Source organism: Actinoplanes sp. SE50/110 (assembly GCF_900119315.1).
Taxonomy (GTDB): Bacteria; Actinomycetota; Actinomycetes; order Mycobacteriales; family Micromonosporaceae; genus Actinoplanes.
The window spans coordinates 1,983,070-2,037,778 of record NZ_LT827010.1 but is presented as its reverse complement, the minus strand read 5'-3'; the positions used below and the strand labels follow the sequence as shown (position 1 = coordinate 2,037,778).

The window sequence follows — 54,709 nt, the reverse complement described above, 5'->3', positions numbered from 1 at the left end:
ACCTGGAGCTGTCGGTCACCAACGAGCTGACCACGCCGCCGGAACCGGGACACCGGCCGGGACACGGATTGATCGGGATGCGTGAGAGGGTGGCTCTGCTCGGCGGCGAGCTGTCCGCCGGGCCGGACGGCGCCGGGGCGTACCGGGTGCTGGCCCGCATCCCCCGGCAGCCGGAGACCCGATGATCAAGGTACTGATCGCCGACGACCAGGCGATGGTGCGCCAGGGTTTCGGCGCGCTGCTGGCCGCCCAGCCGGACGTGCTGGTGGTCGGGGACGCGGCGGACGGCGCGGCCGCGGTCACCGCCGCCCGCGAGCTGAATCCGGACGTGGTCCTGATGGACATCCGGATGCCGGTGATGGACGGCCTGGAAGCCACCCGGCGGCTGGCCGGCGGCCCGCGGATCCTGATCCTGACCACCTTCGACCTCGACGACTACGTGTACGAGGCGCTGCGCGCCGGCGCGAGCGGCTTCCTTCTCAAGGACGCCCCCGCCGCCGACCTGGTGCAGGCGGTCCGCGTGGTGGCCGCCGGTGAGGCGCTGCTGGCCCCGTCGGTGACCCGCCGGCTGATCGCCGACTTCGCCGCCCGCCCGCGCGCCGACCGGCCCCGCCCGGTCGCGCTGAACGCGCTCACCCCGCGCGAGACCGAGGTGCTGCGGTTGATCGCCCGCGGCCGGTCGAACCAGGAGATCGCCGCCGACCTGGTGGTGGCCGAGCAGACGGTCAAGACGCATGTCGGGCGGATCCTGATGAAACTCGCGCTCCGCGACCGGGCGCAGGCGGTGGTCTTCGCCTACGAGACCGGCCTGGTCGCGGCCGGGGAGTGACCCGTCCGGGTGTTCCTCGACACCTGATTTTTCTTAAGTGGCGCTTAAGGGGTACAGTCCACGACGGTTCCCAGGCCCGACGACCGACGGAGGTGATCGCTGTGCGAGATAGCGATCCTCCTAGTCGTGGCCGGGACGCTCGTCAGCGCTTCTGACCGCTGACCAGATCTCCCACCCACTCCACCGGACGCACCCTGACCCCAGGGTGGCCGGTCGTGTCGTGTGCGCCGCGACACCACCGGGAGTGGGCATGGCCGCGACGTGACCGCGTGTTCTCTCCCCGCCCGTCACGCTGCGGAAGTAGGTGGCCCCACCATGAAGAACCTGATCGCTCCCCTCGGCTTCACCGTGATGACCGCCTGGGTCGTCCTGCTCTTCGTCCTGACCTCGCACAACGCCTGACCGGCTCGGCCGGCTCGCACGGCTTCACGGCAGCCGCGACGTCCACAGCAGACTCGTCGCGGCGCCGATCAGCGCCAGCAGCAGGGCCGTCGCGGCGTACCACTGGGTTACCTCGCGCGGCTGCGTCCGGTGCCCGATCGAGCTGCCCATGTCCTGGTAGACCTTCTTGAGCTCGCTCACCGAGGCCGCCTCGTAGAAGTAGCCCTTGGTCCGGTCGGCCAGCTCCTGCAGCGAGAGCCGGTCCACCGGCACCCGCTGCAGCTGGCCGCGGATGTCGACCACGCCGGTGTCGGTGCCGAAGGCGATCGTGCTGACCGGCACGTTCGCCCCGGCGGCCGCGGTCGCGGCGTCCTCGATCGAGCGGCCGGAGGTGCGGTACCCGTCGGAGAGCAGCACGATCCGGGCCGGCGGCGCGCCGTTCGCCCCGTCCCCGGGCACCGAGCGGATCGCGTCCAGTGAGGTGAACACCGCCTCCCCGGTCGCGGTCGCCTCGGCCAGGGTCAGCGAGTCGATCCCGGCCAGCACCTCGGACCGGTCCTTGGTCGGCGCGACCAGCACGTTCGCCGCCTTCGCGAAGGACACCAGGCCCAGGTTGTAGGTGGGCGGCAGCTCGTTGACGAACGCCTTGGCCGCCTCCTGCGCCGCCTGGATCCGGGTCGGGGCCACGTCGTCGGCCTGCATCGACAGCGACACGTCGATGGCCAGCATCACGGTCGCCCGCTCCAGCGGCTGCTTGGTGTCCACCGACGGCCGCGCCGTGGAGCACGCCAGCGCCGCCATCATCAGCAGGAACGCGACCGCCGACACGTGCCGGCGCCAGCCCAGCCCCTTCGGTGCGAGGGTGCGCAGCAGGTCGACGTTGGTGAAGCGGATCGCGAACGACTTGCGGCGCAGCTGCCGCCACACGTAGGCGCCGGCGACGGCCAGGACGGGCAGCAGCGTCAGCAGCCACCACGGAGCCAGGAAACGGATCATCGAGTGGTCCCCCGGGTGCGTGCGTGTCGTTGGGCGGCCACGAAGCGGACCATGTCCAGCAGCCAGTCGGTGTCGGTGCGCAGGCGCAGGTGGGCGGCGCCGGCCGCGCGCAGGGTGCGGGCGATCGCGGCGCGCTGCTCGCCGGCCGCCGCCGCGTACCGCTCCCGCAGTCTCGGATCGGCGGTCTGCACCTCGTGCAGCGCGCCGGTCTCCGGGTCCATCAGGGCCAGCACGCCGACGTCCGGCAGCTCCAGCTCCCGCGGGTCGACCACCTCGATGGCCAGCACGTCGTGCCGGACGCCGAGCCGGCGCACCGGGCGGGCCCAGCCGTCCACCGGGGCCAGGAAGTCGGAGATCACCACGGCCACACCGCGCCGCCGGGGTGGCCGGTTCAGCGTGTCGATCAGGGCGCCCAGGTCGGTGCGCCCGGGCCGGATCGCGGTGCGGGCGATCCCGCGCAGCAGCCCCTGCGCCTCCTTGCGGCCCGGCCGGGCCGGCATCCGCACCACGTCGCCGCCGGTGCCGGTGCCGGTGCCGACCACGGCGCCCACCCGGTTGCCGCCCCGGGCGCTCAGGTGCGTGATCGCGGTGGCCGCGGCGATCACCAGGTCCTTCTTCAGCCACTTGGCGGTGCCGAAGTCGAGGCTGGCCGACAGGTCGATCGCCATCCACGTCTCCAGCTCCCGGTCGGCCACCGTGCGGCGCACGTGCGGGAGCGTGGTGCGGGCGGTGACCGGCCAGTCCATCCGGCGCACATCGTCGCCGGGACGGTACTCCCGGGACTCGCCGGCCTCGGTGCCCGGACCGGGCAGCAGGCCGACGTAGTCGCCCTGGAGCAGGCCGTCGAGTTTCCGGGTGACCAGCAGCTGCAGGCGGGCGAGCACGGCCTCGGCTCGGGCCGCCTCCTCGGGCGGCGCCGGTGGCGGCGTGGCGGGCAGGCTCACGGGTGCGGCCAGCCGCCACTCTGCGGGAAGGCCGGGGCGCCGCTCTGCGGGAAGGCCGGGGCGCCGCTCTGCGGGAAGGCCGGGGCGCCGACCGGCTGCGGCGGGCCCGGCGGCAGCGGCGGCGTGCCGCCGGCCGGCGCGGCGCCCTGCCGGGAGGCGACCGACGGCATCGGCACGGCCTGCATGATCCGCGCCACGATCTGGTCGGCCGGGACGTCGTCGGCGAGCGCGTCGTAGCTGAGCACCAGGCGGTGGCGCAGGATGTCCGGCGCGACGTCCTGCAGGTCCTGCGGCAGCGCGTAGTCCCGGCCGCGGAGCAGGGCCAGCGCCCGGGTGGCGCGGACGATGCCGAGCGAGGCGCGCGGCGAGGCGCCGTACTGGATCAGTTGGGCGACGTCGGGCATGCCGTGCTGGGCCGGGGCGCGAGTGGCCAGCACCAGCCGGACCGTGTAGTCGACCAGCGCGTTGTGCACGAACACCTGGTCGGCGCGGCGCTGCAGGGCGAGCAGGTCGTCCGGGGTGAAGACCTGCTTGGGCTCCGGCGCGCTGACCCCCATCCGGTAGACGATCTCGCGCTCCTCGGCATCGGTCGGGTAGCCCACGATGATCTTCATGAGGAAGCGGTCGCGCTGCGCCTCGGGCAGCGGGTAGACACCCTCCTGCTCGATCGGGTTCTGGGTGGCCATCACCAGGAACGGGTCGGGCACCTCGTGGCTCTTGCCGCCGATCGACACCTGGTGCTCGGCCATCACCTCGAGCAGCGCCGACTGCACCTTGGCCGGGGCCCGGTTGATCTCGTCGGCCAGCAGGAAGTTGACGAAGACCGGGCCGAGTTCGACGTCGAACTTCTCGTTGCTCTGCCGGTAGATCCGGGTGCCGACGATGTCGGCCGGGACCAGGTCGGGGGTGAACTGCACCCGGGAGAAGGTGCCGCCGACCACCTTGGCCAGGGTCTCCACCGCGAGGGTCTTGGCCACCCCGGGCACGCCCTCCAACAGGCAGTGACCGCGGGCCAGCAGCGCCACGAACATCCGCTCGACCATCCGGTCCTGGCCGACGATGACCCGCTTGACCTCGAACATCGCCCGCTCCAGCTGCGACGCGTCGTGCGCCGGCGGAACCGGGGCGGCCCCCTCCGGGGTGGTCTCGGTCTCGGGCGTGCTGGGCTGCGCCACCGGTCCTCCACAACGGTCACCTGTCCGCCGGCGCGGATGCCGACGGTCAAGACTTACACGACGTTCCTGGAAGCATAGAGACCACTCCCCGCCATCCCGGGGATCCGCGCAGCCCAGGGCACTATCGGCCGAACATGTTGATCTTTCTGCGCGATCCGCCGGAACGGGCACGCTCACCGGGTGGATACGGAAGTCTGTGAACCGTGTAGCATTTACCTCGTCGCCGGGCGGCTTCCCCCGTGGCCGCCCGGCGCATAACACTCTTTTATTTCTCCCGAGTCGTTTCCCTTATGTTGGTCGACATGGTTGAGGAACTCTCCCCGCAGTGCTCCGCCAAAGGTTGCCGTGCGTCGGCGGCCTGGCAACTACTCTGGAACAATCCCAAGCTGCACGCACCGGAATACCGCAAGACCTGGTTGGCCTGCGACGAGCACCGGGTCTCCCTCGGCGCGTTCCTCGAAGCCCGCTCGTTCCTGCGGGAAGTGACGGCTTTCGAGTCGTCTCCTACGCTCTAGGGTGTGAGCACGCCGCCGATCGATGCCCTGCAGCCCTGGCCGGACACGGTCCAGTGGCGCCCGGTCTCCCGCAAACTGATCACTGTGGAACTGCTCGGGCTCGCCGTCTGGCAGACGGTCCTGGTGCTCGGCCTCGGCATCGCCTGGCTGTTCCTGCGCCAGTGGGGCTGGCTGGCCGGCATCGGCGGGGTGCTGCTGATCGGCGTCTGGCGGGCCGTCGTCGCGATCCGCGCGGTCCGCGCCTGGGGATACGCCGAGCGGGACAACGACCTGATGGTCCGGCACGGACTGCTGGTCCGCACGCTGTCCATCGTCCCGTACGCCCGGATGCAGTACGTCGACGTCACCGCCGGCCCGATCGAGCGCGCCTTCGGCCTGGCCACCGTGCAGCTGCACACCGCCGCGGCGGCCAGCGACGCCCGGGTGCCCGGCCTGCCGCACGAGGAGGCGGCCCGGTTGCGCGACCGGCTCACCACCCTCGGCGAGGACCGGGCCGAGGGCCTGTGACCGCCACCGGGACCACCACGGAGCAGGCCGGGGTGCGACGCCGGCTGCACCCGCTCAGCCCGCTGCTGCACGGCGCCAAGACCCTCGCCGTGATGATCGCGGCACTCTCCTGGCAGACCCTGCGCCAGCTCGGGCTGGCCCACTTCGCGCTGGTCGTGCTCGCCATCGCGGTCGGCGCGGTGATCTTCTCAGCGGTCGGCTGGTGGAACACCGGCTATCAGGTGGTCGCCCGCGAGCTGCGGATCAGCGACGGGCTGCTGTGGCGCCGGCACCGGGCCATCCCGCTCGACCGCCTGCAGTCGGTGGAGCTGCGCCGCCCGCTGCTGGCCCAGCTCACCGGCCTGGCCGAGCTGCGCCTGGAGGTGGTCGGCGGGAACAAGGCGGAGGCCCCGCTGGCCTACCTGAGCGTGCGGGAGGCCGCGGCGCTGCGCGAGCGACTGCTGTCCCTCTCCGGGTCGGCTCCCCTCCCGCTGCCCGCGGTCCCCCAGGAGAATCTCCTTCTGGCGGTACGCAACCGGCAGCTGCTGTTCAGTCAGCTGCTCACCCCGCAGGCCTTCCTGCTGCCGATCGGCGTCGCCTGGGTGATCACCCAGTTCGTGATGGAGGGGTCGTGGACCTTCATCGGGATCGCCAGCACCGTCACCGCGATGGCCGGGGTGCTGCTCCAGCCGATCCGTCGGGTGCTGCGCGACTGGGATTTCCGGCTGGCCCGCGACGCCGGCGGCCGGCTGCTGCTGCGCTACGGCCTGACCGAGACCCGCAGCCAGGTGGTGCCGCTGCACCGGGTGCAGGCGGTCCGGGTCACCTGGCCGTTCCTGTGGCGGCTGACCGGCTGGCTGCACCTGCAGCTCGACGTCGCCGGTTATCACAACCCGGAGCACGGCCGGGACAGCGGCTCGGACCGGCTGCTCCCGGTCGGTGACCCGGCCGCCGCCCGGCTGCTGATTGGCGCCGTGCTGCCCGGCGTCGACCTGGCCACCCTGGCCACCTCCCCGCCGCCGCCGCGGGTCCGCTGGCTGCACCCGTTCGAGCTGCGCTTCATGGGCGTCGGCCTGCACCCCGACGTGCTGGTCACCCGCGGCGGCCGGGTGTCCCGGGAGATGACGGTGGTGCCGTACGCCCGGCTGCAGAGCGTCCGGGTCGAGCAGGGTCCGCTGCAGCGCCTGCTGCGGGTCGCCACGGTGTACGCGGACGCGGCCGGCGGACGCTCCGGCGTGGCCCGCGACCGTGACCTGGCCGAGGCGTGGGCGCTCGCCGACGAGCTGGCCCGCCGGGCCCGCCACGCCCGCCGTCCCGGCCCCGCCGCGGTGCCCGCCCCGGCGCCGGCCGGCGGTCAGCCGGCCGACGACTCCCCCTGGCAACGCCCGGCACCGGCCTAAGCTGTCGGCATGGAGCTCCCGGAGTTCGCTCCCGGCCTCAGCGCCCGGGTCGAGTTGACCGTCACCGATGCCGACACCGCCCAGTCCCTCGGGTCCGGTGACGTCCCGGTGCTGGCCACGCCCCGGGTTCTGGCGCTGGCCGAGGCCGCCACGGTCGCCGCCACCGCCCGCCACCTGCCCGGCGGCATCACCACCGTCGGCGTCCGTGCCGCGATCGACCACCACGCTCCGGCCGCCGTCGGCCGGACGGTGACCGCCCAGGCCGCACTGACCCGGGTGGACGGGCGCACGCTGGCCTTCGACGTGACGGTGCGCGACGGCGCCACCGTGATCGCCGAGGTCCGGATCGACCGCGCGATCGTCGACCGGCAGCGCTTCATCGCCAAGGCGCTCGGCGACTGAGCCGGTCCGGCGGGGTCGGGCTCAAAGCTCGCCCCAGCGGGCGGTCACCTCGGCCGGGGTCGGCATCGCGGTGGCGCCGCCCGGGCGTTCGCAGACCAGCGCGGCCACCGCGAGCGCGAAACGCACCTGCCGCCGCCAGCCGGCCGCATCCGCCGGGCGGCCCTCGGCCAGCAGCCGGCTGACCAGCGCACCCATCACCGAGTCCCCGGCGCCGGTGGCGTCGACCGCGGCCACCACCGGGGCCGGCACCAGCACCGCGTCACCGGCCGCGGCGATGTGCGCGCCGCGGGCCCCGCAGGTGACCACGACCGCGCCGGCACCCAGCGCCCGGATCCGCCGCGCCGCGGCGGCCACATCGGCGTCGCCGTAGAGCAGCTCGACGTCGGCCGAGCTGAGTTTCACCAGGTCGGCCGTGGCGAAGAACTCCTCGACCAGGTCGCGCAGGGCGGTCACGGCGGCCGCGTCGGGCAGCAGCTTCGGGCGTACGTTGGGATCGAAGACCCGCAATCCGGTGAAGTCCGCCCACGCCCGCCGGGCGGCCGTCCGGAACGGCTCGCGGAGCAGGCAGATCGACCCGGTGTAGAGCAGGTCCCCGCCGGCCAGCGTGGCCGGGTCCAGATCGTCCGCGGTGAGCAGGGCGTACGACGGCGGCTCGCCGTAGAAGGTGAACGCCGGCTCGGCGCCCTGGAAGGTGGTCACCGCGAGCGTGGTCGGCACCGCGACCCGGCGCACCCCGGCGGCACCGACGCCGGCCTCGGCCAGGAAGGCGGCGATCCGGTCGCCGAGTACGTCCGTGCCGAGCGTGCCGGCGTACTCCACCCGGCCGCCGAGTCGGGCCACCGCCACCGCCACGTTGAGCGGCGCGCCACCGATCGCCTGCCGATAGATCAACTCGCCGCCGCGCTCAGCCTCCAGCAGATCGATCAGCGCTTCGCCCAGCACCACCGCGTACCCCATGCCGTGTCCTCTCCGCCTTCGATGCCGAAAGCCTCGCGCGAGCGCGCGGGGAAATCCAGCCTGAGGTTCTGTCACCGGATAAATCCGCTTTTGAGACAATTGCGGGATGTTCCGCATCTTGCCCACCGTCCTGGCCGGCCTCAGCATGGGGATGGCCGTCCCGGCTCCCGGGCCGGCCGTCTTCCTGCCCTGGAAAGCCGGCCGCCAGGCGATCACCTACGATGCCGCGCTGGTCCCGCCGGGCGCCACCGCCCTGGTCGAGTTCAGCTCCACCGGGCAGAACCTGTGGATCCGTCTGGAGGTCACCGGCCTGGTGCCGGGCCACACCTACGGCGCGCACATGCACGTCGCCGGCTGTGGGAAGAATCCGTCGGCGGCCGGCCCACACTTCCAGCACCACCACGCTCCGGCCGCGGCCGGCGACGGCGATCCGCGGTACGCCAACCCGTCGAACGAGATCTGGCTGGACTTCACCGCCGACGCGCACGGCGGCGCGGTGGTCCGTCGCGAGCAGCACTGGATGTTCGCCCACGAGCAGCCGCCCCGCTCGCTGATCCTGCACGCCGAGCCGACCCGGACCGGGCCGGGCACGGCCGGCACCGCCGGGGCCCGGGTCGGTTGCCTGAACCTGCCGTTCGGCAACGGCACCGGTGGGCGGTAACGTCGGCCTACCGCTAGTGAACGGAGGCACCCCACGATGGCGCAGCAGGACGGCGGCACACAGCCCGCCCCCAAGACGGAGTCCCACGACCCGGCCTTCCCGGAGGCGTTCCTGGCGTTCATGCGCACCGGTTGGCGCGAGGACCCGATCGCGGTCGCCCCGCTGCCCGAGGTGCCGAACTACGCCAAGCGCCGTGCCGCGCTCTCCGAGGCGTTCCCCGGCGAGACGCTGATCATCCCGAGCGGCAACGAGAAGGTGCGCGCCAACGACACCGACTACCCGTTCCGCCCGGGCAGCGACTTCTTCTACCTGACCGGCGACCGTGATCCGGACAGCGTGCTGATCCTGCACCCGACCGCGTCCGGCCACGAGGCGGTGCTGTTCACCCGGGAGCGCAACTCCAAGGAGAGCGACCGCTTCTTCCGCGACCGCAACGGCGAGCTGTGGATCGGCCGCACCCACACGCTCGCCGAGAAATCGACCGAGCTGGGCCTGGAGACCGCCTCGCTGGGCCACCTGGGCTCGGCGCTGGCCCAGTCCGCCCCGGGCCGCACCCGGGTGCTGCGCGGCCTCGACCCGAACGTCGACCGGACCGTGCTGGCCTACGAGCCCGACCGGGCCAAACCCCGCGACCGCGAGCTGGCCTGGGTGCTCTCCGAGCTGAAGCTGGTCAAGGACGAGTGGGAGATCGCCCAGTTGCAGGCCGCGATCGACGCCACGGTGCTCGGCTTCGAGGACGTGGCCCGGGTCCTGCCGGCCGACCGCGGGGTCAAGGAGCGGCTGCTGGAGGGCGTCTTCGGGCTGCGCGCCCGACACGACGGCAACGACCTGGGCTACGGCTCGATCGTCGGCGCCGGCGCGCACGCGACGATCCTGCACTGGGTCCGCAACACCGGCGTGACCACGCCGGGCGAGCTGCTGCTGATGGACATGGGCGTGGAGGGCCACAACTTCTACACCGCCGACGTGACCCGCACGGTCCCGGTCTCCGGCACGTTCACCCCCCTGCAGCGCCAGGTGTACGACATCGTCCACGCCTCGCAGCAGGCCGGGATGGACGCGATCCGTCCCGGTGTGCTGTTCAAGGACGTGCACCAGGCGTGCATGCGGGTGCTCGCCGAGGGTCTGCACGACCTGGACCTGCTCCCGGTCAGCGTCGACGAGGCGATGGCCGAGGACAGCACCGTCTACCGTCGGTGGACCCTGCACGGCTTCGGCCACATGCTCGGCATCGACGTGCACGACTGCGCGAACGCGCGGAACGAGACGTACCGGGACGGTCCGCTCGCCGAGGGCTACGTGCTGACCGTCGAGCCCGGGCTGTACTTCCAGCCCGAGGACGAGCTGGTCCCGGCCGAGCTGCGCGGCGTCGGCATCCGGATCGAGGACGACGTGGTGGTCACCGCGGACGGCTGCCGCAACCTGTCGGACGGCCTGCCCCGTACCTCTGCCGAGGTCGAGTCGTGGCTGGCGGCACAGCGCGAGGCCGGCCCGCGCCTGCCCGGCTGAGGACTCCGCTCACCGGTGCGACGCGTCGCACCGGTGAGCTACCCGATCCGGTAGTCGCTGACGCTCCAGCACTCGGCCCCGTCCGCGGCGCCGGTCGTGTTCAGGGTGACCCGGACCGGGTGGCCGTCCTTGACGTCGAACTCGGTGGTCACCTGACCACCGTCGTCCGCGGTGGTCCGCGCCATCTCCAGCAGCCCGGCCAGGGTCGGCACGTCGATCTCCTCACCCTGCTCGCCGGTGACCGGGCCCAGATCGACGTCGGCCGACGGGTTCGGCGCATCCGGCGTCCCGATCCGGGTCGCGCCGGCCACCTGCCCGGCGCGCACCTTCGCCCGGTAACGCCCGGCCGGCTTGGCCGCGTCGCAGCCCCGGGTCAGCACATAGGAATACGCGTCCGGCTCAGTCCAGGGCGGCGCCGAGGCGGCCACCGACGGCTGGGTGAACTTCGGCTCGTCGGGGGCGGTGGAGGTGCAGCCGGCCACCAGCCCGGTCAGGGCAACCGCGCACAGGACCCGCTGGAACCGCACCGCAACCTCCACTCTGCCGCCCCACGGACGGCATGCGGCGCAATGTAGCACCAGCCTTCATCGACCTCCGGCTCTCCGGGCGCACCCGACGAAGGACCGCCGCGCCGCACCTGATCCCGATGGGCAGAACCTCGACCCCGTCCCCGCATCCGAGCGAGGCCGGAGCCGCGCGGAGGCGCCCGTGCCGGGACTCGTTGCCGCCGGGTGTCAGCGGGAAGCGATCACCGTGGTGATCAGCGGGCCGTCGGCCCCGATCCGGACCAGGTACCGGTACCGCTCGCCGGGGACCGCCCCACCCTCACTGTCCAGGTACTCCCACTCCACCTCGACCATGGCGAGCGCCGCCGAGATCCGCTGCACCCCGAGGATCTGCGCATGCGCCGCGACGATCCGCTGTTCCCGATAGGTGGGCGCGGCGCCCAGGAAGGAGAGCGCGACGGCGGCCGGCGAGCTGAACGTGAAGCTGTACGAGTCGGCCACCACCATCCCGGGCAGGGCGTGACAGCCTGCGATGCCGACCACGTCGCCGATGGTGAGCGCCGCGCCGTAGCGGCCGAAGAAGTCGGTGAGCTGATCCAGATCCGCCTGGGTCGTCATGGCGTGGCGCGTTCCCGGGAATCGACGGAACCAAACGTGGACGGCTGGAAGGATCAGCACGTGGACCCCGCCTTGCGATGGCTAGCAAGACGGACGTACGGTTTACCGGACACGCACAACCGAGAGTTAGGCAAACCTAACCCGAAGGTCGCCCTTTCGGTGCGAAAGACTTGACTTCCAGTCGCTGGGTGTGAAGGAGATGACGGTGGCCAGCCTCGACACCTTTGGTGCGAAGAGCGAGCTGCGCGTCGGAGACGCGAGCTACGAGATTTTCGAGATCGACAAGGTGGAGGGCCACGACCGGCTGCCCTACTCCTTGAAGATCCTCCTGGAGAACCTGCTCCGCACGGAGGACGGCGCGAACATCACCGCCGACCACATCCGCGCGCTCGGCAACTGGGACCAGAACGCCGACCCCAGCGTCGAGATCCAGTTCACCCCGGCACGGGTGCTGATGCAGGACTTCACCGGCGTCCCCTGCGTGGTCGACCTGGCCACCATGCGGGAGGCCGTCAAGGACCTGGGCGGCGACGCCACCAAGGTCAACCCCCTCGCCCCGGCCGAGCTGGTCATCGACCACTCGGTGATCGCCGACCTGTTCGGCCGTGCGGACGCCTTCCAGCGCAACGTCGAGCTGGAGTACCAGCGCAACCGCGAGCGCTACCAGTTCCTGCGCTGGGGCCAGACCGCGTTCAACGAGTTCAAGGTCGTCCCGCCGGGCACCGGCATCGTGCACCAGGTCAACATCGAGTACCTGGCGCGCACGATCATGGAGCGCAACGGCCAGGCGTACCCGGACACCGTGGTGGGCACCGACTCGCACACCACCATGGTCAACGGCCTGGGGGTGCTGGGCTGGGGCGTCGGCGGCATCGAGGCCGAGGCCGCGATGCTCGGCCAGCCGGTCAGCATGCTGATCCCGCGCGTGGTCGGCTTCAAGCTGTCCGGCGAGGCGCCGGCCGGCACCACGGCCACCGACCTGGTGCTGACCATCACCGAGATGCTGCGCAAGCACGGCGTGGTCAGCAAGTTCGTCGAGTTCTACGGCCCCGGCGTGAGCGCCGTGCCGCTGGCGAACCGGGCCACCATCGGCAACATGTCGCCGGAGTACGGCTCGACCGTCGCGATCTTCCCGATCGACTCGCAGACCATCGACTACCTCAAGCTGACCGGCCGCACCGAGCAGCAGGTCGCCCTGGTCGAGGCGTACGCCAAGCGGCAGGGCCTGTGGCTCGACCCGAACGCCGAGCCGGACTACTCGGAGAAGCTCGAGCTCGACCTCTCCACGATCGTCCCGTCGCTCGCCGGCCCGAAGCGGCCGCAGGACCGGGTGCTGCTCAGCGCGGCCAAGTCGGCGTTCCGCGACGCGCTGCCGAACTACGCCGCGCCGCACGGCCACGCCGACGAGGCCAGCGAGGAGTCCTTCCCGGCCTCCGACGCGCCGGCCAACGGCGTCGACGACGAGGCCGACAAGCCGCACCTGTTCAGTGCCGCGCTCGGCGCCACCGGCCGCACCTCCAAGCCCACCCGGGTCAAGGGCGACGACGGCGTGGAGTACGAGCTGGACCACGGCGCCGTCGTGATCGCCGCCATCACCTCCTGCACCAACACCTCGAACCCGCAGGTGATGATCGGCGCCGCGCTGCTCGCCAAGAAGGCGGTCGAGAAGGGCCTGACCCGCAAGCCGTGGGTCAAGACCACCCTCGCCCCCGGCTCCAAGGTCGTCTCCGACTACTACGACCGGGCCGGCCTCACGCCGTACCTGGACAAGATCGGTTTCAACCTGGTCGGCTACGGCTGCACCACCTGCATCGGCAACTCCGGTCCGCTGCCCGAGGAGATCTCGGCCGCGATCAACGAGGCCGACCTCACCGCGGTCTCGGTGCTCTCCGGCAACCGGAACTTCGAGGGCCGGATCAACCCGGACGTCAAGATGAACTACCTGGCGTCCCCGCCGCTGGTCGTCGCGTACGCGCTGGCCGGTTCGATGGACATCGACATCACCACCGAGCCGCTCGGCACCGGGTCGGACGGCAAGCCGGTCTACCTGAACGACATCTGGCCGTCCGCGCAGGAGATCGACGAGGTGATCGCCCAGGCGATCGGCGCCGAGGGTTTCTCCGCCGCCTACCAGGACGTCTTCGCCGGCGACCAGCAGTGGCAGTCACTGCCCACCCCGACCGGTGACACGTTCGCCTGGGCCGGAGACTCCACGTACGTCCGCAAGCCCCCGTACTTCGAGGGCATGGCCGCCGAGCCGGCGCCCGTCGCCGACATCTCGGGCGCACGGGTCCTGGCCAAGCTGGGCGACTCGGTCACCACCGACCACATCTCCCCGGCGTCCTCGATCAAGGCGGACTCCCCGGCCGGTAGGTACCTCACCGAGCACGGCGTCCCGCGCGCCGAGTTCAACAGCTACGGCTCCCGCCGCGGCAACCACGAGGTCATGATCCGCGGCACGTTCGCCAACATCCGCCTCCGCAACCAGCTGGTTCCCGGCGTCGAGGGCGGCTTCACGGTCAACCACCTGACCGGCGAGCAGACCACCATCTACGACGCCTCGGTCGCCTACAAGGAGGCCGGCGTCCCGCTGGTCATCCTGGCCGGCAAGGAGTACGGTTCCGGCTCCTCCCGCGACTGGGCCGCCAAGGGCACCATGCTCCTCGGCGTCCGCGCCGTCATCGCCGAGAGCTACGAGCGCATCCACCGCTCCAACCTGATCGGCATGGGCGTCCTGCCGCTGCAGTTCCCGCAGGGCCAGAACGCCGAGTCGCTCGGCCTGACCGGCACCGAGACGTTCTCCTTCGAGGGCGTCACCGGCCTCAACGACGGCACCACGCCGCGCACCGTCAAGGTCACCACCGACACGGGCATCACGTTCGACGCGGTCGTCCGGATCGACACGCCCGGCGAGGCGGACTACTACCGCAACGGCGGCATCCTGCAGTACGTGCTGCGCAAGATGCTGCGCGGCTGAAGATCTGCTGAACCGGCGGGTCGCTCCTCGACCCACTGATGCGGCGGCGCCCCGCTCTCCCCAGGGAGGGCGGGGCGCTCTCCCTTTCCGGCGTTCCCCGGGCAACCTCGGCTAGAGCGCTCCGAGCTCGGCGTGGACCGTTCCGGTACGCGGGCATTTCCAGACCGGGACGTCGTCCGCGATCCCGACCGTCAGCGGGTGGGTGGCGGGATGTTCCGGGCATTCCGGCCAGACTGCCGGGAGTCCCAGTTCCGGTAGGCATTCCAGAAGCCAGTCGTGCAGCTGATCGGCCGCCGTGGCCACCCGCTGGTACAGGGGATCCGCCGGATGCGGCACATGACCGACGAGCCCCGAAGCGCCCGCCACCCGCAGCCAGAACTCCGGCTGCCCGGAAGCTGCCGCCCCGCCGCTCCCCCGCCCTGTCGTCTCCGCCACGGTGACCCGCATCGGCGAGGCGACACGCAGATCACGGAGAATCGGCCGGAGCTCCACCGGCTCGTCATCGTTCACCACCCCACCGTAACGACGCGCCGTCGAACATCCGGGCCCACCCGGGAGTCCGCGGTCAACCGCCCGGTTGCAGCGCCCGGTCCACTCCCGAGATCTCGTCCCGCGGCGATCCCGGCCGCCCCGGCGCCCGCAACCCCGGCCCTGCGCCGGCCACGAGACAACCCCGGGCCACCTCCCTTTGCCGGGCACCTCGACACGGGCAGGGAGCGAACGGACGGTGGGCAAGGGCGGCGTCGATCACGGTCTGCGACGGCGAACACGCGTGGCCCGGCGCCACCGTCGGCACTCCGGTGAATAGGCTTCGGGTATGACGGATGACAACAGCGTGCTGAACCGCATTCACGGCCTGGTCGAGGAGGAGCACCAGCTCCGCAGCGAGCTGGGCCAGGGCAAGATTTCCTCGACCGAGGAGCACGCCCGCCTCAAGGAGCTGGAAGAGGCTCTCGACCAGTGCTGGGACCTGCTGCGCCGGCGCCGGGCCGCCCGGGAGACCGGCAACGACCCGGAGGCGGAGAAGGCGCACAGCGTCAGCGAGGTGGAGAGCTACCTGCAGTGACCCGACCGCGGTCGCCGACCTGTTGCGGCGACCGCGAACGGGTTCCGGTCAGCGATGCCGCGGAGGGAGGCCGGTCTGATGCGGCGATCGCGAACCGGGATCAGGTCACCGGCGCCGTGGGTGGGACCCGGGTGGGCGCGATGCCGGGCGGCGGCAGCCGAGCAGCGGCGAGGCGCCGGTGGGGCAGCACCGGCGGCGGCCGGGCCGGGGCAGCCGCCTCACTGCAGGCCCGCCTCGAACAGCAGGCGGGCGGTCAGCGCTTCCGGATCGACCGGGAGTCCCCGCGAACGGAACCAGCCGGCGACGTTGGTGACGTCCCGGGCGATGAACTCGGCACCGCGCGGATTCGCGACCACGTCGACGATCTGGGGCAGGTCGATCAGGACCAGACGGCCGTCGCGGACCAGGGTGTTGTACGGCGACAGGTCGCCGTGGGCCACCTGGGCGCGGGCCAGCACCGACAGTGCGTCGGTCATCTGCTGCCACAGACTTTCCAGGTCGCCGTCCCCGGAGCGGAGCTGGGCCAGCCGCGGGGCGGCCTCGCCGGTCTCCCAGTCGCCGATGAATTCCAGCATCACCTCGGTGCCGGACAGCTGCACCGGGTACGGCACACAGACCAGGCCGCTCTCCTGCCCGATCTGCCACAGCCGGCCGAGCGCGTCGAACTCGGCGGCCGCCCACTGACCGGCGATCATCTCCTTGCCGAACGCGGTCCGGTTCGTCATCGCCCGCATCTCCCGGGAACGACGCACCCGGCGGCCTTCGAGATAGCCGGCATCCCGATGGAACATCCGGTGCTCGCCGTCCCGGTACCGTTTGGCGGCCAGCATGCTGGTCTCCCCGGTCGCCGGCAGCCACCGCCGGACCAGGAAGACATCCGCTTCCTTACCGGTTTTCAGCACACCCAGCTCGGTGTCGACCGCGCCGTGCTCGGTGCGCACCCAGTCAGGCCGGGGCTGCGGACCGTGCAGAGCACCGTCCCAGCTGGACCAGTTGTCACCGACCTCGGGCAGGTCGGGATCCTCTTTGAGGGCCGGCTCCAGCCGGCCGGATTTCACAAAGCTTGCTTCGTCATCATCGAACTTGCGGCGGCCACGGCGCATCGTCGTCGGACCGTAGGTGTCGTGCTCGCGCACTGGAGGGTCTCCTCAGCGAAAGAAGTTTTCCGGGAAGCCGGGACAGCAGGCATCACAAAGACAGCCATTTCTTGGCCACCCCCTTCTCTCTCGCTCCGACCCTCACAGCCGGAATCCGCAACGGCACCCACACCGCCACGCGCCGCCGACTCTCCCCGACCCCACCGCCACCCGCAACCCATTTACCGCCGCCCGTCCACAGCCCAGCCCAGCCCCGCCCCGAGACAACGGCGGGAGCAGGCCCCCGACAGGACAGGACGACAGGCTCGACCGGCACGACCGCCGGCCCGCCGCCTCAGGACACGCCGCCACCGAACCCGCGACACGGGCCAGGCCGCGCGGGGTCGGGGCAGCGCGGCGGCGACGGAAAGCGCGGCGGGCGGGCGCCGGAAGGCGCGGCGGGCGGAGGGCGCCGGCGAACCGAGGGCGGGCGGAGGGGGCGGGGGCATGGGTCGGGCGACGGCGGTCGTCGACAGATGTATAAACCTATTTAACCTATGGGCGATATGGTTTGACGGAGCTGAGGAGACTATCGATGGATTTGCAACTCGCCGGTAAGCGGGCACTGGTGACCGGGGGCAGCCGGGGGATCGGGCTGCGCATCGCGCGGTCGCTGCTCGCCGAGGGAGCCGATGTGGCGATCGTCGCACGTGACGGGGAACGGCTGGCCAAGGCCGCCGCCGAACTGGCGGCGGCGGGCCATCCCGGGCGGATCGTCACGGTGCGGCTCGACACCGGTGACGACGCGTCGGTGCGGGCCGGTGTGCAGCGGGTTCGCGAGCAGCTCGGGGGCATCGACATTCTGGTCAACAACGCGGCGGTGCCCGGCGGCGGGCCGGGTGGCCCGATCACGCCGTCGCAGACCACCGACCGGCAGTTCGTCGACGCGGTCAATGTCAAGGTGCTGGGATATCTGCGCACCGCCCGCGCCGTGGCGCCCGACCTGATCGCCCAGGGCTGGGGCCGGATCATCAACATCTCCGGCCTGGCCGCCCGGCTCAGCGGCGACTTCGTCGCGACCGCCCGCAACATCGGTGTGGCCGCGCTCACCAAGAACCTCGCCGACGAACTCGGCCGGCACGGTGTCAACGTCACGGTCGTGCACCCCGGCGCCACCGTCACCGAGCGCACGCCCGCGCTGATCGCGGCGGCCGCCGAGCAGTGGGGCGTCACCGTCGACGAGGCCGAACGGCGCCGGGCCGAGCGGACCGCGATCGGCCGCGAGGTGACCGCCGAGGAGGTGGCCGACGTGGTGACCTTCCTCGCTTCGCCGCGCAGCGTGGCCATCACCGGCGACGCCGTCACGGTCGGCGGTGGCCTCATCGGCCCGATCCACTACTGAACCGGCACCACCCTGATCAGGAGCGCGTCGCCATGATCGCCGAGATTCCCTGGATGACGTTGCCCACCGTGCGGGTCGGAGCGAAGCGTGTGTCCATCCATTCGCGCCCCCGATGCAGCCACACGCTGGGCAGCCCGAGAGCCGCGGCGCCGCCGATGTCGGCTTCCGGGCTGTCGCCGAGGACCCATGCGCCGGCGAGGCGCATGCGGACGCGCTGGGCGGCGAGGGCGAAGATCCGCGGGTTGGGTTTGCTCACCCCGGCCTGCTCAGAAATCACCCAATCGGCGACATAGCGGTCGAGGCCGGTGCGGCGGATGCGGCCTTCGCACTGGTCGGTGGTCCCGTTGGTGACGACGACCGGGACGAGGCCGGCGTCGGCGGCGATCTCCAGGGCGCAGCCGACCATCGGGTCGAGGCGTTCGTAGGTGAGCGGGCCTTCGTGGAGTTCGTCGACGAGGTCGATGGCGGGGACCCGGAGCTGGTAGCGGTCGAGGATCTGGTCGGCGAGGTCCCACCGGGAGGTGAGGCCGTCCGCGTCCACGGCGACCAGCCAGTCAAGATCGTCTTGCGAGGCGCCGATCTCGTCGAGGAAGCCTTTCGCCCACAGCCGGAACGCACCGCTGCGGTCGAGCAGGGTGTCGTCCAGGGCGAGGAAGACTAGAGGCACCCGCGCACCTTACGTGAGCGACGACCGCAGCGAACAGTCCAGGACTGTAAACAAAGCGCCTAACGCTTGACGTTATTCGCATCATCCGATCGTGGTTTAGGAAGCCGTACGTACGGATTGCAAGAGTGCGGGCCACCATGACACGATCAGCGGCGTGCCCAGGGTAAGCCAGGACCAGCTCGACGCCCGCCGCCACGAGATCCTCACGGCGGCGCGCGGCTGTTTCGCGCGGTTCGGCTACGAGGGGGCCACCGTCCGCCGCCTGGAGGAGGCGACGGGCATGTCCCGCGGCGCGATTTTCCACCATTTTCGTGACAAGGAGTCGCTGTTCCTGGCGGTTGCCGAGGATGACGCGGTCACCATGGCCGAGACCGTCACCCGCAACGGTCTCGTCCAGGTGATGCGCGACCTGCTCGACCGGGCCGGCACCAGCGACGGCGACACGGCCGGCTGGCTCGGCACCCAGCTGGAGGTGTCCCACCGGCTGCGCACCGACCCGGCGTTCGCCACAAGGTGGGCGCAGCGGGCGGCCGCGATCGCCGACGCCACCCACGAGCGGTTGCAGCGCCAGCGGGAGGCCGGGGTGCTGCGCCAGGACGTGCCGGTCGAGGTGCTCACCCAGTTCCTGGAGCTGGCCTATGACGGCCTCGTCCTCCACCTGGCCACCGGCCGCCCGCCGGGCGACCTGGCGCGGGTGCTGGACCTGGTGGAGGACGCCGTCCGCCGGCACTAAGCCGGGACCTTGTCCAGGAATCCGAACACCTGCGCGATCCGCCCGGAGCCGTCCAGCACCGCCACGTCGAAGCCGATGACCAGCGGCTCCTGTCCCGGCTGCCCCAGGTGCCAGGTGAACCGGCCCTGCTCGTGGTGCGCGTCCACCGCCCCGCCGAGGCTGAACACGAGCCCCGGGAACTGCTGGTGCACCGCCCCGATCAGCCCGCTCAGCTCGTCCTGCCCGCGGACCGCCGCGATCGGGTCCACATAGCTGACGTCCTCGGCGAAGACGTCCGTGATCGCGGCCCGGCGGGCGTCGGCGTCGGTCTCGTTCCAGATCGCCAGGTACCGCTCGACCATGGTGTCGAAGTCACTCATCGTCGTTTCCCTCCGTCGTGGTGTCTGACGGGACTCAGCCTGCCGCCGTCCGGTAATCCCGGCGATTACCTCCGGGGTAATGCCCCCTCCGCAGTCCGCCGCATAACCTGACCACCATGAGCGCGGTCGGGCAGTTGTTGCGGACGTGGCGGGACGAGCGCCGCCTGAGTCAACTCGACCTGTCCGGCCGGGCCGGTGTCTCCGCCCGCCACCTGTCCTTCGTGGAGACCGGGCGCTCCCGGCCGACCCGGGAGATGATCCTGCGTCTGGCGGAGGAGCTCGACGTACCGCTGCGCCATCGCAACGAGTTGCTGCTGGCCGGCGGTTTCGCGCCGGCCTTCACCGAGTCGGACCTGGACGGCCCGCCGCTGGCGGTGGTCCTCGACGGGCTGCGGCAGGTGCTGGCCGGGCACGGGCCGTGCCCGGCGGTGCTGGTCGATCGACACTGGACGATGGTCGACGCGAACGCCGCGATCGACCGCTTCACCCGCGACTGCGCCCCCGAGCTGCTGGAGCCGCCGGTGAACGTGCTGCGTCTGGCGCTGCACCCGGACGGTCTGGCGCCGAGGATCGAGAATCTCGCCGAATGGCGGACGCATCTGCTGCACCGCCTGGACCGGCAGGCCGCCGCGACCGGTGATCCGGTGCTGCGCGGGCTGCGTGCCGAACTGGCCGGCTATCCGGGTGGCGAGCTGACCGGCGAGCCGGTCGGCGTGGTGGTCCCGTTGCGGTATGCCGGGCTGAACTTCTTCAGCATCACCGCGGTGCTCGGCACGCCCCGCGACGTGACCCTGTCGGAGCTGGCCATCGAGGCGTTCCTGCCGGCGGACGCCGCGACCGCGACCGCGCTGCGTGAATAGGCGAGAATGGGGCGCATGGATCTCGGGCTGGCTGGTCGCGTCTTCATTCTCACCGGCGCCTCGCGGGGGCTGGGTTTCGCCACCGCGCAGGCGCTGGTCGCCGACGGCGCCCGGGTGGTGATCTCCTCGCGGGACGAGCGGAATGTCGCGGACGCGGTCGCCGGGCTCGGCGGGCCGGAGCACGCCGTCGGGGTGACCGCCGACCTGGCCGATCCGGGCACGCCTCGCGAGCTGGTCGATGTGACCTCGGAGCGATACGGCCGGCTGGACGGCGCGCTGATCTCGGTGGGCGGTCCGATGCGCGGCACCGCCGCCGGGCTGACCGACGAGCAGTGGACGGCCGGGTTCGAGACGGTGTTCCTGGGTTCGGTGCGGGCCGCCCGCACGTTCGCGGCGGCGCTGCCCGAGGGCGGCGCGATCGGCCTGGTGCTGTCCACCTCGGTGAAGTCGCCGCTGACCGGTCTGGGTCTGTCGAACGGGCTGCGGCCGGGCCTGGCGATGGTGGCCAAGGACATGGCCGACGAGTTCGCCCCGCGCGGGGTGCGGGTGCTGAGCCTGCTGCCGGGCCGGATCATGACCGACCGCAACCGGGAGTTGTTCCAGGCCACCGGCGATGCGGCGACCGCGGCGGCGGAGGCGGCCGCGTCGGTGCCGCTGGGCCGGCTGGGCGAGCCCGCCGAGTTCGGCCGGGTGGCCGCGTTCCTGCTCTCCCCGGCGGCGAGCTACCTCACCGGGATCGCGGTGCCGGTCGACGGGGGTGCGCTGCGGACACTGTGAGCGACGTGCTCGGTCCCGGCCTGCGGGTGCTGTTCTCCGGCATCAACCCCAGCCTGTATTCGGCCGAGACCGGTCACCATTTCGCCCGCCCCGGCAACCGTTTCTGGCCGACGTTGCACGGCGCCGGTTTCACCGACCGGCTCCTGCACCCGTCGGAGCAGCATCTGCTGCCCGCGCTGGGCCTGGGCATCACCAACGTCGTCGCGCGGCCTACGGCCCGCGCGGACGAGCTGTCCCGCGACGAACTGACCGCCGGTGGTCAGGTTCTCACCGATCTGGTACGCCGTGAGCACCCGAGTTTCCTCGCCGTGCTGGGGGTGACGGCGTATCGTGCCGCCTTCGCCCGCCCCCGCGCACGGATCGGCCGCCAGCCGGACCTGCTCGGCGGCGTCCCGGTCTGGGTCCTGCCGAACCCGAGCGGCCTGAACGCCCACTTCCAGCTCCCCGACCTGATCCGCGAGTTCACCGCCCTGCGCGAAGCCGCCTTCTAGGGTTCGACCGTGCCGGCCGGGACGGTGACGATCTCGATGTCCTCCTCCGGGTAGGTGGCCGAGGCCCCCGCGAACTGGGTGCGGTACAGGTCGGCGTAGAGGCCGCCCGCGTTCACCAACTGTTCGTGGGTGCCGCGTTCGACGACCCGCCCCTGGTCGAGGACGACGATCAGGTCGGCTTCCCGGATCGTGGAGAGCCGGTGGGCGATGACCAGCGCGGTCCGCCCCCTCAAGGCGGTGGACAGGGCCCGCTGCACGGCCGCCTCGGACTCGCTGTCGAGATGGGCGGTGGCCTCGTCGAGGATCACGATCGACGGCTGTTTGAGCAGCAGCCGGGCGATCGCGATGCGCTGCTTCTCGCCGCCGGAGAAGCGGTAGCCGCGCTCCCCCACCACCGTGTCCAGACCGTCGGGCAGGCCGCGGACCAGGTCACCGACCTGCGCCCCGGCCAGGGCCGCCCACATCTGCTCCTCGGTGGCGTCCGGCCGGGCGTACCGCAGATTCTCGGCGATCGTCTCGTGGAACAGGTGCGAGTCCTGGGTGACCACCCCGACCGTGTCGCGCAGCGAGTCGAGGGTGGCGTCGCGGACGTCGACGTCGCCGACCAGGACGGCACCGCCGGTCACGTCGTACACCCGGGACACCAGCATGGAGGTGGTGGATTTGCCGGCGCCGGACGGACCGACCAGGGCGACCAACTGTCCGGGTTCGACGGTGAAGTCGACGCCGTGCAGCACCGGGGTGTTCTCGGTGCGGTCCAGGGTGGCCACGTCCTCCAGGGTGGCCAGGGACACCTCGGCCGCGCTGGGGTAGCGGAACCGGACGTCGCGGAACTCGATCCGGCCGGCCCCGGCCGGGATGGGGGTGGCGTCGGGCTTCTCGGCGATGCCCGGCGCCAGGTCGAGCACCTCGAACACCCGGTCGAAGGAGACCAGCGCGCTCATCACGTCGACCCGCACGTTGCTGAGCGCGGTCAGCGGCCCGTACAGCCGGGTGAGCAGCAGCGCCAGGGTCACCACGGTGCCGGCCGAGACGTCGCCGCGGACCGCGAGCCAGCCGCCCAGCCCGTACGTCAGGGCCTGCGCCAGCGACGCGACCAGCAGCATGGCGACGAAGAAGGTGCGGGAGAACATGGCCTGCTGTACGCCGATGTCGCGGACCCTGGCGGCGCGTTCGCCGAACTTGGCGGCTTCCGTGTCCGGGCGGCCGAACAGTTTGACCAGCAGCGCCCCGGAGACGTTGAAGCGTTCGGTCATCGTGGCGTTCATCTTGGCGTCGAGGTTGTACGACTCGCGGGTGATCTCGGCGAGCCGCTTGCCCACCCGGCGGGCCGGGATGATGAACGCCGGCAGCAGAGCCAGGGACAGCACGGTGATCGGCCAGGACAGACTGACCATCACCACCGCGGTCAGCACCAGCTGGATGACGTTGCTGAGCACCCCGGAGATGGTCGAGGTGAACGCCCGTTGCGCGCCGACCACGTCGTTGTTGAGCCGGCTGACCAGCGCACCGGTCTGGGTGCGGGTGAAGAACTGCAACGGCATCCGCTGTACGTGGTCGTACACGCGGGTGCGCAGGCTGAGGATGACGCCCTCGCCGATCCGCGCCGAATACCAGCGCTGGGCGAGGGAGAGCAGCGCGTCGGCGATCGCCAGGCCGGCGATGAACAGGGCGATCCGGATCACCGTGACGGACGCCGCGGGACCACCGCGGGTGATCGCGTTGATCACGTTGCCGGCCAGCAGCGGGGTGGCCACCCCGATCACCGCGTCGAAGACCACGGCCACCAGGAAGACCGCGATGTCGCGCCGGTACGGCTCGGCGAAGCGCAGGATCCGCCGGCTGGTGCCCGGCTTGATCTGGTGTTTCGCCACCTTGTCGGCACTCTGGATCGATCGCAGCATGTTCCAGCTGGTCATACTCAAGTTCCGCACCTCCCGGGCGTCGCGGCGACTACGACAACCCGGGAGGTGGGGCCGCTATTCCTTACTCCCCGCGTCCGGAGAGTTCGGCGAGCCGGCGGGTCTGTGCCTCCCGTTCGGCCCGGTCCTGCTCCGGATAGCTCCGCCCGGAGGCACCGGCCAGCAGGCCCTTGATCTCGGCCACCGCGTTCCGGTCGCCGGCCAGGACGGCGGCGGCCAGATCGGCGACCGCCGCGTCCAGGTCGGCACGCGGCACCACCGCGGTGGCGAGGCCGACCCGGTCGGCCTCGTCCGCCGGGATCCGCCGGCCGGTCACACAGATCTCCAGTGCCCGGGACGGGCCGACCAGCTCGGTGAGCCGTTTCGTCCCACCCAGGTCGGGCACCAGGCCGAGGGTGACCTCCGCCATGGAGAACCGTGCGTCGTCGGCGAGCACCCGCATGTCGCAGTTCAGCGCAAGCTGGAACCCGGCGCCGATCGCATGGCCCTGAACGGCGGCGATGGACACGATGGACGGACTTCGCAACCACGTGAACGCGGTCTGGAAGCCGGCTATCCGATCCGCGCAGTCGGTGGCGGACAACTGCGCCAGACGAGCCAGTGAAGAATCGCCGTCGCCGCGGGCGACCGACAGATCCAGGCCGGCGGAAAACGCGCGGCCTTCGGCTCGCACAATGACGACGCGGACGTCGCCAGGCAATTTCCGGGAAATGTCGCTCAGCTCCGACCACATGGCCGGGGTCTGTGCATTGAGAACGTCGGGCCGGCACAACGTTACCGTCGCGACCGGCCCGTCCTGTTCGTAACGGACGCCGACCTCGCCGGCGGCGTTGTCCGCCGTCACGCCTTCTTGCGGCGGCGGGCGCCGCCACGCTGGCGCAACTGCACACCGGATTCGGTGAGCACGCGGTGGACGAATCCATAGGAACGGCCGGTGGAAGCGGCAAGCGCCCGGATGCTCTCGCCCGAGGTGTAACGCTTCACCAGGTCCTTGGCGAGCGACTGCCGCTCGCTACCGACGATTCGACGACCCTTCTCAGTACTGGTAGCTGTGCCAGTGGCTGCCATCTTGAATCCTCACGTCGCAGACAGTGCGGTCAGATACGGTCCCACCTATTACACAACCTCCAACGATCATGCGCCAGGCATCTCGCGTCGAGGAACGTGCCCATTTATTACTGTCAGGAACTTGACGGTTACCACCAGCATCAATGTCAGACCGTTTGCCGGCCGTTGCTCCCCGTGCCATTCCGGCCCGCCCCGGCCGACCCGGAAGGCTCTCCAAGACCATCGATCACCTGCGGAAACAGGTGATCGAGGCAGCACCGTCCGAGACCGCCCGGACACGCTGCGCACCGGCTGTCCGGGGGTGGTAAGGGACGGCGGGCGCGTACGGGCTCAAGTCCGACCTGCCCGCAAACGCCCGAACATCGCACTGTCTGTGTGAGCGCCAGTTGACAACTGACGATGCCGATGATCCTGGATCTCCGGACCGGCTCAGGCGAGCTCGACGAGCTCCAGCAGATCGTCGCTCCAGGCGTCCTCGTCGCCGTCGGGCAGCAGGATCGCCCGGTCCGGCTTCAGCGCCTGCACGCAGCCGGCATCGTGGGTGACCAGCACGATCGCGCCCGGGTAGTTGGCGATCGCGTCGAGCACCTGCTCCCGGCTGACCGGGTCGAGGTTGTTCGTCGGCTCGTCGAGCAGCAGCACGTTCGCCCCGGAACAGACCAGGGTGGCCAGCGCCAGCCGGGTCTTCTCCCCGCCGGAGAGCACGCCGGCCGGCTTGTCGACGTCGTCACCCGAGAAGAGGAACGCGCCCAGGATCTTGCGGAGCTCGGTGTCGGTCTGCTCCGAACCGGCGCTGCGCATGTGGTCCAGGATCGTGCGGTCCACGTCCAGCGTCTCGTGCTCCTGGGCGTAGTAGCCCAGCCGCAGGCCGTGCCCGGCGCGCACCTCACCGGTGTCGGACTGCAGCATGCCGCCCAGGATCCGCAGCAGAGTGGTCTTGCCGGCACCGTTGAGACCCAGGATGGCGACCCGCGAGCCGCGGTCCACGGCCACGTCGACATCGGCGAAGATCTCCAGCGAGCCGTACGACTTCGACAGGCCGTGCCCGGTCAGCGGGGTCTTGCCGCACGGGGCCGGGCTGGGGAACCGCACCTTCGCCACCTTGTCGGAGCTGCGCACCTCCTCCAGGCCACCGAGCAGTTTCTCGGCGCGCTTGGCCATGTTCTGCGCGGCGACCGTCTTGGTGGCCTTGGCACGCATCTTGTCGGCCTGGGCCATCAGGGCGCCGGCCTTCTTCTCCGCGTTGGCGCGCTCACGGCGGCGGCGGCGCTCGTCGGTCTCGCGGGCCTCCAGATACGTCTTCCAGCCCATGTTGTACATGTCGACGACCGCGCGGTTGGCGTCCAGATACCACACCTTGTTGACCGCGGCGTCGAGCAGCTCGACGTCGTGGCTGATCACGATCAGGCCGCCCTTGTGCTGCGCCATGTAGCCGCGCAGCCAGGCGATCGAGTCCTGGTCGAGGTGGTTGGTCGGCTCGTCGAGCAGCAGGATGCCCTTGCCGTTCTGCCCGGAGTTGGCGAACAGGATGCGGGCCAGCTCGATCCGGCGGCGCTGACCGCCGGAGAGGGTGCCGATCGTCTGGGCCAGCGCGCGGTCGGGCAGCCCCAGGTTGGCACAGATCCGGGCGGCCTCGGCCTCGGCGCCGTAGCCACCGAGCGCGGAGAACTGGTCCTCCAGCTGGCCGTAGCGCCGGACCAGCTTCTCCTCCGAGCTCTCCTCCAGCTGGACCTCGAGCTTCTGCATCTCGGCCAGGATGCTGTCCAGCCCGCGGGCGGAGAGCACCCGGTCGCGGCCGGTCACGTTCAGGTCACCGGTGCGCGGGTCCTGCGGCAGGTAGCCGATCTCGCTGGTCCGCTCCACCTGACCGGCGTAGGGGATGCCCTCGCCGGCCAGCACCTTCAGCGTGGTGGTCTTGCCCGCGCCGTTACGGCCGACCAGGCCGATCCGGTCGCCGGGCTGAACCCGTAGGGTGGTCGGGGACAGCAGGATCCGTGCTCCGGCGCGAAGTTCCAGTCCGGTGGCGGTGATCATGAAGTCTTATCTCGCTCTCGGGGATCGGGCTGACTCGGGGCGCAACTTGAATCGGCAGGTCAGCCTTCGCGGAGCAGCACGCGGCAATAGTACCCGCCCCCCGCTGACACCCGGCAGCCGATTAAGTCGCAAGATCATCGGGTACTCGCCCGGCAACCTTGGCGAAGTGGGGACGAGATGGAGCTGAACGAGAACGCCGAGATCGACACCAGTCAGGTCGAGGACGTGCGCGGATCCGGCGGTGGCGGTGGCGGCTTCGGCGGCCTGCCGATCCCGATCGGCGGCGGCGGACTCACCGGCATCATCATCACCGTGATCCTGCTGGTGGTCGGCGGTTACTTCGGGGTCAACAACCTGGGCGGCGGCGGCGGCGGAGGCTCCTCCAAGGCCGACAACACCAAGATCAGAAATGAGTGCAAGCAGTCCGACAAGCTCCAGAAGCTCGACTGCCGCAACGTGCTCTACATCAATTCGATCCAGGCATACTGGGCCACCGAGATGCCGCAGGCCTTCGGCAAGCAGTACGAGAAGGTCAACACCACGATCTTCCGGAGCCGGGTGAACACCGGCTGCGGCGCCGCCGACTCGGGCGTCGGGCCGTTCTACTGCCCGGCCGACAACCACGTCTACATCGACCTGACGTTCTACGACCAGCTGGCCAAGGAGCTCGGCGCGCCGGGCGAGTTCGCGCAGCCGTACGTGCTGGCCCACGAATACGGCCACCACGTGCAGGACCTGCTGGGCACCGAGGCCAAGATGCGGCAGGCGCAGAACGCCGACAAGAGCCAGGCGAACCTGCAGTCGGTGCGGCTCGAACTGCAGGCCGACTGCTACGCCGGGGCGTGGGCCAAGGGCGCGACCGGGACCGCCGACGCCAAGGGGAACAAGGTGTTCACGAGCCTCACCGACTCGGACATCCAGCAGGGCATCCAGACCGCCGGGCAGATCGGCGACGACACCCTGCAGAAGCGCGGCGGCGGCACGGTCAACCCGGCCGAGTTCACCCACGGGACGTCCGCCGACCGGCAGAAGTGGTTCCGCACCGGCTACGACTCGGGCGACCCGACGAAGTGCGACACGTTCGCGCCGGGGGCGGTCAACGAGGGCGACTGACCGCCGCCGCGCTCCGGACATCCGGCCGCCGACCCGCACCTGGCGCGGGACGGCGGCCGGAGCCGTTCCCTGTCGCGGAACCCGGGCGACCGGAGCCGCCGCCCGTCGCGGAACCCGGGCGACCGGAGCCGTTCCCGCGGGAGGGTCCGGGGCGGTCAGGGCTCACGGATCAGGATCGGGACCGCGCGGGCCATCGCGATCGCCGAGACCAGCACGGCGTGGCGCGGCTCCGGGACGTCCAGCAGGCGGCCGGCCCGCAGCGCGGCCAGCGGGGCCAGGACCCGGTCGGCGAGGATCGCCTCCACGGCGGCCCGGTCGCCGCCGGTGACCAGGGCCGTCAGCGTACGCACCTCGGGCAGGAGGATGCGTCCGACGATCCCGGCACCGTCCGCGGCGGCCGCTTTGGCCTGATTGTCCCGCCGGCGCGCGAAACGCTGCTGCGACCAGCCACCGGCCGCTGTCCGGCCTTGCACATAGTGCGTGTCCACCTTGGACATCACCAGCTCGCCGCCGTCCACCACCCCGGCCGCGACCGCCCCCTTACGCGCCAGCAGCAACCCGAACCGGCGCGGCGCCAGGGCGGCGGCGGTCAGCTCGGCCACCGTCGCCGGCTCCCCCACGCCGGGCGGGGCGTGCAGCGACGCTTCGGCCCCGTCGGCGGCGATCAAGGTCAAGCCGATTTCCCGGTACGGCCCGTGCCGGGTACCGAAGTTCTCCAGCCAGCGCCCCACCCGCTCGGGCGCCACATCCACCCATTTCCCGCCACCGGCGGCCGGCCGTTCACCCATTCTCGCCACCCTACGGCGGCCGCATCCGGCCCGCTCCCGCCCCGCGGCAGGGTCACCGTTCTACTCGGATCCCGATGGCACGATCCGGCCCCGCGCCGCAGCGCGGTCGCCATTCTCATCGGGTCCAGTGGCAGGATCCGGCCCCGCGCCGCAGCGCGGTCACCATTCTCATCGGGCCCAGTGGCAGGATCCGGCCCCGCGCCGCAGCGCGGTCGCCATTCTCGTCGGACCCAGTGGCAGGATCCGGGCCGGCCCCGCCCCGCGGCGCGGTCGTGGTTTTTTGTCGGACCCCGGTGGCAGGATCCGGGCATGAGCTTGACCGAGGTGGTGATGGCGCGGCTGACCACGGCTTTCGAGGCGGCCCGCGACCCGGTGCGGGCCCCGGCGATGGCGGCCTACATGCGCGATCAGTTCCGGTTCCTCGGCCTGAGCGCGACTGCCCGCCGTGCCGCCGCCCGCGCCGTCCTGGCCGGCCTGCCCCGCCCCGACGAGGCGGTCCTGGTTGACATCGCCCGGGCCTGCTGGGCTCGCGACGAGCGGGAGTTCCAGCAGTTCGCCTGCGACTTCCTAACCGCCGGCCTGCCGGCCACCAGCCCGGGTTCCCTCGCCCTCGCCGAGGAGCTGATCACCACGAAATCGTGGTGGGACACGGTCGACCCGCTCGCCACCCACTTCACCGGCGGCCTGGTCCGCCGACATCCCGAGCTGTGCCGCCGGATGGACGACTGGTCGGCCGCCGACGATCTGTGGCTGATCCGCACCGCGATCCTGCACCAGCTGCACTACGGCGCGGCGACGGACACCGACCGGCTCTTCGACTACTGCACCCGGCAGGCCGGCCACCCGGATTTCTTCGTCCGCAAGGCGATCGGCTGGGCGCTGCGGCACTACGCCCGCACTGACCCCCAAGCGGTGCGGGCCTACCTGACCGCCCACGCCGCGCGCCTGTCGCCGCTCTCCCTCCGGGAGGCCGCCAAGCACCTGTAGGTTCAGCCGGCCCGTGTGCGAGGCTCATCGAACGACCGGTCCGGCGCTCATCGTGTCGCCGATGAGGCTCATCGAACAACCGATCCGACGCTCATCGCGTCGCCGATGAGGCTCATCGAACAACCGATCCGACGCTCATCGCGTCGCCGATGAGGCTCATCGAACAACCGATCCGACGCTCATCGCGTCGCCGATAAGATTCATCCCGCAGACGTCAGTGACGGCTCGCCGCGCTCGGCAACCCGGCCGGGCGCCCGGTGCTCGTCCAGCGCGTGCCACGCCGAGGAGACGAACGGGGCGAGCGTGACCAGCAGATATCCGATGCCGGCGAGCAGCGCCCCGGTGCGCAGGCCGAGGTCGTCGGCGGCCCAGCCGCCGAGCACGCCGCCGAGCGGGATGCCGGCCCAGGAGAAGGCGATCAGCACGCTCATCACCCGGCCCTGCATCCGGACCGGCACCCGTTCGTAGACGGCGGCCAGCAGGATCGGATTGATCGACGCCATCAGTGTCCCGGCCAGCGCGGCGATCGCCAGGACCGGCCACAGACGGTCGCTCAGCGACAGGGCGAACAGTTGCGCCGGCCCGCCGAGCAGGAAGCAGACGGCGAAGGTGGAGCGGCGCGGCAGCCGGGGACCGACGATCGTCCAGAGGATGTTGCCGGCCACCGCCCCGATCCCGAAGGCGCTGCCCAGCACGCCGAGCGCGGCCGGCCCGTGCGGGCCCTCGCGGACCCAGACCGGGACGAAAACCGTGGCGTACGCCTGGTCGAAGAGGTTCGTCACGAACAGCATCGACATGATCCCGATGATCAGCCGATCCTGTCGCACATGGCGGAATCCGCAGCGCAGCGCCGCCGCGTACCCGCCCTCCTCGTCGTCGGCGGGCGGCTGGCCGGTCGAGCCGGCCCGGACGAACAGTGTGATCAGCAGGGCGCAGGCGCCGAACGAGGCGGCGTCGGCGAGCAGCACCCGGGCCGGGCCGGCCGCCGCCACCAGCAGCCCGGCCAGCGGCAGCCCGAGCAGCGTGGCGACCCGGCTGATCCCGTCGTACAGCGTGGTGCCGCGTTCGGTGCTCAGCCCGGCGGCCGCGATCACCCGGGGCAGCAGCGCCCGTTTGGCCGTGTCGCCGAAGCCGCGCAGCGCCCCGGCCACGGCGATCAGGACGAGCAGCGTGTGGTACGGCACCGCCCCGGTGGCGTAGAGGACCGGGATGCCGATGACCGCGATCATGCTGGCCACGTCGGCGGCGACCGCGGTGGGACGCGGTCCGGCCCGGTCCACGATCGGGCCGCCGAGCAGCCCGGCCAGCACGTACGGCAGCATCTCGGCGAAGCCGGCGACACCGGCGAGCAGCGCCGACCCGGTGCTGGTCAGCACCAGCCAGGGCAGCGCCACGAAGGTGATCCGGCTGCCGAGCAGGGAGATCGCCTCAGCGGCGAGCAGGCCGGCCAGTCCTCGCCTCACCCTCGGTTCCTTCTCCGGGTTCGCCACTGTACGACGACCTGCGGGCATCGAACCAACCTATCCGTGCAAAGCGGCCTTTGGAAGACACAGGTCGATATGTTGTCCAAGAGTCAGGCCGGTGGGAGGTGGTCGATCACGTTGTACCGGTCGAGCCGGAGGGTTCCACCGTCGTCGGTGAACCGGGTGATCGACGCGTTGCGCACCGCGCCCGCGGACTTCTCCACCGCGGCCAGCTCTTCCCAGTCCAGATCCTCGATGACGGCGCGGGTCATCAGCACCACCGCGTCGTGCGCCACCACGAGCACGCGCCGGCCGGCGTGCGCACGGTGCAGATCATCCAGGAACGACGTCAGCCGCACCCGGATGTCCGCGAACGACTCCCCGCCGGGCGGGCAGTACTCCCACGGGCCGGCCTCGGCCAGCCGCGCCGCCTCCCCGGGGAACCGGGCGGCCACCGCGGCCCGGGTCAGCATCTCCAGATCTCCGAGCAGACGATCGACGAGACGATCGTCGGTACGCGGTTCCGGCAGCGCCACGCCCGCCGCTCGCGCCGCGATCCGCCAGGTCTCCCGGGCCCGCAGATACGGCGAGGTCACCACCACCTCGGGACGGGCGTCCGCCGGCTGCCCGGCCAGCCAGGCACCGACCGCCCGGGCCTGCGCCTCGCCCCGCTCGGTGAGCGGCACCTCGGCGTCCGGCCCGCTCAGCGCGATCTCCAGCAGTTCCCCCTCGTCGGCCTGCGGGAAGAGCACGTTGGCCAGGCTCTGCCCGTGCCGGATCAGGATCAGTTCGGCGACCACACCCATGATCGGACCCTAACCGTGACACACCGTCGCCGGGAAGAAGCCCGGGGTAGGCGACCCTGGGCACCCGGGTGCCCCGCCGGCCTGGCGGCAACCGGCTCGCCGGGCGGAAAATCGCTGGCCCGGCGGGCCTGGCGGGTCGCATGATGACGCCGTGACCGTGCTGAGAGCCTTCCCCGCCATCCCTGTCGCCGCCGACGTCCGGCCCGCGCGACAGCAGCCGGCCCGGCACGGAACGGCGGTGCCCGGCCAGCGGTCATGAGCGCCCCGTTCCTGGCCGGCGTCGTCGCCGGATACGGGATCGCGGTGCCGGTCGGCGCGATCGGTGCCCTCATCGCCGGGCTCAGTGCCCGCACCTCGCTGCGGGTCGGCGCGGCCGCCGGCCTCGGCGCGGCCACCGCGGACGGGGTGTACGCGTGCGTCGCGGTCGCCGGGGGCGCGGCGGTGGCCGGGGTGATCGCCCCGATCGCCGGTCCGCTGCGCTGGCTCGGCGCGCTGGTCCTGCTGGCACTGGCGGGCTGGACGGCGTGGGGCGCGATCCGCCACCCGAGCACCGGGGCCCGCGATGAGCGCCCCACGACGCCGCTGCGCGCGTACGCCGCAATCCTGGGTTTGACCCTGTTGAACCCGGCGACCGTGATCTATTTCGCGGCGCTGGTGCTGGCCGACGGCGGCGCCGGCGGCGGGCCGTGGTTCGTGCTCGGCGCGTTCCTGGCCTCGGCGAGCTGGCAACTGCTGATCGCCGGCGGCGGCTCGCTGATCGGGCGGCTGCTCACCGGGCCGCGCGGCCGGTTGATCACCGCCCTGTCGTCCAGCGTGGTGATCGCCGTGCTCGCCGTCCGGCTGCTGACGAGTACCTGAGGCGCGCCCGGGCGGCGGCCACCGTCTGACCGCGAAAGGTCAGGCGCCGCGGAGGAATCCGGCGACCTTCTGGGTGAACCAGTCGGGATCGTCGAGCCACGCGAAATGACCGCCGCCCGGCACCATCGCCAACTCGGCGTGCGGGAACAGGCCGGCGTACTCGGCGGCTGACTTCGGCGGCAGCTGCAGGTCCATCTCCCCGGAGATCAGCAGCACAGAGGCTTGCAGGGCGGCGAGCCCGGCCCGTACGGCCGCGGGGTCGAAAGCGCCCTCGGCGTTGTAGGCCGCGGCCGCGACCCGGTTCTTCTGATCGGCCTCGCGGGCCGAATAGGCCTGCGTCCCGGCATCCCAGCGGCCGTAGATGAACGGGGCCAGCGCCCGGCCGTCGGCAGCGGTGGCCTGACCGGTCTGGATCCGTTCCAGGGCGGCGAACGCCTCCGGGAACCACGGCTCCGCGCGCCGCTCCTCGGCGACCCGCCGCCGGTCCAGGTCGCTGATCTCCAGCGAGACCGCCCGGGGGCTCGGATTGACGAGGATCAGCCGGCGTACGCGGTCGGGGTGCGCGACAGCGTAGAGCAGCGCCAGACTCGCGCCGGCCGAGTGGCCCAGCAGGTCGAAACGCTCCAGGCGGACCCGCTGGCGCAGCGCCTCGATGTCGGGCACCTGACGGTCGCAGCGGTAGGTGTCCGGATCGTCCGGCGGCGGCGAGTCGCCGGTGCCGCGCAGATCCGGGATGAGCAGCAGACGGTGGGCGGACAGGCCGCCGAGGTCGCCGAGATAGGTGGAGGCCTGCATGGGGCCGCCGGGGAGGCAGACCAGCGGGTCGCCGGAGCCGGCGCGGTGCAGGGCCAGCCGGAGACCGTCGGGGGCGATGAAGGTGTCCACCCGGAAATCCTATGCGCGAACGTCGATCCACTGGGGACCCGCCGCGCCCGTCCCCCCGCCGGGACCGTCGATCGCGCGGAATTGTCGGTGGGCCGGTCTAGGCTCACGACCGTGGTTGCGTTCACCGGTGACTTCGAGACCCACCTGACCGCCGGGGCCGGGCAGGTGGCGGCGCTGGCCGCGTTCGCCGCCGAGCACGGCCTCACGTTCCTGCACATCGAGCTGGATCGCGGCGTGACGACCTCGCAGCCGATGCTCACCCTGCGCGGCAGCGGTGGTCTCGCCGACCGGCTCGACGTCGCCCACCAGTGGTGCCGGCGGCTGCGCGAGGCCGGGATCACCCCCACCCGGGTGAAAATCGAGGCGTCGCCGTGGACCGACGGGGTGCCGCAGCACGACGAGGCCGCCGCCGACCAGCCCGCCTACCGCTATTTCGAGCACCATCTGAAGCTGCGCCTCCCACCCGGGATGGCCGATCTGATCGCGCTGACCGACCTCGTCGAGCCGCACGGGGCGCGGCTGTCCCGCAACGCCCTGAAGCGTTCCGCCGACGGCGCCGAGATCCGCTTCGTCAACCAGCGCTGCCATCGCGTCGGGCTGGCGTCGGCCACCTCGCGGCTGGACCGCCTGGTCGCCGCGCTGCGGGACGCCGGCCACGACATCGTCTCGGTCGAGCAGGAATACGTGGTGCACGACGACAACCTGCGGATCGACGACGGCTGGCTGCCCCGGGAGGAGCCGGTCGACACCTCGTGGACGCCGAGCCGGCGCTGACCCTGATGCGCGGCATCGCCCGCGCCGTCGAGCACTCCCCCGGCACCGGGCCGGCGCTGACCCTGATGCGCGGCATCGCCCGCGCCGTCGAGCGCTCCCCCGGCACCGGGCCGGCGCTGACCCTGATGCGCGGCATCGCCCGCGCCGTCGAGCGCTCCCCCGGCGCCGGGCCGGCACCCGGCGCGGTCACCGAGTCCGCGATCGCGACCTACGAGCGGGCCGCGCGGCACGCCGCCTGATGATCCGCGTTCCGCGGCGCCCGGATCCCGGACGGCGGCGTGCCGCCCCGGGAGCGCACCGCGGCGCCGGGCGGACAGGCACGACCCGTGATCAACCGGGAAGCGAGGTTGCTCGGAGGAACCGCGGGCGGAGGCGCCGGGGCCCGCCATGCCCGGGCCGACGTGCCCGCGGGTGGCCGGGCCGCCGGGTCGGTGGCGTTGGGACTACGACCAGGCGTTGATTTGGGTGGCGACCTCGCGGTCGCCGTCGATGCGGACGGCGTCCAGCGGGATGCGGCGGTAGAGGTGCAGGACCAGGTCGCTGGCGGTGCCATGGACACGGGTGACGGGTTCGCCGCTGGCCGCCGGGTCGGCGGTGGCGCCGGCCGGGGACAGGTCGAGGGTCCAGGAGGGGCCTTCGACGGCCTGGTACTGGACCCGGGCCGGGCGGTGCGGCCAGGCGCCGCGCGAACCGAGGCCGGTCGCCAGGAACTCGCTGACCCCGTCGACGGCGATCGCGGCCGGCAGTGGTTCCGCCTTGCCGAGCGCCTCCATCGCGTCGAAGGCGTGCACCGCGGCCTCCTGCACCTGATGCCGGGCCACCGCGGCCACCGTGTGCGGCGCCGCCTCGACCGGCCACCACGCCCAGCACGGCGTGTCCGGCCCGGCGGCGCGCAGGGCGGCCCCGAGCAGCCGGGTCGACTCGCCCAACCACTCCAGCAGGTCGCTCTGCGGGAACGTGCTGCCGTACCGCTCCCGGGGCGGCGGCCCGGACGGGTCCGCCTCGGTCACCACCAGCGCCCAGAAACGCTGCACCTCGCCGAGGTGCGCGACCAGATCACGCAGCGACCAGTCCGGGCAGCCCGGCACCCGGGCTCCCATGTCCGGCGCGGCGGCGGCCGCCTCCCGCAGCGCCGCGGAACGCTCCTCGACCAGCGTGACAAGCTCGGAGAAGGGCGGAGTCGGAGTCATCCCCGGTTTCTACCACCGGAAACGCCGCGTCCCTCCAGAAATGGCATATTCACCCTGAAACGTCGCGACTTCGCCATCCGCCGGAAACCTTCCACCGATCATCACCACGTCGCTACTTCGCCATCCGCCGGTAGACCCTCACCACGACGAAAGGCGGCACCCCGAATCCGGGGCACCGCCTTCGTCGTGTCGGTGTCAGACGTTGAAGCCGAGGGCGCGCAGCTGCTCGCGGCCGTCGTCGGTGATCTTGTCGGGGCCCCACGGCGGCAGCCACACCCAGTTGATCCGGAAGTCCTGGACCAGGCCGCCACCCGGGCCGGTGGTCAGCGCCTGGCGGGTCTGGTCCTCGATCACGTCGGTCAGCGGGCAGGCCGCCGAGGTCAGCGTCATGTCCAGGGTGACCACGTTGTCGTCGTCGACGTGCACGCCGTAGACCAGGCCCAGGTCGACGACGTTGATCCCCAGCTCGGGGTCGACGACGTCCTTCATCGCCTCTTCGACGTCGTCGACCGAGGCCTTCTTCCCGGGCGCCGCCTTCTCACCGGCGACCGCGACACCGGCGACCGCGACACCGGCGACCGCGACACCGGCGACCGGGTCACCGGCAGCCGAGTCACCGTTCGCCGAGTCACCGTTGGCCGAATCGCCGGCGGCGGCCCCGGCCGACACGCCGGCAGCCGGGACCTCGACCGGCTCGCCGGAGGCGGCCGCAGCGGCCCGCTCCTGCGCCAGCCACGCCGGAACCTCGTCGTCAGCGGCCGACGTCACGCCGGCCGGAGCCGACGCCACGGTCCGCGCGGTGTCCCCCTCGGCCGCGTGCGAATGCCCATGCCCGTGGTCGTGCCCGTGGTCGTGCCCGGGACCACCGGCGGCGTGGTCATGCCCGTGGTCGTGGCCGTGATCCCCGTGGTTGTGGCCCTCGTGCCCGTGACCATCGTGGTCGTGGTGGGCGTGGCCGTGGGCCACGGTCTGAACGGATTCGGTATCGCTCATGCCTTCACCTCCGGGCTCGCGCCCACCTCGACGCCGGCCCGTACCGCCGCGTCCTTGAATGCCATCCACGGCAGCAGGGCACATTTGACCCGGGCCGGAAACTTCGCGACGCCCGCGAAGGCGATCCCGTCGCCGAGCACGTCCTCGTCGGGTTCGATGGCGCCACGGCTCTGCATCAGCTCGACGAACGCGTGGTGGATCTCGGCGACGGTCGCCGCGTCCTTGCCCTGCAGCAGCTCGTGCAGCACCGAGGCGGACGCCTGGCTGATCGAGCAACCCAACCCGTCGTAGGAGATATCCGAGAAGTCGGAACTGACCCGGACGGTGATCTCGTCGCCGCACGTCGGATTGACGTGATGCGCCTCGCCATCGAAAGGATCCCGCAGCCCACGCCCATGCGGGTGCTTGTAGTGGTCCAGGATGATGTCCTGGTACAGCGCGTCGAGCAGCATCAGCCGAACACCTTCCGCACCTGGTCGAGACCGCGCGCCAGGGCGTCGATCTCCTCCGTGGTCGTGTAGAGGTAGAACGAGGCCCGGGTCATCGCCGGCACCGCGAAGCGCACGCACACCGGCCGCGCGCAGTGGTGCCCGACCCGCACCTCGACGCCGAGCGCGTCCAGGACCTGCCCGACGTCGTGCGGGTGCACCCCGTCGACGCCGAACGACACGGTGCCGCCGCGTCCCACCGGAGACGCGGGGCCGAAGATCCGGACCCCCGGGACCGATCCGAGCTGTTCCAACGCGTACGCCGTGATGTCCTGCTCGTGCCGGTGGATGTTGTCCATCCCCAGCGCGGTCAGGTAGTCGACGGCGGCGCCCAGCCCGATCGCCTCGGTGATCGGGGGCGTGCCGGCCTCGAACCGGGCGGGCGGCGGCGCGTACGTCGTCTTCGCCATCGTGACCGTCTCGATCATCGAGCCGCCGGCCAGGAACGGCGGCATCTGCGCGAGCAGGTCGAACCTGCCCCAGAGCACGCCGATCCCGGTCGGGCCGAGCATCTTGTGCCCGGTGAACGCGATGAAGTCGACGCCGAGCGCCCGCACGTCGATCGGCAGGTGCGGCACCGACTGGGACGCGTCCAGCATGACCAGCGCGCCGACCTGCCGGGCCCGCTCGACGAGCCGGGTCACGTCGTTGATCGTGCCGAGCACGTTGGACATGTGCACGACCGAGACGAGCTTGGTGCGCTCATTGACCAGCGCGTCCAGCTCGGACTCGTCGAGCCGGCCCTCGTCGGTGATGCCGAACCAGCGCAGCGTGGCGCCGGTCCGCTCGCAGAGCAGCTGCCACGGCACCAGGTTGGAGTGGTGCTCCATCTCGGAGATGACGATCTCGTCACCGGGGCCCAGCCGCAGGAACGAGCCGGCCGCGTGCGCGACCAGGTTGATCGCCTCGGTGGAGTTCTTGGTGAAGATCACCTCGTCGGGCGTGCCCGCGCCGATGAACGACGCGATCCTGGCGCGGGCGCCCTCGTACATCTCGGTCGACTCGGTGCCGAGCGTGTGCACCGAGCGGGACACGTTGCCGTTGTGCCGCTCCTGGTGCGCGCGCATGACGTCGAGCACCTGCACCGGCTTCTGCGAGGTGTTGGCGCTGTCCAGGTAGACCAGCGGGTGGCCGTTCACCTCCCGCTCGAAGATCGGGAAGTCTTTGCGCACCCGCGCGACGTCGTAGCTCATCGAGTCTCTCCTCAGGCCTTGGCCAGGAACTTCTCGTAACCGGAGACCTCGAGCTCCTCGGCCAGCTCCGGGCCGCCCTCCTCGACGATCTTGCCGCCGACGAAGACGTGCACGAAGTCCGGCTTGATGTAGCGCAGGATCCGGGTGTAGTGGGTGATCAGCAGGAAGCCGGTCTCGCCGGTCTCGCGCACCCGGTTGACACCCTCGCTGACGATCCGCAGCGCGTCGATGTCGAGGCCGGAGTCGGTCTCGTCGAGGATCGCCATCTTCGGCTTGAGCAGCTCGAGCTGCATGATCTCGTGCCGCTTCTTCTCACCGCCGGAGAAGCCCTCGTTGACGTTGCGCTGCGCGAACGACGGGTCCATCTGCAGCTTCTCCATGGCACCGCGCAGCTCGCCGGCCCAGGTGCGCAGCTTCGGCGCCTCGCCGTCGATCGCGGTCTTGGCGGTGCGCAGGAAGTTCGCGACCGAGACGCCGGGGACCTCGACCGGGTACTGCATGGCCAGGAAGAGGCCGGCGCGGGCCCGCTCGTCGACGCTGAGCGCCAGCACGTCCTGCCCGTCCAGGGTCACCGACCCGCCGGTGATCTCGTACTTCGGGTGACCGGCGATGGAGTACGCCAGGGTGGACTTGCCGGAGCCGTTCGGGCCCATGATGGCGTGCGTCTCGCCGGACGTGATGGTGAGGTCGACCCCGGCCAGAATCGGCTTCAGCTCACCATCGGGCAGCTTCACCGAAACCTGCAGGTCGCGGATCTCCAGGGTGCTCACGGCTGTACTCCATTGCTCGGTGTCGTGGAAACGTGGATGTCTCCGTCGCGGATCTCGACGGGGTAGACCGCCACCGGGTCGATGGCGGGCGGTCCGGAGGGCTCGCCGGTGCGCAGGTCGAAGCGGGAGCCGTGCAGCCAGCACTCCAGCGTGCACCCGTCGACCTCGCCCTCGGAGAGCGCCACCGAGGCGTGGCTGCACTCGTCACGGACCGCGTAGAAGGTGTCGTCGTCGGCGTGCACCACCGCGATCTCGACGCCGTCGACCTCCACCCGGAGCGCGGTGCCTTTCGCGATGTCGGACGCCGGCCCGACGTTCTCGAAGCTCACTATGCCCCGGCCTCCACCAGACGGGCCTCGATCGCGTCGCCGAGCCGCTCGCGCAGCTCCTCGACCGGGATCTTGTTGATCAGCTCGGCGAAGAAGCCGCGGACCACCAGCTTGCGCGCCTCGCCCTCGGGGATGCCGCGAGCCATCAGGTAGAACAGCTGCTCGTCATCGAACCGCCCGGTCGCGCTGGCGTGCCCGGCGCCGGCCACCTCACCGGTCTCGATCTCCAGGTTGGGCACCGAGTCGGCCCGGGCCCCGTCGGTGAGGATCAGGTTCCGATTGATCTCGTACGTGTCGGTCCCGGTGGCCGCCGCGCGGATGAGCACGTCACCCACCCAGACGGTGTGCGCCGACGTCCCCTGCAGCGCGCCCCGGTACCCCACGTGGCTGCGGCAGTCGGGCACGCTGTGGTCGACCAGTTGGCGGTGCTCGTGGTGCTGGCCGGCGTCGGCGAAGTACAGCCCCCAGAGCTCGGCGTCGCCGCCCCGCCCGGCGTACTCCACGCTGGTGAACTGCCGGACCAGGTCACCGCCGAGGGTGACCTGCACGTGCTGCACCCGGGCGTCCTTGCCGACCCGGAACTTCACGTGCTGGGCCTGCACCGCGTCGGTGTCCCACTCGGCCAGCGTCACGAAGGTCAGCTGGGCGCCGTCGCCGATGATCACCTCGACGTTGTCGGCCAGGGTGACCGTGCCGGTCTGCTGCAGCACGACGGTCGCCTTGGCGAACCGGCCGACCCGGACCACGGTGCGCGCGGCCGCGGCCGCGCCGCCCTTGCCGACCAGCCGGATCACGGCCGCCTCGGTGGGCTCGGCCTCGGCGGCCACCTCGATCACGGTGACGGTGGCCGCCGAGCCGTAGGCCAGGGCGCTGATCCGGTCGAACGGGGTGAGCACCGGGTCGACGTCGGCGGCGGTGGACACCGTGACGCCGGCCGGCAGGTCGCCGTGCTCCACCGACGGGGCCGCGCCGTCCAGCTTGGTGGCCTTGACCAGGTCACGCAGCCGCTTCAGCGGGGTAAAACGCCACTCCTCCTCCAGGCCGGTGAGGGCCGGGAAGTCGGTGACGTCGAAGGAGCGCAGCACCTGCGACTTGGTGCTCGGCGGGGCGATGGTAGTCATTTCGTCCTTTATGTCCGCTGTCGGCCCGGGTGATTAACCCACGGCCCCTTCCATCTGCAGCTCGATCAGGCGGTTCAGCTCCAGCGCGTACTCCATCGGGAGCTCCTTGGCGATCGGCTCGATGAAGCCGCGCACGATCATCGCCATCGCCTCGTCCTCGGTCAGGCCGCGGCTCATCAGGTAGAAGAGCTGGTCCTCGCTGACCTTGGAGACGGTCGCCTCGTGGCCCATGTTCACGTCGTCCTCGCGGATGTCGACGTACGGGTACGTGTCCGACCGGGAGATCGTGTCGACCAGCAGCGCGTCGCACTTGACCGTGCTCTTCGAGTGCGCGGAGCCCTCCAGCACCTGGACCAGGCCGCGGTACGACGTGCGGCCGCCGCCCCGGGCGATCGACTTCGACACGATCGTCGAGGAGGTGTGCGGCGCGGCGTGCACCATCTTGGCGCCGGAGTCCTGGTGCTGGCCCTCGCCGGCCATCGCGATCGACAGCACCTCGCCCTTGGCGTGCGGGCCGGTCATGTAGACGGCGGGGTACTTCATGGTCACCTTGGAGCCGATGTTGCCGTCGATCCACTCCATGGTCGCGCCCTCCTCGCAGGTGGCGCGCTTGGTGACCAGGTTGTACACGTTGTTCGACCAGTTCTGGATGGTCGTGTACCGGACCCGGGCGTTCTTCTTCACGATGATCTCGACGACCGCGGAGTGCAGCGAGTCGGACGAGTAGATCGGCGCCGTGCAGCCCTCGACGTAGTGCACGTAGCTGCCCTCGTCGGCGATGATCAGGGTCCGCTCGAACTGGCCCATGTTCTCCGTGTTGATCCGGAAGTAGGCCTGCAGCGGGATGTCGACGTGCACGCCCTTCGGCACGTAGATGAACGAGCCGCCGGACCAGACGCTGGTGTTCAGCGCGGCGAACTTGTTGTCACCGACCGGGATCACCGTGCCGAAGTACTCCTTGAAGATGTCCTCGTGCTGCTTGAGCGCGGTGTCGGTGTCCAGGAACAGCACACCCTGCGCCTCGAGGTCCTCACGGATCGCGTGGTAGACGACCTCCGACTCGTACTGCGCGGCGACACCGGCGACCAGGCGCTGCTTCTCCGCCTCCGGGATGCCGAGCTTGTCGTACGTCGCCTTGATGTCCTCCGGCAGCTCCTCCCAGGAGGCGGCCTGCTTCTCGGTGGAACGCACGAAGTACTTGATGTTCTGGAAGTCGATCCCGGTCAGGTCGGCGCCCCAGTTCGGCATCGGCTTGCGGTCGAACAGGCGCAGGCCCTTGAGCCGCAGGTCGAGCATCCACTGCGGCTCGCTCTTCTTCGCGGAGATGTCGCGCACCACGGCCTCGGACAGACCCCGCGTCGCGGCGGCACCGGCCACGTCGGCGTCGGCCCAGCCGTACTCGTACTTGCCGAGGGCGGCCAGGTGCTCTTCCTGAGTGACGATCTGGTCAGTCATCGCTATCTGTCCTAACCGTGGTTGCGGGGTTGTGCGTCGAGCCGGCCGGGATGTGCGTGGTGCACACCCCGTCGCCGTGCGCGATGGTGGCGAGGCGCTGCACGTGGGTGCCGATGAGCCGGGAGATGACTTCGGTCTCGGCGTCGCACAGCTGAGGGAACTCGGCGGCCACGTGTGCCACCGGGCAGTGGTGCTGGCACAGCTGCCCGCCGGACGCGATCGTGGTCGCGCTGGCAGCGTAGCCCTCGGCGGTCAGCGCGTCGGCGAGCGCCTCCGCCCGGGTGATCGGGTCGGCGCCGGCCTCGTCGAGGGCGGTGCGGCAGCGGTCCTCCAGCGCGCGGATCTGCGACCCGGCGAACGCGGTGACCGCCTCCGGCCCGTTGTGCTGCGCGATCCAGCGCAGCGCCGCGGCGGCGATGTTGTCGTAGTGGTGCGGCAGGCTCTCCCGGGCGGCGGCGGTCAGCACGAACGCCTTCGCCGGGCGACCGCGGCCGCGGGGCCCGGTGCGCCGCACCTCGCGGGTCTCGACCAGGTGGTCGGCGAGCATCGCGTCGAGGTGCTTGCGGATCGCCGCGGGGCTGAGACCGAGCTGGGCGCCGAGCTCGGCCGCGGTGGCCGCGCCGCGCTCCAGCAGCAGCCGGGCGACCCGGTCACGGGTGCGGCCGTCGGATGCCGCGGCTGACGCCGCCGCACCGTCTTTGGCCAGCACACCGTTTTTCACTACGCCAACGTTACGTATTTCCTCGGGAGCCTGCAAACCCGGCCCCGGTGATCCACCACACCGGCCCAAGGAGCAGGAAAAATCAAGATCGGATTCGCGCGTACGATTCCCCGGGTGAAGTTGTTGCCGACCCTCACCCGCCCGTTCGCCGCCTGGCTGCGCCCGCTCGCCCTGGCGACCCTGGTGGCCAACGTCGCGCTGATCGTCACCGGCGCGGCGGTCCGGCTCACCGACTCCGGCCTCGGCTGCCCCACCTGGCCCAAATGCACCGACGAGTCGTACACGACGACCGCCGCGATGGGCGTGCACGGCGCGATCGAGTTCGGCAACCGGCTGCTCGGTTTCGTGCTGGCCGCCCTGGCCATCGCCGGCTTCCTCGGCGCGCTCGGCCGGCGGCCCCGCCGCCGGTCGCTGGTCCGCCTCTCGGTCGCGGCCGGCCTCGGCGTCCCGATGCAGGCGGTGCTGGGCGGCATCACCGTGCTCACCCACCTCAACCCGTGGGTGGTCGGCTCGCACTTCCTGCTCTCGGTCGCGCTGATCACCGTCTCCTACGCCTTCTGGCGCCGGATCGACGACGGCGACGCCGCACCACGCGCCCTGGTCCCCGCGCCCCTGCGCCCGCTCGCCGCGATCACCGCCCTGGCCAGCCTGGCGGTCATCACGGTCGGCACGGTGGTCACCGGCAGCGGCCCGCACTCCGGCGACCGCGGCGCCAAGCGCAACGGCCTGGACCCGGCCGCCGTCTCCCAGGTCCACGCCGACCTGGTCTTCCTGCTGATCGGCCTCTCGGCGGCGCTGTGGTTCGCGCTGCGCGCGGTCCCGGCTCCGGACACCGCGGTCCGGGCGGCCGCGGTGCTGGTCGCCGTCGAGCTCGGTCAGGGTCTCATCGGCTTCGTCCAATATTTCACGCATCTGCCGGTCGTCCTGGTCGCCGCCCACATGCTCGGCGCCGGCCTGGTCTGGTGGGCGACGCTGGCGGTCCTCTGGTCCCTCCGGACGCGCGCCGCCGTCGCCGGCGACCTCGAGACCACGACGACGCCGGCTCCGGAACCGGTTCCGGCCGCATAGCGAGCCACCATCGAGATCAGGGCCGCATCGCAGATGGCGTACGCGCCGGCCGATGACCGATCGCCGCCCACCGGCGCGACCGGTCACGGCGATCGGCCGCTGCGCGTGCAGAAGGAATCGCCGCGCCCGTCCACAGCCGCCGTTCGGCGCGGTCGGCACGCCGACCCAGGCAGGCTGCCCTCGGTCGTACCGACAGACCGTGGAAGCCGGAACCGGCGGACGGTCAGAGACGCGCGAGGACGGCGTCGGCCAGACGGTCCGCGGCACCCGGAGCGGTGAGCAGGAACAGCCCCGGCTCGCTCAGCTCCAGCTCGATGACCTGCGGCGCCCCATCCGGACCGGGGATGACGTCAACCCGGGCATAGAGCAGCCGCTTCGACCCACCGGGCACCGCGGTGAGCGCCAGCCGGGCCACCTCCCGCTCCGCCTCGGATGCCGTCCGCGGCGTGATCTCCTCGCTGCCCACGTCGATGACGTGCTCGCCGGTCTGGCGCAGCATCGGCCCTTTCCGGATGGCATGGCTGAAGGCCAGCTCACCGGACTCGTCCGGGAAGAACAGCAGCGCCGTCTCCCCCTCGGTGGCGACCGCCGCCAGGTACGGCTGGACCATCGCGGTCCGCCCCTCAGCGGTCAGCCTGCCGACATGCGCCTGAGCCTGCGCCGCTTGAGCGGGCAGGCGGTAGCGAGCGGTGTCCTGGCTGCCGGCCGAGACTGTCGGCTTGACCACCCACTCACCGCTGGACGGCGGGGTCCAGGCCTCCCCGGGCCCGACGAAGCCGGTCGGGATGACCGGAACCCCCGCGGCGGCAAGCTCACCGATGTACCGCTTGTCGGTGTTCCAGACGATGATGTCCGCCGGGTTGAGCAGCCGCGGGACGCTCCGGGCCCAGGCGACGAACTGTTCGTGGCGGGCGACGTAGTCCCACGGGGAGCGGACCACGACCAGGTCGTAGCCCGCCCAGTCGGCGTCCGGCTCGTCCCAGCGGACGGCGTCGACGGCCACGCCGCGCGAGCGCAGGGCGTCGCGCAGCGGGTGGTCGTCGTCCCAGAGGTCGGGGAAGGCCGCGCAGGTGACCAGGGCGACCCGGCGGCCGGTGGGCATCAGCGCGCCATGCTCCGGCGCGCCATCGACCGCCACAGGTCGTTGCTGGGACGCATCTGCTCCAGGAGTTCGCGCTCCCACTCGTTCTCCACCTCGACGCCGGCGTGCTCGCACGCCTCGCGGGCGACACCGGTGTCCTGGGCGAACTGGTCGGACCACTCGCCGTCCCCGCCGACGAGGACGATGCGGGCGCCGCGCTTACCGACGTACTCGATGACCGCCTTGCAGCCGCCGTGACCGGCGGCGAAAGACTTGATCTCGGAGGTCAGCGTCATTACGGAACCTTCTGCCATGTCTCGCAGCCTAAGCAATCAGCGAGGGTTCCCGTGGTACCCGAGAGCCCTTTTGTGACTCCTGTTACCTGCGGGTTTGCCGATAGGACATATAGTTTTAAGCCAATAGCGCCCGATTTGCACGATTACCGGATTCCGTCGAACGAGTGACGGACAGTAGTTGACACGCATCACAATCCGGGCATCGTGTGCGACTTGTCCGTTGCGGTGTGTACCGACCGCGATCTCAGACCAGTGCGTCGACGGCGATCGCCATGAAGAGCACCGTCAGGTAGGTGATGGAGAGCTGGAACAGCCGCATCGGCTTCACCATGCCGCCGTTGCGGGTCTGGTAGACCAGCCGCACCGACTCGCCGAGGAACAGCACACCGGTGATCATCGCGGCCGAGCCGTAGATCCAGCCGAGCCCCAGCCCGGTCCCCAGCGGCCAGGCGGCCAGCGAGGAGGCGACGGTGAGCACGGTGTAGAGCAGGATCTCGAAGTTCACCCGGGCCACCGAGCGCACCACGGGAAGCATCGGGATGCCGGCCCGCGCGTAGTCATCCTTGTATTTGATGGCAAGCGCGTAGAAGTGCGGCATTTGCCAGAAGAAGACGACTGCGAACAACGCCCACCCCATCGGGGCGATCGATCCGGTCACCGCGGCCCACCCGATGACCACCGGAGCCGCCCCGCAGACGCCGCCCCAGAACGTGTTCGCCGGGGTCCGCCGCTTCAGCCAGAGCGTGTAGATCACGTCGTAGTAGAAGATCGAGAACGCGGTGAGTGCGGTCGCCAGCCAGTTGGTCAGCACCGCCATCAACGCCACCGAGACCACCGCCAGCGCCAGCCCGAAGATCAGCACCGCGCGGGGGCTGATCTGATGGCTGGGCAGCGGCCGCCGCTTGGTCCGCTTCATCAGCACGTCGATGTCGCGGTCGATGTAACAGTTCAACGCGCTCGCCGCGCCGCCCGCGAGAGCCCCGCCGACCAGCACCGCGAGGAAGGTGACCAGGTCGGGCCACCCGCCGGCGGCCAGCATCATCGTGGGCACCGTGGTGACCAGCAACAGCTCGACGATCGCCGGCTTGGTCAGAGCCAGGTAGGCCCGGAACACCGCCATCCGCTCACGTCGGGTCTCCTCGCGTGGCGCAGGCTCCGCCACGCCGGGCGACCGTCGCTGGACGGAACGCTCGGTGATCATGCTCACGGACAGCCACCTTCCGGCATTTGGACCAACTGGCGGCCGCATGCCGGGTGTCTGCTGACCCGGCCAAGCCGCCCGGACAGCCTACGCGCCACCGTCCCCGCTGCTCGGGGCACCCGGCGCGGGTGGAGGCCGTCACACCCCTCAACCGTGTGTCCGCTCACAGCGTATGTGCCTACGCCGTTCACTGCGCAGACGTTTAGCCCTACTGGATAGGGTCAAGCCGAAAAGGGTTCCAAAAATCCTGCCCGAGGAGCACAACAGACGTGGGTGCCAACGATTCAGCTCTCCATTGGTCCGACCTCGACCGCAAGGCGGTCGACACGGTCCGGGTCCTGGCCATGGATGCCGTCGAGAAGGCCGGCAACGGCCACCCCGGCACGGCCATGAGCCTGGCGCCGGCCGCCTACCTGCTGTTCAACCGCGTGATGCGGCATGACCCGACCGACCCGCACTGGGCGGGCCGCGACCGGTTCGTGCTCTCCTGCGGTCACTCCAGCCTCACCCTCTACATTCAGCTCTTCCTCAGTGGCTACAGCACCTCGCTGGACGACCTGAAGGCGCTGCGGCAGTGGGACTCGCTGACCCCGGGCCACCCCGAGTACGGTCACACCCCCGGCGTCGAGATCACCACCGGCCCGCTGGGCCAGGGCATCGGCAACGCGGTCGGCATGGCCATGGCGGCCCGCCGCGAGCGCGGCCTGTTCGACCCGCAGGCCGAGCCCGGCCGGTCCCCGTTCGACCACCAGATCTATGCGATCTGCTCGGACGGTGACATCGAGGAGGGCGTCAGCCACGAGTCGAGCGCCATCGCCGCGGTGCAGAAGCTCGGCAACCTCACGGTGATCTACGACGACAACCAGATCTCCATCGAGGACGACACCCGGATCGCCAAGTCCGAGGACGTCGGCGCCCGCTACGAGGCGTACGGCTGGCACGTGCAGACCGTCGACTGGCGCTCGTCCGACCCCTACGTGGAGGACGTGGAGGCGCTCTGGGACGCCATCCAGGCGGCCAAGGCGGTCACCGACAAGCCGTCGTTCATCGTGCTGAAGACGATCATCGGCTGGCCCGCGCCGAAGAAGCAGAACACCGGCAAGATCCACGGCTCCGCGCTGGGCAAGGACGAGATCACCGCCACCAAGGCGCTGCTCGGCTTCACCGACGAGCCGTTCGCCATCGACGACGAGGTGGTCAAGCACGCGCAGCAGGCGGTCGAGCGCGGCAAGGCGGCGCACGCCGAGTGGAACGAGGCGTTCGCCGCCTGGGGCTCGGCCAACGCCGAGGCCAAGGCGCTGTTCGAGCGGCTCGCGGCCAAGCGGCTGCCGGAGGGCTGGGCGGCCGCGCTGCCCGAGTTCCCGGCCGACGAGAAGGGCCTGGCCACCCGGGCCGCGTCCGGCAAGGTGCTGGAGGCGCTGGCGCCGGTGCTCCCGGAACTCTGGGGCGGCTCGGCCGACCTGGCGGAGAGCAACAACACCACGATGAAGGGCGAGCCGTCGTTCATCCCGGCCGAGTACGCGACCAAGGAGTTCCCCGGTCACGAGTACGGCCGCACGCTGCACTTCGGCATCCGTGAGCACGGCATGGGCTCGATCCTCAACGGCATCGCGGTGCACGGCGGCACCCGCCCGTACGGCGGCACCTTCCTGGTCTTCAGTGACTACATGCGCGGCGCGGTGCGGCTGTCCGCGCTGATGAAGCTGCCGGTCGTCTTCGTGTGGACGCACGACTCGATCGGTCTCGGCGAGGACGGCCCGACGCACCAGCCGATCGAGACGCTGACCGCGCTGCGCGCCATCGTCGGTCTCGACGTGGTCCGCCCGGCCGACGCCAACGAGACGGCGTGGGCCTGGCGGGGTGCCCTGGAGCACCACGACCGGCCGACCGCGCTGGCCCTGTCCCGGCAGAACCTGCCGACCCTGGACCGGTCGAAGTACGCCTCGGCCGAGGGCACCCTCAAGGGCGGCTACATCCTGTCCGAGGCGTCCTCGGGCACCCCGAAGGTGATCCTGATCGCTTCCGGCTCCGAGGTGGCGGTCTCCCTGACCGCGCAGGAGCGCCTGGAGGCCGAGGGCACCCCGACCCGGGTCGTCTCGATGCCCTGCCAGGAGTGGTTCTTCCAGCAGGACACCGCGTACCAGCAGGAGGTCCTGCCGCACGGGGTGAAGGCGCGGGTCACCGTCGAGGCCGGCATCCGGATGAGCTGGGACCGCCTGCTCGGCGACGCCGGCGAGGCGGTCTCGATCGAGCACTACGGCGCCAGCGCGCCCGCCAAGATCCTCTTCGAGCAGTTCGGGTTCACCGCGGACAACATCGTGGCGAAGGCCAACGCCTCGCTGGCCAAGGTCGGCGTGATCACCGGTCACACGACCGGCAACTGACAGGAGTTGAAGGTAATGACCGACAGACTGGCAGAGCTGTCCGCGCAGGGTGTGGCGGTCTGGCTCGACGACCTCTCCCGGGTCCGCCTGACCAGCGGCTCGCTCGACAAGATGCGGCGTGAGCAGCACATGGTCGGGGTCACCACGAACCCGAGCATCTTCCAGAAGGCGCTGTCCGACGCGGACGCCTACGACGAACAGCTGCGCGACCTGGCCGCCCAGCGGGTCACCGTGGAGGAGGCGGTCCGGCTGATGACCGCCGCCGACGTGCGGGCCGCGGCCGACGTGCTGCGCCCGGCGTACGACGCGTCCGACGGCGTGGACGGCCGGGTCTCGATCGAGGTGGACCCGCGCAAGGCGCACGAGGCGGAGGCGACCGTCGCCGAGGCCAAGACCCTGTGGTGGCTCGTCGACCGGCCGAACCTGTACATCAAGATCCCGGCCACCATGGACGGCCTGCCGGCGATCACCGCGACCCTGGCCGCCGGGATCAGCGTCAACGTCACGCTGATCTTCTCGCTGGAGCGGTACCGCGCGGTGATGGACGCCTTCCTGTCCGGCCTGGAGCAGGCGAAGGCGAACGGCCACGACCTGTCCAAGATCGGCTCGGTCGCCTCGTTCTTCGTCTCCCGGGTGGACTCGGAGGTCGACAAGCGGCTCGACAAGATCGGCAGCGACGAGGCCAAGGCGCTCAAGGGCAAGGCCGCGATCGCCAACGCCCGGCTCGCCTACGAGGCGTACGAGGAGGTCTTCGGCACCGACCGGTGGACCGCCCTCAAGCAGGCCGGCGCGCACCCGCAGCGTCCGCTGTGGGCCTCCACCTCGACGAAGAACCCGGACTTCCCGGACACCATCTACGTCGAGGAGCTGATCGCGCCCGGCACGGTGAACACCATGCCCGAGTCGGTCATCGTGGCGTACGCCGACCACGGCACCACCCGCGGCGACACGGTCACCGGCAACTACGCCGACGCCAAGCAGGTCTTCGCCGACCTGGCGAAGGTCGGCGTGGACTTCGACGACGTGGTCAAGGTGCTCGAGGAGGAGGGCGTCGAGAAGTTCGAGTCGGCGTGGAAGGACCTGCTCGAGGGCGTCACCAAGTCACTGAAGGCGGCGGCCGGCGGCGCGGAGAACCCGAGCGACGCGGCCTGATTGTTGTCCCGGCGCGGCCTGTCGCGGAACACTCCGCGACAGGCCGCTCCCTTGGCGAAAAACTGGCAGGATGGCAACGTGGGTAATCCGCTGCGCACCGCACAGGACCGACGCCTTCCGCGGATTCCGGAGCCCTGCGCTCTGGTGATCTTCGGGGTCACCGGTGACCTGTCCCGTAAGAAGCTCATCCCGGCCGTGTACGACCTGGCCAACCGAGGCCTGTTGCCCCCCGGCTTCGTGGTGGTGGGCTTCGCCCGGGCCGACTGGGGTGACGGTGACTTCGAGTCGCTGGCCTACGCCGCCGCCAAGAAGGGCGCTCGCACGCCCTGGCGGGAGGACGTCTGGCAGCGGCTGTCGAGCCAGTTCCAGTTCGTGCCCGGCTCGTTCGACGACGACGCCGACTTCGACAAACTCTCCGAGACCCTGGACCAGCTGCGCGAGCGCAACGGCATCCAGGGCAACACGGCCTTCTACTTCTCGATCCCGCCGGCCGCCTTCCCGCTGGTGCTCAACCAGCTGAACCGGACCGGCCTGGCGGACAGCGCGAAACTCGGCGGCTGGCGCCGGGTGGTGGTGGAGAAGCCGTTCGGCAACGACCTGCAGACCGCGGTCGCGCTGAACGCGCTGGTCGACGACGTGTTCAACCCCGCCGACGTCTACCGGATCGACCACTACCTGGGCAAGGAGACGGTCCAGAACATCCTGGCCCTGCGCTTCGCCAACAGCCTGTTCGAGCCGGTGTGGAATTCCAAGTACGTCGACTCGGTGCAGATCACCATGGCCGAGGACGTCGGCATCGGCACCCGGGCCGCCTTCTACGACGCCTCCGGCGCCGCCCGCGACGTGCTGCAGAACCACCTGCTGCAGCTGCTCGCGCTGGTCGGCATGGAGGAGCCGACGAGCTTCGACCCGCAGGAGGTGCGGGCCGAGAAGCTGAAGGTGCTCAAGGCGATCAGCCTGCCGGCCGACATCGCGTCCGGCTCGGTCCGCGGCCAATACCTGCCGGGCTGGGTCGCCGGCGAGCGCGCGGTGGGCTACCTGGAGGAGAAGAACATCCCGGCCGACTCGACGACCGAGACGTACGTCGCGGTCCGGCTCGGCATCCAGAACCGGCGCTGGGCCGGCGTGCCGTTCTACGTCCGGGTCGGCAAGCGGATGCCGCGGCGGGTCACCGAGATCGCGATCCTGTTCAAGAAGGCGCCGCACCTGCCGTTCGACCCGGCCGACGTGGAGATGCTGGGCAACAACCAGCTGGTCATCCGGGTCCAGCCGGACGAGGGCGTGGTGCTCAAGTTCGGATCGAAGGTGCCCGGCACGGCCATGGAGGTCCGCGACATCGCGATGGACTTCCAGTACGGCGAGGCGTTCACCGAGTCCAGCCCCGAGGCGTACGAACGCCTGGTCCTCGACGTCCTGATCGGCGACCGCACGCTGTTCCCGGACGCCGCCGAGGTGGAGCAGTCCTGGCGGGTCATCGACCCGCTGGAGGCCGCCTGGGCGGGTACCACGCCGGAGCCGTACCGCGCCGGCGAGTGGGGTCCGCGGGCCTCCGACGAGTTGCTGGAACGCGAAGGCCGTGCCTGGAGGCGAGCATGATCGGGCTGTGGGACACCACCGGCAACGAGGTGGTCAAGGCGCTGGCCGCGGAGCGGCGCAGCGCCGGCGGCGTGGCCTCCGGGCTGGCGCTCACGCTGATCGCGGTGGTCGAGGAGAAGAAGGTCCGGGAGGCCGAGGCGGCCGCCACGATAGCGGCGGCGGCCCACCCGTGCCGGGTGCTGATCGTGGTCCGCTCCGACCTGGACGGCCGCAGCCGGCTGGACGCGGAGATCGTGGTCGGCGGCCGGCTGGGCCCGGCCGAGGCGGTCGTGATGCGGATGTACGGGCGGCTCGCGCTGCACGCCGAGTCGGTGGTCATCCCGCTGCTCGCGCCGGACGTCCCGGTGGTCACCTGGTGGCACGAGGAGCCGCCGGACTCGATCGCCAACGACTTCCTGGGTGTCGTCTCGGAACGCCGGATCACCGACAGCGCGCAGGCGCCCGACCCGGTGGCCGCGCTGCGCCAGCGGGCGGCCGACTATGCCCCCGGTGACACCGACCTCACCTGGACCCGGATCACGCTGTGGCGCACCCTGGTGGCCGGCGCCTTCGACACCACCGAGGCCCGGGTGACCGGCGCCCGGATCGTGGCCCCGGAGAAGGACCCGACCGCGTGGCTGATGCTCGGCTGGCTCAAGTCCCGACTGGGCATCGAGCCGGTGCTGGAGCACACCGACCGCGCCCCGCGGATGCACTCGGTGGAGCTGCAGTGCGAGAACGGCGACTGTGTCCGGGTCACCCGCGAGGAGGGCACCGCGCTGTTCAGCCGCACCGGTCAGGAGGACCGGTACATGCCGCTGCCGAAGCGGCCGGTCGGTGACGAGCTCGCCGAGGAGCTGCGCCGGCTGGACGCGGACCAGATCTACGCCGAGGCGCTGGGGGCGATGGCGGGGCTGTCCGGGCTGGACAACCGGCCGGCGGCCCGGGTGCACGTGTGGAAGGACCCGGCACTGGCGGCGCGGGCGGCCAGCACCACCGACGCGATGGCCGGCTAGCACATTTTTCGTTCAGGTTGGGCCGTCCGCCACCGGTGGGCGGCCCTTCCGGCAAAGGAGAGCCCCTGTGAGTGAGACCTTGGTCGTGGTGGTCCCGGACGCCGACATCCTGGCGTCCACGGTGGCGGCCCGGCTGGTCGTCCGGATCATCGACGCGCAGGCCGCCCGCGGCTCGGCGAGCGTGGTGCTGACCGGCGGCCGGGTGGCCGCCAAGGTGCTGCGCCAGCTGGGTGAGCTGCCGGCCGCCGCGGCGATCGACTGGTCCCGGGTGGACCTGTGGTGGGGCGACGAGCGTTTCCTGCCGGCCGGCGACCCGGACCGCAACGAGACCCAGGCGCGCGAGGCGGTCCTGGACGCGCTGCCGCTCGACCCGGCCCGGGTGCACGCCATGCCGGCCACCGACGGCCCGGACGGCGACGACGCGGACGCGGCCGCCGCCCGGTACGCGGCCGAGGTGACCGCCGCGGGCGCGCACTTCGACGTGCTGATGCTGGGCGTGGGCGAGGACGGCCACGTGGCGTCCCTGTTCCCCGGGCACCCGGTGCTGGCCGCCCAGGGCGTGGCGGTCGCCACGTACGACAGCCCGAAGCCGCCGCCGACCCGGATCACCCTGACCCTGGACACCATCCGGCGGGCCGGCGAGGTGTGGCTGGTGGCGGCCGGCCCGGACAAGGCGGAACCGATCGGCGCCGCACTGCGGGGCGCTGACCTGCCGGCCGCGCACGCCGTCGGCGTACACCGGACGCTGTTCCTTCTTGACCAGGCCGCCGCCGCGAAGCGCTAAGGCCGGGTCGAGATCTGCTGGACCGCCCAGCTGTTGCCGTCCGGGTCCTCGAAGAAGAAGAACCCGACGTTGTCCAGCGGATGCGGGGTCGGGCCGGGGTTCTCCCCCAGCGTCGTCACGTCGCTGACCCCGACCCCGCGCTCGACCAGCTCGGCGTGCGCCGCCTCGATGTCGTTGACCACCAGTTGCAGGCCGCGCAGCGAGCCGGCCGGCATCTGCGGCACCGCGCCCTTGCCGATCACGATCGAGCAGCCGCTGCCCGGCGGGGTGATCTGCACGATCCGCACCTGGTCGCCCATCACGATGTCGTGGTCGACGGTGAAGCCGAGCTGCTCGGCATAGAACTTCTTCGCCCGGTCGATGTCGGACACCGGAACGACGACCACCTCAAGAGTCCAGTTCATGGCCACCATGCTGCCATCCGTAGACTCCGGCAGGTGTCCGCAACGATTCGCGCCTACCGATCGAGCGACCTTGACGCCATCTACGACATCTGTGTCCGCACCGGCGACGCCGGGCGGGACGCCCGCGGGAAGCACAGCTCGGACCGCCTGCTCGGGGACATCTGGGCCGCGCCGTACGTGATCCTGGAGCCGGAGCACGCGCACGTGCTGGACGACGGGACCGGCCGGGCGGTCGGCTACATCATCGGCACCGCGGACACCGAGAAGTTCGTCCGCCGATACCGCGACGAGTGGCTGCCGGCCACCGCCGACCGGCTGACCGGCGGCGACCCGCGCGACGAGCTGATGCTGAGCCTGCACCGGCGCCCGGAGCGGATGCTGCACCCGGCGCTCGCCGCCTACCCCGCGCACCTGCACATCGACCTGCTGCCGGAATGGCAGGGCCGGGGGCAGGGGCGCGGGCTGATGGCGGCGTTCCTGGCCGGGCTACGGGCGGCCGGAGTGTCCCGGGTGCACCTGGGCATGTCCCCGGAGAACCAGGGGGCGTACGCGTTCTATCACCGGCTGGGTTTCCGCGACCTGCCGGTCGACGACGACCCGGGCGCGCTCTATCTGGGCCGGAACACGGGTCCGCTCTAGCGGCCGCGGCGCTGGCGCAGCTTGGCGAGCGCCTCCTCGAGGATGGCGGCGCCGTCCTCCTCCGAGCGGCGCTCCTTCACATAGGCCAGGTGCGACTTGTACGGCTCGGTGCGGGAGCGCCCCGGCGGCCGCTCCCGGTCCAGTCCGGCCGGCTGCCCGCAGCGGGGGCAGTCCCAGGTGTCCGGGGCCGGCGCCTCGGCGGCGAACCAGATGAGGCTGTCATGGCCCGCGGCGCAGAAGTATTTCACCTGCCGGCGCGGGGCGGGCTCGGTGCGCTCGTCGGGGCGCATCGGGCTGGAGCCGATGCGGCTGCCACGAATGGCGCTGCCACTGGACACGGACGTCACTCCTGTCACTGGGGGAA

The 54,709-nt window shown here is 71.4% G+C and carries 60 protein-coding genes (1 of these 60 cut by a window edge); 28 read left to right on the top strand and 32 right to left on the bottom strand.

Annotation, left to right across the window (positions count from 1 at the left end; genetic code table 11):
* The 3 genes from ACSP50_RS09165 to ACSP50_RS41670 all read left to right on the top strand — a co-directional run.
* Positions 1-185, top strand: the final stretch of a protein-coding gene (locus ACSP50_RS09165; protein ID WP_014688885.1) for a sensor histidine kinase. The gene continues 988 nt to the left of window position 1, outside the view; only the last 185 of its 1,173 coding nucleotides appear in the window; its start codon lies off the left edge, out of view; it ends in the stop codon at positions 183-185.
* Positions 182-829 carry a response regulator transcription factor gene (locus ACSP50_RS09160; RefSeq protein WP_014688884.1) on the top strand — a complete coding sequence of 216 codons (648 nt, stop codon included), beginning with the start codon at positions 182-184 and terminating at the stop codon, positions 827-829. The genes ACSP50_RS09165 and ACSP50_RS09160 overlap by 4 nt, the downstream gene beginning before the upstream one ends.
* Positions 830-1,090: 261 nt before the next feature.
* Positions 1,091-1,231, top strand: a complete 141-nt coding sequence (locus tag ACSP50_RS41670) for a hypothetical protein (protein WP_155123458.1) — start codon at positions 1,091-1,093, stop codon at positions 1,229-1,231.
* 24 nt (positions 1,232-1,255) lie between these two features.
* On the opposite strand, the gene ACSP50_RS09155 is transcribed toward ACSP50_RS41670, so the two are convergent.
* From ACSP50_RS09155 to ACSP50_RS09145, 3 genes are read right to left on the bottom strand one after another with little or no spacing between them, the layout of a single operon-like run.
* Entirely contained in the window at positions 1,256-2,206 is a 951-nt protein-coding gene (locus ACSP50_RS09155) for a VWA domain-containing protein (RefSeq protein WP_014688883.1), read from the bottom strand.
* The gene (locus ACSP50_RS09150) at positions 2,203-3,150 is read right to left on the bottom strand and encodes a DUF58 domain-containing protein (RefSeq protein WP_014688882.1); all 948 of its coding nucleotides are present in this window, start codon (positions 3,148-3,150) and stop codon (positions 2,203-2,205) included. The genes ACSP50_RS09155 and ACSP50_RS09150 overlap by 4 nt, the downstream gene beginning before the upstream one ends.
* A complete protein-coding gene (locus tag ACSP50_RS09145; RefSeq protein ID WP_014688881.1) occupies positions 3,147-4,325 on the bottom strand; it encodes a MoxR family ATPase in 1,179 nt (392 codons plus the stop codon). The genes ACSP50_RS09150 and ACSP50_RS09145 overlap by 4 nt, the downstream gene beginning before the upstream one ends.
* A gap of 302 nt (positions 4,326-4,627) precedes the next feature.
* On the opposite strand from ACSP50_RS09145, the gene ACSP50_RS09140 reads away from it, so the two are divergent.
* From ACSP50_RS09140 to ACSP50_RS09125, 4 genes are read left to right on the top strand one after another with little or no spacing between them, the layout of a single operon-like run.
* Positions 4,628-4,840, top strand: a complete 213-nt coding sequence (locus ACSP50_RS09140) for a hypothetical protein (RefSeq protein ID WP_099344016.1) — start codon at positions 4,628-4,630, stop codon at positions 4,838-4,840.
* Between the two features lie 3 nt (positions 4,841-4,843).
* Entirely contained in the window at positions 4,844-5,347 is a 504-nt protein-coding gene (locus ACSP50_RS09135) for a PH domain-containing protein (RefSeq protein ID WP_014688879.1), read from the top strand.
* A complete protein-coding gene (locus ACSP50_RS09130) occupies positions 5,344-6,726 on the top strand; it encodes a PH domain-containing protein (protein WP_014688878.1) in 1,383 nt (460 codons plus the stop codon). The genes ACSP50_RS09135 and ACSP50_RS09130 overlap by 4 nt, the downstream gene beginning before the upstream one ends.
* Positions 6,727-6,735: 9 nt before the next feature.
* Entirely contained in the window at positions 6,736-7,128 is a 393-nt protein-coding gene (locus tag ACSP50_RS09125; RefSeq protein ID WP_014688877.1) for a thioesterase family protein, read from the top strand.
* 21 nt (positions 7,129-7,149) lie between these two features.
* On the opposite strand, the gene ACSP50_RS09120 is transcribed toward ACSP50_RS09125, so the two are convergent.
* The gene (locus ACSP50_RS09120; protein ID WP_014688876.1) at positions 7,150-8,085 is read right to left on the bottom strand and encodes a carbohydrate kinase; all 936 of its coding nucleotides are present in this window, start codon (positions 8,083-8,085) and stop codon (positions 7,150-7,152) included.
* Between the two features lie 106 nt (positions 8,086-8,191).
* Between ACSP50_RS09120 and ACSP50_RS09115 the strand changes: the two genes are divergently transcribed.
* Both ACSP50_RS09115 and ACSP50_RS09110 read left to right on the top strand, forming a co-directional pair.
* Positions 8,192-8,746, top strand: coding sequence for a superoxide dismutase family protein (locus ACSP50_RS09115; protein WP_014688875.1), 555 nt, complete (start codon positions 8,192-8,194; stop codon positions 8,744-8,746).
* Positions 8,747-8,782: 36 nt separating this feature from the next.
* Complete coding sequence (locus tag ACSP50_RS09110; protein WP_014688874.1) at positions 8,783-10,255, top strand: aminopeptidase P family protein; 1,473 nt, start codon at positions 8,783-8,785, stop codon at positions 10,253-10,255.
* 38 nt (positions 10,256-10,293) lie between these two features.
* Here the strand turns inward: ACSP50_RS09110 and ACSP50_RS09105 are convergent, their stop codons facing one another.
* Both ACSP50_RS09105 and ACSP50_RS09100 read right to left on the bottom strand, forming a co-directional pair.
* On the bottom strand, positions 10,294-10,782 hold the full coding sequence (locus tag ACSP50_RS09105; protein WP_014688873.1) for a hypothetical protein: 489 nt from the start codon (positions 10,780-10,782) through the stop codon (positions 10,294-10,296).
* Between the two features lie 207 nt (positions 10,783-10,989).
* Complete coding sequence (locus tag ACSP50_RS09100; protein WP_014688872.1) at positions 10,990-11,379, bottom strand: hypothetical protein; 390 nt, start codon at positions 11,377-11,379, stop codon at positions 10,990-10,992.
* A 190-nt stretch (positions 11,380-11,569) separates the two neighbouring features.
* Between ACSP50_RS09100 and acnA the strand changes: the two genes are divergently transcribed.
* On the top strand, positions 11,570-14,356 hold the full coding sequence (gene acnA / locus ACSP50_RS09095; RefSeq protein WP_043511073.1) for an aconitate hydratase AcnA: 2,787 nt from the start codon (positions 11,570-11,572) through the stop codon (positions 14,354-14,356).
* A 111-nt stretch (positions 14,357-14,467) separates the two neighbouring features.
* Here acnA and ACSP50_RS09090 read toward each other — a convergent pair whose 3' ends face one another.
* Positions 14,468-14,866, bottom strand: a complete 399-nt coding sequence (locus ACSP50_RS09090) for a hypothetical protein (RefSeq protein ID WP_014688870.1) — start codon at positions 14,864-14,866, stop codon at positions 14,468-14,470.
* A 307-nt stretch (positions 14,867-15,173) separates the two neighbouring features.
* Between ACSP50_RS09090 and ACSP50_RS09085 the strand changes: the two genes are divergently transcribed.
* Positions 15,174-15,422, top strand: coding sequence for a DUF2630 family protein (locus ACSP50_RS09085; protein ID WP_014688869.1), 249 nt, complete (start codon positions 15,174-15,176; stop codon positions 15,420-15,422).
* A 218-nt stretch (positions 15,423-15,640) separates the two neighbouring features.
* Here ACSP50_RS09085 and ACSP50_RS09080 read toward each other — a convergent pair whose 3' ends face one another.
* On the bottom strand, positions 15,641-16,558 hold the full coding sequence (locus tag ACSP50_RS09080; protein WP_014688868.1) for a serine protein kinase RIO: 918 nt from the start codon (positions 16,556-16,558) through the stop codon (positions 15,641-15,643).
* Between the two features lie 535 nt (positions 16,559-17,093).
* Here ACSP50_RS09080 and ACSP50_RS09070 point away from each other — a divergent pair.
* Complete coding sequence (locus ACSP50_RS09070) at positions 17,094-17,900, top strand: SDR family NAD(P)-dependent oxidoreductase (RefSeq protein ID WP_014688867.1); 807 nt, start codon at positions 17,094-17,096, stop codon at positions 17,898-17,900.
* 16 nt (positions 17,901-17,916) lie between these two features.
* Here ACSP50_RS09070 and ACSP50_RS09065 read toward each other — a convergent pair whose 3' ends face one another.
* Positions 17,917-18,567, bottom strand: a complete 651-nt coding sequence (locus ACSP50_RS09065; RefSeq protein WP_014688866.1) for an HAD family hydrolase — start codon at positions 18,565-18,567, stop codon at positions 17,917-17,919.
* A gap of 154 nt (positions 18,568-18,721) precedes the next feature.
* Between ACSP50_RS09065 and ACSP50_RS09060 the strand changes: the two genes are divergently transcribed.
* Entirely contained in the window at positions 18,722-19,300 is a 579-nt protein-coding gene (locus ACSP50_RS09060) for a TetR/AcrR family transcriptional regulator (protein WP_014688865.1), read from the top strand.
* On the opposite strand, the gene ACSP50_RS09055 is transcribed toward ACSP50_RS09060, so the two are convergent.
* Positions 19,297-19,659 carry a nuclear transport factor 2 family protein gene (locus ACSP50_RS09055; protein ID WP_014688864.1) on the bottom strand — a complete coding sequence of 121 codons (363 nt, stop codon included), beginning with the start codon at positions 19,657-19,659 and terminating at the stop codon, positions 19,297-19,299. The two genes, ACSP50_RS09060 and ACSP50_RS09055, sit on opposite strands and share 4 nt — an antisense overlap.
* 116 nt (positions 19,660-19,775) lie before the next feature.
* Here ACSP50_RS09055 and ACSP50_RS09050 point away from each other — a divergent pair, with 116 nt between their 5' ends.
* Genes ACSP50_RS09050 through mug form a run of 3 tightly spaced genes read left to right on the top strand, consistent with a single transcriptional unit; the run spans position 19,776 to position 21,787 of the window.
* Positions 19,776-20,519, top strand: a complete 744-nt coding sequence (locus tag ACSP50_RS09050) for a helix-turn-helix domain-containing protein (RefSeq protein ID WP_014688863.1) — start codon at positions 19,776-19,778, stop codon at positions 20,517-20,519.
* A gap of 15 nt (positions 20,520-20,534) precedes the next feature.
* Complete coding sequence (locus ACSP50_RS09045) at positions 20,535-21,296, top strand: SDR family oxidoreductase (protein ID WP_014688862.1); 762 nt, start codon at positions 20,535-20,537, stop codon at positions 21,294-21,296.
* Between the two features lie 5 nt (positions 21,297-21,301).
* The gene (gene mug / locus ACSP50_RS09040; protein WP_231956889.1) at positions 21,302-21,787 is read left to right on the top strand and encodes a G/U mismatch-specific DNA glycosylase; all 486 of its coding nucleotides are present in this window, start codon (positions 21,302-21,304) and stop codon (positions 21,785-21,787) included.
* Here mug and ACSP50_RS09035 read toward each other — a convergent pair.
* The 4 genes from ACSP50_RS09035 to ACSP50_RS09020 all read right to left on the bottom strand — a co-directional run bounded on the left by ACSP50_RS09035 (position 21,784) and on the right by ACSP50_RS09020 (position 26,811).
* On the bottom strand, positions 21,784-23,706 hold the full coding sequence (locus tag ACSP50_RS09035; protein ID WP_014688860.1) for an ABC transporter ATP-binding protein: 1,923 nt from the start codon (positions 23,704-23,706) through the stop codon (positions 21,784-21,786). The genes mug and ACSP50_RS09035 overlap by 4 nt on opposite strands.
* A 67-nt stretch (positions 23,707-23,773) precedes the next feature.
* Positions 23,774-24,553, bottom strand: coding sequence for an enoyl-CoA hydratase/isomerase family protein (locus ACSP50_RS09030; protein WP_014688859.1), 780 nt, complete (start codon positions 24,551-24,553; stop codon positions 23,774-23,776).
* On the bottom strand, positions 24,550-24,777 hold the full coding sequence (locus ACSP50_RS09025; protein WP_014441759.1) for a helix-turn-helix domain-containing protein: 228 nt from the start codon (positions 24,775-24,777) through the stop codon (positions 24,550-24,552). Before ACSP50_RS09025 ends, ACSP50_RS09030 begins: the two co-directional genes overlap by 4 nt.
* A 429-nt stretch (positions 24,778-25,206) precedes the next feature.
* Positions 25,207-26,811 (bottom strand): ABC-F family ATP-binding cassette domain-containing protein, encoded by a 1,605-nt coding sequence (locus tag ACSP50_RS09020; RefSeq protein WP_014688858.1) that lies wholly within the window; start codon positions 26,809-26,811, stop codon positions 25,207-25,209.
* Positions 26,812-26,988: 177 nt separating this feature from the next.
* On the opposite strand from ACSP50_RS09020, the gene ACSP50_RS09015 reads away from it, so the two are divergent.
* Complete coding sequence (locus tag ACSP50_RS09015; protein WP_014688857.1) at positions 26,989-27,924, top strand: neutral zinc metallopeptidase; 936 nt, start codon at positions 26,989-26,991, stop codon at positions 27,922-27,924.
* 155 nt (positions 27,925-28,079) lie between these two features.
* Here ACSP50_RS09015 and ACSP50_RS09010 read toward each other — a convergent pair whose 3' ends face one another.
* A complete protein-coding gene (locus ACSP50_RS09010) occupies positions 28,080-28,712 on the bottom strand; it encodes an acVLRF1 family peptidyl-tRNA hydrolase (protein ID WP_014688856.1) in 633 nt (210 codons plus the stop codon).
* A 309-nt stretch (positions 28,713-29,021) separates the two neighbouring features.
* Here ACSP50_RS09010 and ACSP50_RS09005 point away from each other — a divergent pair, with 309 nt between their 5' ends.
* Positions 29,022-29,699 (top strand): DNA alkylation repair protein, encoded by a 678-nt coding sequence (locus ACSP50_RS09005; RefSeq protein ID WP_014688855.1) that lies wholly within the window; start codon positions 29,022-29,024, stop codon positions 29,697-29,699.
* Positions 29,700-29,899: 200 nt separating this feature from the next.
* Here ACSP50_RS09005 and ACSP50_RS09000 read toward each other — a convergent pair whose 3' ends face one another.
* Both ACSP50_RS09000 and ACSP50_RS08995 read right to left on the bottom strand, forming a co-directional pair.
* On the bottom strand, positions 29,900-31,162 hold the full coding sequence (locus ACSP50_RS09000) for an MFS transporter (RefSeq protein ID WP_231956888.1): 1,263 nt from the start codon (positions 31,160-31,162) through the stop codon (positions 29,900-29,902).
* 110 nt (positions 31,163-31,272) lie between these two features.
* Entirely contained in the window at positions 31,273-31,968 is a 696-nt protein-coding gene (locus ACSP50_RS08995; protein ID WP_014688853.1) for a histidine phosphatase family protein, read from the bottom strand.
* A 255-nt stretch (positions 31,969-32,223) separates the two neighbouring features.
* Here ACSP50_RS08995 and ACSP50_RS08990 point away from each other — a divergent pair, with 255 nt between their 5' ends.
* A complete protein-coding gene (locus ACSP50_RS08990) occupies positions 32,224-32,826 on the top strand; it encodes a LysE family transporter (protein ID WP_014688852.1) in 603 nt (200 codons plus the stop codon).
* A 39-nt stretch (positions 32,827-32,865) separates the two neighbouring features.
* Here the strand turns inward: ACSP50_RS08990 and ACSP50_RS08985 are convergent, their stop codons facing one another.
* The gene (locus ACSP50_RS08985; protein WP_014688851.1) at positions 32,866-33,711 is read right to left on the bottom strand and encodes an alpha/beta fold hydrolase; all 846 of its coding nucleotides are present in this window, start codon (positions 33,709-33,711) and stop codon (positions 32,866-32,868) included.
* Between the two features lie 111 nt (positions 33,712-33,822).
* On the opposite strand from ACSP50_RS08985, the gene ACSP50_RS08980 reads away from it, so the two are divergent.
* Together ACSP50_RS08980 and ACSP50_RS08975 are read left to right on the top strand one after the other, a co-directional pair.
* On the top strand, positions 33,823-34,485 hold the full coding sequence (locus ACSP50_RS08980; protein WP_014688850.1) for a hypothetical protein: 663 nt from the start codon (positions 33,823-33,825) through the stop codon (positions 34,483-34,485).
* Complete coding sequence (locus ACSP50_RS08975) at positions 34,464-34,724, top strand: hypothetical protein (RefSeq protein ID WP_014688849.1); 261 nt, start codon at positions 34,464-34,466, stop codon at positions 34,722-34,724. Before ACSP50_RS08980 ends, ACSP50_RS08975 begins: the two co-directional genes overlap by 22 nt.
* Positions 34,725-34,928: 204 nt before the next feature.
* On the opposite strand, the gene ACSP50_RS08970 is transcribed toward ACSP50_RS08975, so the two are convergent.
* The 9 genes from ACSP50_RS08970 to ACSP50_RS08930 all read right to left on the bottom strand — a co-directional run bounded on the left by ACSP50_RS08970 (position 34,929) and on the right by ACSP50_RS08930 (position 42,745).
* Positions 34,929-35,675: a maleylpyruvate isomerase family mycothiol-dependent enzyme gene (locus ACSP50_RS08970; RefSeq protein ID WP_014688848.1), complete on the bottom strand. Its 747-nt coding sequence runs from the start codon at positions 35,673-35,675 to the stop codon at positions 34,929-34,931.
* 195 nt (positions 35,676-35,870) lie between these two features.
* A complete protein-coding gene (locus ACSP50_RS08965; protein WP_063714051.1) occupies positions 35,871-36,344 on the bottom strand; it encodes a metal-sulfur cluster assembly factor in 474 nt (157 codons plus the stop codon).
* Positions 36,345-36,664: 320 nt separating this feature from the next.
* Positions 36,665-37,120 (bottom strand): Fe-S cluster assembly sulfur transfer protein SufU, encoded by a 456-nt coding sequence (gene sufU / locus ACSP50_RS08960; protein WP_014688846.1) that lies wholly within the window; start codon positions 37,118-37,120, stop codon positions 36,665-36,667.
* Positions 37,120-38,349 (bottom strand): cysteine desulfurase, encoded by a 1,230-nt coding sequence (locus ACSP50_RS08955; protein WP_014688845.1) that lies wholly within the window; start codon positions 38,347-38,349, stop codon positions 37,120-37,122. The genes sufU and ACSP50_RS08955 overlap by 1 nt, the downstream gene beginning before the upstream one ends.
* Positions 38,350-38,360: 11 nt before the next feature.
* Positions 38,361-39,119, bottom strand: coding sequence for a Fe-S cluster assembly ATPase SufC (gene sufC / locus ACSP50_RS08950; RefSeq protein ID WP_014688844.1), 759 nt, complete (start codon positions 39,117-39,119; stop codon positions 38,361-38,363).
* A complete protein-coding gene (locus tag ACSP50_RS08945; RefSeq protein ID WP_014688843.1) occupies positions 39,116-39,448 on the bottom strand; it encodes a non-heme iron oxygenase ferredoxin subunit in 333 nt (110 codons plus the stop codon). The genes sufC and ACSP50_RS08945 overlap by 4 nt, the downstream gene beginning before the upstream one ends.
* Entirely contained in the window at positions 39,448-40,569 is a 1,122-nt protein-coding gene (sufD, locus tag ACSP50_RS08940; protein WP_014688842.1) for a Fe-S cluster assembly protein SufD, read from the bottom strand. Before sufD ends, ACSP50_RS08945 begins: the two co-directional genes overlap by 1 nt.
* Before the next feature lie 33 nt (positions 40,570-40,602).
* Positions 40,603-42,024 (bottom strand): Fe-S cluster assembly protein SufB, encoded by a 1,422-nt coding sequence (gene sufB, locus ACSP50_RS08935; protein WP_014688841.1) that lies wholly within the window; start codon positions 42,022-42,024, stop codon positions 40,603-40,605.
* Positions 42,017-42,745: a metalloregulator ArsR/SmtB family transcription factor gene (locus ACSP50_RS08930; protein ID WP_014688840.1), complete on the bottom strand. Its 729-nt coding sequence runs from the start codon at positions 42,743-42,745 to the stop codon at positions 42,017-42,019. Before ACSP50_RS08930 ends, sufB begins: the two co-directional genes overlap by 8 nt.
* Positions 42,746-42,859: 114 nt before the next feature.
* Between ACSP50_RS08930 and ACSP50_RS08925 the strand changes: the two genes are divergently transcribed.
* A complete protein-coding gene (locus ACSP50_RS08925) occupies positions 42,860-43,813 on the top strand; it encodes a heme A synthase (protein ID WP_014688839.1) in 954 nt (317 codons plus the stop codon).
* Between the two features lie 223 nt (positions 43,814-44,036).
* Here ACSP50_RS08925 and ACSP50_RS08920 read toward each other — a convergent pair whose 3' ends face one another.
* The 3 genes from ACSP50_RS08920 to ACSP50_RS08910 all read right to left on the bottom strand — a co-directional run bounded on the left by ACSP50_RS08920 (position 44,037) and on the right by ACSP50_RS08910 (position 46,391).
* Entirely contained in the window at positions 44,037-44,915 is an 879-nt protein-coding gene (locus ACSP50_RS08920) for a RimK family alpha-L-glutamate ligase (protein ID WP_014688838.1), read from the bottom strand.
* On the bottom strand, positions 44,915-45,208 hold the full coding sequence (locus ACSP50_RS08915; protein ID WP_043511065.1) for a hypothetical protein: 294 nt from the start codon (positions 45,206-45,208) through the stop codon (positions 44,915-44,917). Before ACSP50_RS08915 ends, ACSP50_RS08920 begins: the two co-directional genes overlap by 1 nt.
* A gap of 226 nt (positions 45,209-45,434) precedes the next feature.
* Positions 45,435-46,391, bottom strand: coding sequence for a heme o synthase (locus ACSP50_RS08910; RefSeq protein ID WP_085945552.1), 957 nt, complete (start codon positions 46,389-46,391; stop codon positions 45,435-45,437).
* A gap of 344 nt (positions 46,392-46,735) precedes the next feature.
* Between ACSP50_RS08910 and tkt the strand changes: the two genes are divergently transcribed.
* The 5 genes from tkt (at position 46,736) to pgl (ending at position 53,302) form a co-directional block, all read left to right on the top strand.
* On the top strand, positions 46,736-48,775 hold the full coding sequence (gene tkt / locus ACSP50_RS08905) for a transketolase (RefSeq protein WP_231957015.1): 2,040 nt from the start codon (positions 46,736-46,738) through the stop codon (positions 48,773-48,775).
* 15 nt (positions 48,776-48,790) lie between these two features.
* On the top strand, positions 48,791-49,927 hold the full coding sequence (tal, locus tag ACSP50_RS08900) for a transaldolase (RefSeq protein WP_014688834.1): 1,137 nt from the start codon (positions 48,791-48,793) through the stop codon (positions 49,925-49,927).
* Positions 49,928-50,005: 78 nt separating this feature from the next.
* Positions 50,006-51,523: a glucose-6-phosphate dehydrogenase gene (gene zwf / locus ACSP50_RS08895; protein WP_014688833.1), complete on the top strand. Its 1,518-nt coding sequence runs from the start codon at positions 50,006-50,008 to the stop codon at positions 51,521-51,523.
* Positions 51,520-52,518 (top strand): glucose-6-phosphate dehydrogenase assembly protein OpcA, encoded by a 999-nt coding sequence (locus ACSP50_RS08890; protein WP_014688832.1) that lies wholly within the window; start codon positions 51,520-51,522, stop codon positions 52,516-52,518. Before zwf ends, ACSP50_RS08890 begins: the two co-directional genes overlap by 4 nt.
* Before the next feature lie 67 nt (positions 52,519-52,585).
* The gene (pgl, locus tag ACSP50_RS08885) at positions 52,586-53,302 is read left to right on the top strand and encodes a 6-phosphogluconolactonase (protein WP_014688831.1); all 717 of its coding nucleotides are present in this window, start codon (positions 52,586-52,588) and stop codon (positions 53,300-53,302) included.
* On the opposite strand, the gene ACSP50_RS08880 is transcribed toward pgl, so the two are convergent.
* Positions 53,299-53,706 carry a VOC family protein gene (locus ACSP50_RS08880; protein ID WP_043513779.1) on the bottom strand — a complete coding sequence of 136 codons (408 nt, stop codon included), beginning with the start codon at positions 53,704-53,706 and terminating at the stop codon, positions 53,299-53,301. The two genes, pgl and ACSP50_RS08880, sit on opposite strands and share 4 nt — an antisense overlap.
* A 33-nt stretch (positions 53,707-53,739) precedes the next feature.
* Here ACSP50_RS08880 and ACSP50_RS08875 point away from each other — a divergent pair, with 33 nt between their 5' ends.
* A complete protein-coding gene (locus ACSP50_RS08875) occupies positions 53,740-54,345 on the top strand; it encodes an N-acetyltransferase (protein ID WP_014688829.1) in 606 nt (201 codons plus the stop codon).
* On the opposite strand, the gene ACSP50_RS08870 is transcribed toward ACSP50_RS08875, so the two are convergent.
* Positions 54,342-54,683 (bottom strand): RNA polymerase-binding protein RbpA, encoded by a 342-nt coding sequence (locus tag ACSP50_RS08870; protein ID WP_014688828.1) that lies wholly within the window; start codon positions 54,681-54,683, stop codon positions 54,342-54,344. The genes ACSP50_RS08875 and ACSP50_RS08870 overlap by 4 nt on opposite strands.
* Positions 54,684-54,709: the final 26 nt, after the last annotated feature.

What these genes read in the sequence shown, in the direction of transcription:
- ACSP50_RS09160 (WP_014688884.1), top strand. Translation starts at nt 182, where the DNA reads ATGATCAAGGTACTGATCGCCGACGACCAGGCGATGGTGCGCCAGGGT.
- ACSP50_RS09155 (WP_014688883.1), bottom strand. Translation starts at nt 2,206, where the DNA reads ATGATCCGTTTCCTGGCTCCGTGGTGGCTGCTGACGCTGCTGCCCGTC.
- ACSP50_RS09140 (WP_099344016.1), top strand. Translation starts at nt 4,628, where the DNA reads ATGGTTGAGGAACTCTCCCCGCAGTGCTCCGCCAAAGGTTGCCGTGCG.
- ACSP50_RS09125 (WP_014688877.1), top strand. Translation starts at nt 6,736, where the DNA reads ATGGAGCTCCCGGAGTTCGCTCCCGGCCTCAGCGCCCGGGTCGAGTTG.
- ACSP50_RS09120 (WP_014688876.1), bottom strand. Translation starts at nt 8,085, where the DNA reads ATGGGGTACGCGGTGGTGCTGGGCGAAGCGCTGATCGATCTGCTGGAG.
- ACSP50_RS09115 (WP_014688875.1), top strand. Translation starts at nt 8,192, where the DNA reads ATGTTCCGCATCTTGCCCACCGTCCTGGCCGGCCTCAGCATGGGGATG.
- ACSP50_RS09110 (WP_014688874.1), top strand. Translation starts at nt 8,783, where the DNA reads ATGGCGCAGCAGGACGGCGGCACACAGCCCGCCCCCAAGACGGAGTCC.
- ACSP50_RS09100 (WP_014688872.1), bottom strand. Translation starts at nt 11,379, where the DNA reads ATGACGACCCAGGCGGATCTGGATCAGCTCACCGACTTCTTCGGCCGC.
- ACSP50_RS09085 (WP_014688869.1), top strand. Translation starts at nt 15,174, where the DNA reads ATGACGGATGACAACAGCGTGCTGAACCGCATTCACGGCCTGGTCGAG.
- ACSP50_RS09070 (WP_014688867.1), top strand. Translation starts at nt 17,094, where the DNA reads ATGGATTTGCAACTCGCCGGTAAGCGGGCACTGGTGACCGGGGGCAGC.
- ACSP50_RS09055 (WP_014688864.1), bottom strand. Translation starts at nt 19,659, where the DNA reads ATGAGTGACTTCGACACCATGGTCGAGCGGTACCTGGCGATCTGGAAC.
- ACSP50_RS09050 (WP_014688863.1), top strand. Translation starts at nt 19,776, where the DNA reads ATGAGCGCGGTCGGGCAGTTGTTGCGGACGTGGCGGGACGAGCGCCGC.
- ACSP50_RS09045 (WP_014688862.1), top strand. Translation starts at nt 20,535, where the DNA reads ATGGATCTCGGGCTGGCTGGTCGCGTCTTCATTCTCACCGGCGCCTCG.
- ACSP50_RS09035 (WP_014688860.1), bottom strand. Translation starts at nt 23,706, where the DNA reads ATGACCAGCTGGAACATGCTGCGATCGATCCAGAGTGCCGACAAGGTG.
- ACSP50_RS09025 (WP_014441759.1), bottom strand. Translation starts at nt 24,777, where the DNA reads ATGGCAGCCACTGGCACAGCTACCAGTACTGAGAAGGGTCGTCGAATC.
- ACSP50_RS09020 (WP_014688858.1), bottom strand. Translation starts at nt 26,811, where the DNA reads ATGATCACCGCCACCGGACTGGAACTTCGCGCCGGAGCACGGATCCTG.
- ACSP50_RS09015 (WP_014688857.1), top strand. Translation starts at nt 26,989, where the DNA reads ATGGAGCTGAACGAGAACGCCGAGATCGACACCAGTCAGGTCGAGGAC.
- ACSP50_RS09010 (WP_014688856.1), bottom strand. Translation starts at nt 28,712, where the DNA reads ATGGGTGAACGGCCGGCCGCCGGTGGCGGGAAATGGGTGGATGTGGCG.
- ACSP50_RS09005 (WP_014688855.1), top strand. Translation starts at nt 29,022, where the DNA reads ATGAGCTTGACCGAGGTGGTGATGGCGCGGCTGACCACGGCTTTCGAG.
- ACSP50_RS08995 (WP_014688853.1), bottom strand. Translation starts at nt 31,968, where the DNA reads ATGGGTGTGGTCGCCGAACTGATCCTGATCCGGCACGGGCAGAGCCTG.
- ACSP50_RS08990 (WP_014688852.1), top strand. Translation starts at nt 32,224, where the DNA reads ATGAGCGCCCCGTTCCTGGCCGGCGTCGTCGCCGGATACGGGATCGCG.
- ACSP50_RS08970 (WP_014688848.1), bottom strand. Translation starts at nt 35,675, where the DNA reads ATGACTCCGACTCCGCCCTTCTCCGAGCTTGTCACGCTGGTCGAGGAG.
- sufU (WP_014688846.1), bottom strand. Translation starts at nt 37,120, where the DNA reads ATGCTGCTCGACGCGCTGTACCAGGACATCATCCTGGACCACTACAAG.
- ACSP50_RS08955 (WP_014688845.1), bottom strand. Translation starts at nt 38,349, where the DNA reads ATGAGCTACGACGTCGCGCGGGTGCGCAAAGACTTCCCGATCTTCGAG.
- sufD (WP_014688842.1), bottom strand. Translation starts at nt 40,569, where the DNA reads ATGACTACCATCGCCCCGCCGAGCACCAAGTCGCAGGTGCTGCGCTCC.
- sufB (WP_014688841.1), bottom strand. Translation starts at nt 42,024, where the DNA reads ATGACTGACCAGATCGTCACTCAGGAAGAGCACCTGGCCGCCCTCGGC.
- ACSP50_RS08920 (WP_014688838.1), bottom strand. Translation starts at nt 44,915, where the DNA reads ATGCCCACCGGCCGCCGGGTCGCCCTGGTCACCTGCGCGGCCTTCCCC.
- ACSP50_RS08915 (WP_043511065.1), bottom strand. Translation starts at nt 45,208, where the DNA reads ATGGCAGAAGGTTCCGTAATGACGCTGACCTCCGAGATCAAGTCTTTC.
- ACSP50_RS08910 (WP_085945552.1), bottom strand. Translation starts at nt 46,391, where the DNA reads ATGATCACCGAGCGTTCCGTCCAGCGACGGTCGCCCGGCGTGGCGGAG.
- tkt (WP_231957015.1), top strand. Translation starts at nt 46,736, where the DNA reads ATGGATGCCGTCGAGAAGGCCGGCAACGGCCACCCCGGCACGGCCATG.
- tal (WP_014688834.1), top strand. Translation starts at nt 48,791, where the DNA reads ATGACCGACAGACTGGCAGAGCTGTCCGCGCAGGGTGTGGCGGTCTGG.
- ACSP50_RS08890 (WP_014688832.1), top strand. Translation starts at nt 51,520, where the DNA reads ATGATCGGGCTGTGGGACACCACCGGCAACGAGGTGGTCAAGGCGCTG.
- ACSP50_RS08880 (WP_043513779.1), bottom strand. Translation starts at nt 53,706, where the DNA reads ATGAACTGGACTCTTGAGGTGGTCGTCGTTCCGGTGTCCGACATCGAC.